The sequence below is a fragment of the Parafrankia sp. EUN1f genome (assembly GCF_000177675.1).
Classification (GTDB): Bacteria; Actinomycetota; Actinomycetes; order Frankiales; family Frankiaceae; genus Parafrankia.
Genome location: NZ_ADGX01000054.1, coordinates 1 through 54,949, shown reverse-complemented (window position 1 = coordinate 54,949; position 54,949 = coordinate 1). Strand labels below are relative to the sequence as shown.

Below are 54,949 nucleotides of genomic sequence, written 5' to 3'. Positions count from 1 at the left end.
GCTACCGGTGGCCAGCAGCGACCCGTCCGGACCGAATCCCACCATGCCTCACCTGACCGGTGTCGCCGGTGAGCAGGGAGCTGATTTGGCGTGGGTGGGTCGGGTCGGACGATCGTCCCAGAGCCGCACCGTGCCGTCGCTGCTACCGGTGGCCAGCAGCGACCCGTCCGGACCGAATCCCACCATGCTCACCTGACCGGTGTCGCCGGTGAGCAGGGAGCTGATTTGGCGTGGGTGGGTCGGGTCGGAGATGTCCCAGAGCCGCACCGTGCCGTCGCTGCTACCGGTGGCCAGCAGCCGCCCGTCCGGACCGAATCCCACCATGCTCACCTGACCGGTGTCGCCGGTGAGCAGGGAGCTGATTTGGCGTGGCGTAGTACCAAGGGTTTCCAGGAGGTTGCTGCGGGCGCTGGCCCCAGGCGCGATGTCGTTGGCGGCGATAGCGAGGCGCAGGGCGGTGGTGGTATCTGCCTCGCGGGCGCTGTCAGCGAGGGTGAGCAACTGCCGGGCGACCGCGATGCGCTGCTGCTGTTCTGTGATCCGACGCTGGTCGTTGGCCCTCTGGCTCTGCAGGGAGGCGACGACTCCTAGGCTGGTGACGACCAGCAGTAGGACGGTCAGGCCGGTGAACATGTTGATGAGGCGGCGGCGGGCACGGCGGCGGCTGGTAACTAGGAATAGCCGGGCTGTCAGGCTGAGGTCGTCAGGGGCGAGGAGACCGAGGACGGCGGCGGCCCTGTTATAGGTCCACAGCTGTTCGCGCGGCCGGCCGGCTTGCTGCCAGTCGTAGGCGGCGGTCTCGGCTTGGGCGCGCTGGCGCAGCCGGTCCGTGTCGTCGGCGATGGCCTGGGTCAGTGGAGGCCAGGCGGTGAGGAATCGCTCATGGGCGACTTCGACCGTGGCCGGCCCTGTAGGCGGAGTGTCGACGATCAGCAGCCGGCGGTTGATGAACGGGTCGAGTTGGGCGCGGATGGGGTCTGACAGGTGGTCGAGCAGGAGCCTGCGGCGGATGGGCCGTTCGTCGATGTCGACGGTAGCCAGTTGCAGCAGCGCGGCCAGAACCTCCTGCCGGGTGCGGCTGGTGGCTGCGATGGCGTCGGCGAGGGCGGCGTCGGCGTGGTCAACCAGTGAGCCCCGGACCCCGCCGATCTGTTCATACAGTCCGGCTGACAGGACGTTTGTGTCCACATCCTGGGCGGCCAGAGAGAGGCGCTGGAGGGTGTAGGCGAGCAGCGGGAGGGCCTGGCCGTCACCGGTATCAAGGACCATCTGGGTGACAAGCTCGTCGTCGATATGCAGTCCGGCCAACCGGGCTGGTTCGGCGATCACTACGGGCAGCCGGTCCTGGGTTAGCGGCGCAAGTGCCTCCGCGTGCACAGTGAGCCCGGCCTTCGCGGATGCGTCCAGAAGCGGGTCGAGGTACTCCGACCGCAGGGTTGCGACCACCCGGGCTCGTGCCACGCTCGCCGCTGCCAGTAGGGCCAGGAACCGGTTTCGGCCCTCCACGCTGGTGCTTACGAGCAGTTCCTCGGCCTGGTCGATGACCAGTAGCAGCCGTTTCGCTGGCGCTGCCGCGGCCAGCAACTCGCCGACAACGTGGGCAACCATGAGCGGGTCGTCCAGCTGGGGCGTCAGTGTCTCGGTTTCCCACTCCAGGCCGTGGCGGCGACCTGCATCAGCCAGGGTCGCGGCGAGCGCGGCGGCGGGCTGGCTGCCAGGGCTCATCGGCAGGGTTACCAACCAATCGCCGTCGGCTGCCAGGGCGGGTACGAGACCGGCCGCGACCAGCGACGACTTGCCGCACCCCGACGGGCCCACAACCGCCACCAGCTCGCCCGCGTCCGCCAGCGACAACATCCGGTCGGTCAGCCGGCGAATCTCGGCCTCCCGGCCCCTGAACATCGTGGCTCGGTTCGCGTCGAACGCGGCAAGTCCTGGAAACGGAGATGGCCCGGGTACCTCGGGCACTCGTGCGACGCCACGTCCCTCTGACATCGCGGTCTGGACACGGTGCAGGGCTGCGATCCAATGGCTGACATCCTGTGCTGGCACCTCGCACACAGCGAGGAACGTCTCCAGCGTCTCCTGAGATGGTCGGCCCTTGCTGAGCAGGTCTGATGTGGTGCTGCGGGGCAGCCAGCGTGCCTGTCCGTTCTTGCGCGGCGGCAGTTGGCGGGCCTTCGTCTCCAGGTTTGCCAGAGACAGACCCAGGCGTTGGCGTAGCGCGTCGAGCGCGGCAGCCAACTCCTGCGGGGTGTTGATGAACGCAGGATCTTGAACGGTTGACCCGCCCTCACTGGCGACAGCTCCAGATGTGGATTGCCGTGCCGAGGCTGTGACAGCCCCAGCCCCAGGGGCACTGCCCGGAGGCTGGTCAGGACTGGCGTGGCGTGCGCTGCCCGCTTCTGGGCGCGGAAGGCTCCGCCAGCGCTCCAGCCACAACTGCTGCTGGCTGCTCGGGACGCCACATGCGGCCACATACGCCCACGCCACGTTCCAGCTGGGCACCTCCTGCCCAGAGGCCGCGGAGGAAAGCGTGGGTGCCGAGTAGTGCGCACGCTCCGACATCTGCCGGTAGGTCAGGCCGGCTCCCCGTCGCAGAGCTCGCAGTTGGAGTGCGAACTCCGCGACGGGGCCGTCTGACGGGTCTACCGGCCTCTCGGGCCGGGGCACAGCCCTGGTCTAGGCAGTCGACTGGTCGGCGTCACCGGAGCTGAGATCGAACATCCGCCGCACGATCTCCAGCGAGAGAGCCGCTGTGGCGCCGACCAGGGAGAGCGCCGCCGCAGCGTCGTAACCCTGCCGCACGAGAACACCAACGATGACAATAATGATCACCAGGGCGACAAGCTGGACGACGATCCCCGGACCGCCACCTGACCCATTTCGGACATATCCACGCACAGAAACACGACCTTTCGACACAACATCTGGTCCGGACGGGACTTGAGTAGGGCGTTGCCAGGCGCCGAGCTGATGCCGGTAGCCAGCCGGTATCGACACATGGCGTCGCCACATCGTGGCGCGGGCGGCTGATCCTGTCACCGGTTGGTTGTTAGAAATGCTCATAAGCAAACGAAAGCGCTCCATGGATCTTGCTGCCGGACCGGCATCTAACAACTCGCGGACGTTCGAAGGGTTGTTGCCCAACAATTAGCCTGAGCTTCGAAACCGCAGGTGGCAGGGGCCGAACCCCATGCCGACATCCGGATCAGTCCGGCCCTCTAGCCGGATCCCCGCAGCGGCAGGTGAGCTATCCCTGCAGCGTCACGTACCTACACGGCGACCTGCCCGAGACGACGTCTGATTGGTCCGGACGGGCGGCTCGGCCGAGGGAGCCCCTTGTTAGCCGCTTGGGGCTCCCTCCCACACACCACGTGGCCAGACAGTTCGCCACGGTGCGCGGCGACCACGCCGCTCGACTACTCGTCCGACCAGGCAGGGTCACGCAGGGGACGCAGTCCCGGTCCGGTCGGAACGGTGAAGGCATAGCGGCCCAGGCAGTTGAGGTGGGCGTGCCCGAGCGGGGAGAGCCGGGCGACGTCGTCCTCGGACACGACATGGCCGGCGGCACGTAGGGCGGTGACGGCGGCGTCGAGGTAGCGGGTGTTCCACAGCACGACCGCGTTGAGGACCAGGCCGAGCGCGCCGAGCTGGTCCTCCTGTCCTTCGCGGTAGGCCTGGTAGATCTGTCCGCGGCGGCCGTGGAAGATTGTGCGGGCGAGTTTGTGGCGGGATTCCTGCACGGTGGTCTGGGTGTTCACCGCCCGGCGGTGGGTGTCGTCGAGCGGGTCGACCATCGCGAGCAGGTGCAGGGTCTTGGCGATCCGGCCGTACTCGGCGAAGGCCTGCCCCAGCGGGGTGGGGTGGCCGTCGCGGCCGAGCATCCGCAGCACGTCGTAGGCGCGGACCTGCCCGGTGACCAGGGAGCCGGCGACGCGCAGCAGGTCGGGCCAGTGGTCGAGGATCCGGCGCAGGTTGACCTTGTTGCGGGCGATCGCGTTCAGCGGCCCGTAGTCGCCGGCGGGGTCGCCGGGCCAGGTGGCCCGCCAGTAGCGGGTGTCGCCGATGTCGGCGATCCGGGGGGAGAACCGGTAGCCCAGCAGCCGGAACACGCCGAAGACCAGGTCGGAGTAGGACGCCTCGTCGGTCGCGACGACCTCGGGTTTCGGGCCGGCGTCGAGGTTGAGCAGCACGTCGAGGATGTGCAGGCTGTCGCGGGGCGTACCGGGTACCACCTTCGCACCGATCCCGGCGACCTGGTCGTTGACCGCGTTCAGCCAGGTCAGGCCCCGCTTGTAGCCGAAGTACTTCGGTGACGGCCCGGCGTTGAGGGTGCGGACCGGGACGACGAACCGCAGCCCGTCGACGGAGGCGAGCAGGCCGCCACCCCACACTGCGGCGATCGGGATCCGGCTCTGCGCGTCGATGAGGGCGGCGTTCGCCGCTGTGTGGGTCTCGGCCCGCAGGTAGTTCTGGTCCACGTGCGAGAGCCGCCCGCGGGTGAGCGCCTCGTCGTTCGGGTTCGTCACCGGGGTCAGCCCGACGTTGCAGGCCTCGGCGACCAGCAGCGCCGCGACGGAGAGTGGGAGGTCCCGTATCCGCGCGACCGCGCCGGAGACATGGACGTAGGCGTCGAGGAACCCGGTCCAGGAGTGGACTTCCAGCAGCAGCTCGGGCAGATCGACGCGGGGCAGCATCGCCGCCGTCCGCGCACGCAGTACTTCCAGGCTCGGGGGAATCTCCAGCGCTTCGAGGCGTTCGACCGCGAGCCGCATCCGGCTGTCGCCGTCCGGTACGACCCGCACCGACGCCGTCTCCCCGGCCTCGGCGAGGCGGGCAGCCATCTGCCGCCACGCCGCGTCGAGCGCGTCGACCTGGCCGCGCAGATGGGTCTCGGCCGGGCCGGACAAGCCCAGCCCGTCGAGGATGTCCCCACGCACCGCCGTCCACGCCGACCCGGCCAACAACCGGGCCCGCGGATCGCCCCACCGGTGGGACGGCACGGCGTAGACGTCGCGGACCCGCAGCGCCCGATGCAACTGCTCCAGCACGCAGATCACGTAGGCGTCGCGGTCGACCGCCCCGTCGGGCAGGTCCGGGTTGGCGTAGACCGCACGTCGCCACATCGACGGCACCAGATCGCCATCGATCTCCTCCGGTGTCAGCGGCTTGGCCTTGACCCGCCGGGCCGCGAGGCCCGGCAACGCGCGCACCGCCTCCAGCACCGGCTGGCCAGCCGCAGCGGCAGCCAGCGACGACTCGCCCAGCAGCGGCAGGAACGAGCGGACCGTGCGGTACCGCTCGGCGAGCGCCACCCGCATCGCCACCTCCGCCGAGCCGTCATCGTCCGGCACGAGCTCCTCGACAACGGCGATCGCGCCGGCGACCCGCTCCCGCGGCGCCACCGCCTCCACCGCCGCCCAGGCCGCCGCCACATCCACACCCCGGCCGTGAGCCGCCGCCGCGTCGAGAACGTCCACCAGGGCGCGGCCGGCCAGCGCCAGCACCCGCGATGCCCGCTCCAGGCGGGGCAGCCAGCCCAGCCGTTCGGCGTTCGACGCCTGCCGCGACGGGTTGATCAACTTCGTGGCCATCAGCAACGCGAACAGATCGAGTGCGTCGTCGACCGCGACCGCGTCCAGATGCCGCGCCACCGCCAGCAGCGTCGCGGTCCGCCGAGGCTCGGCCAGCTCCGCCAGACTCGGCGCCTTACTCGCCAGCCCATACCGGGCCAGCGAGGCCAGCCGGTTCGCCGGCACCACCGAGCAGTCCACCCGCCGCACCCCGAGCCCGGCCAGATCAGCCGCCCGGTCCAACGCCTTCACCAGCGCAGACCCCGACACCCGCGTCGGCGCCCGGCGCCACTCCTCCAACCGCGACACCCGCCCACCCGGCGGCACCGCCAACGCACCAACCAGCACGCCCGGCAGCATCGGATCAGCCGCCGCGGCCGCCTCAGCAAGCGTGGCATGCATCCTGCCCGCCGCCGCCTCGCGGACCGTGTTGACCAGCCGGGTCAGCACCGTGACCCCCGGCAGCAGCACCCGCGCCCGGCGCAGCCAGCCGACACCCTCGTCGAACAGCGCGCCCGGTCCCTCCGCGTGCGTCCACGCCCGGCCATCCAGGAACCGGCGGAACTCAGCCGCGGCCCGCTCGTCCTCGAACGGGCGGAACCCGTAGGCGTCGCGGATCTCCCAGGCATGCTCGTAGGCCGTCTTCGACCGCTCGGTGTACCGCTTCACGCACGACACGTCTCCGATCCCCAACTGCTGCCCGAGGTACTCCACCACCGGCCACGGCACATCCAGCGGATCCTCCAGGAACAGCCCCAGGAACCGCACCGTCGTCGCCTGCACCACAAACCCCAACCGGTTGTGATCACCCCGCCGGTCCGCGATCAGACCCCGATCGACGTCATCCAGGAAGAAGAACCGCTCCAACTCCGCCCGTGACGGCACCCCCTGAAACCGGCCATACCGGGCCACCTGCGCATCAGTCAGGAACTCCAGCGGCACACCCCGGAACGTAACCAGCCAGACGCGCAGCGGGAACGGGAATCGCGGACCCGACCACACCGTGGCCTAGATCCTCGCTAGCGCCAACGACTGAACGGTTCTTCCTCGACCCCGAACACCACCGGCGCCCGCAAGGTCCCGCAGGACGCCCCGACCAGCTTCGTCCCGGCCCGCTGGCGCGGCTACCTGGCCACCGCCACGAGAGGCCCACACCGCGGCGCCGAGGCAGATGGCTTCGAACAGGACGGGGACCGTTCTTGGGTTCACGCTTGCTGCTGGGCGCGAACGGTTTCACGGTCCGGGCTGGTCGCCGACGGTGCGGGGCCAGGTCCAGGCGTACCGCACGATGAGGGCGAGCAGGATCAGTTCCAGTACGATGCCAAGGCCGTAGAAGTACAGCCAGGACTCGCCCACCGCGTTGAATGCCGTGACGGGAACGTAGAGCGAGGCCACGATGAGGTTCGTGATGCGGGTCGCCCGGGCGGGCAGCGTCATCGACAGCACGACCATGAGGATCGGGATGGCCACTAAGGTCAGCGCCGTGGTCGAAAAGGTCTGGGAGAGGTCGAACTCGAAGACCTTGCCGTCGAGGACGTCTTCGATGACGCCGGGCGTGAAGAAGTTGAGAATGTCCACGTAGGCGTACAGGAACATGAAGCTGGTCCACGCCGCGGCGAGCTTGGCTCTCACCGGGATCGGCTGGTCTTCCAGTGTGGTGGTGGGTTGACGCGTTCTCATCATGGGCTCCGTCGTTGGTGAGGATCGGTACGTCCACGATCGCTGAGCCCGGCGGCGGGCACATCGGCCCGGAGGCCGGAGTTCGCCTGGCCGATGAGATGGTCTCTCTCCCGTGCTTTCGGCTGATCCGCCGCTGCCGCGCTGTCCCTACACTGGACAGAAGGTGACGAAGGCACTGCGCTCGTTGTGGGCCTCGGTCGCCCCGGCCGGGACCAGTCGTCGTGCATGTACGTCAGGTTCGGTTCAGTGCCCCACCCGGCCGGTGTCGTAGGCCCACATCGCGATCTCGACCCTGTTCCGGGCGCCGATCTTGGCCAGCAGGCTCGCGACGTGGGTCTTGGCGGTCGTCAAGCTGATGAACAGCTCGGCGGCGATCTCCGCGTTCGTGCGGCCGACAGCGACCAGTTTCAGCACCTCCTCCTCGCGTTGGGTGAGCGGCTCGATCGGTTGGGTACGGCGTTTCGATGAGGCCCCCGCGGCAAGGGTCGCTAGCAGCCTGCGGGTGATGTTCGGCGCGATCAGGGCGTCGCCGACGGCGGCGGCATGGACAGCCTGCACCAGCAACGCTGGCCCGGCATCCTTGAGGAGAAATCCTCGGGCTCCGGCCCGAAGCGCGCCGTGGACGTACTCGTCCAGGTCGAACGTCGTGATCACCACCACCGCGATGGGGTCCGCTACGCCCCGCCCTGCGAGGAGCTCGGTCACCTCGATGCCGTCCAGCCCGGGCATCCGAATGTCGACCAGGCACACGTCGGGGCGGAGCCGATGCGCCAGCTCGACGGCGGCCTTGCCGTCGGCGGCTTGGCCGACGACCTCGATGTCGGGCTGGGCGTCAAGGATCATCGACAGGCCGGTGCGCACCAGATCCTGGTCGTCTGCCACCAGCACGCGCGTCGTCATAGGGGCAACTCCATCGGCAGCTCGGCGTCGACCGCCCACCCGCCCTCGGGCGTCGGCCCAGCGCGTAGCGTGCCGCCGAGCAGCTGCACGCGCTCGGTCATCCCCAGCAGCCCGAAACCGTGGGTCGCTGGCCGCGCCGGGTCGATCTGGCCGTCGTCGGTCACGCGGAGCCGCAGCCTTCCTGCGCCCTCGACGACCCTGATCTCCACACGCGAGGCGTTTCGGGCGTGCCGCAGCGCGTTGGTCAGCGCCTCCTGCGCCATCCGGTACACGGCGGCGTCGACCTGGGGCCGAAGTCCGGCCAGATCACCCGCCAACTCCACGTCGACGACGGGGTCCGGTTCGCGGCGGGCGAGGAACACCAGGTCGGCGACGCCGGGCTGGGGACCGTACTCCGCCGGCGCTCCGTCACGCAGCACCCGGACCATCGCTCGCATCTCCGCCAGCGTCCGCGACGCTTCCCCCTCGATGATCGCAAGCGCCTCGAGCGCCGCTTCAGGTCGCTTCGCGGCCATCGTCATGCCAGCCTGCGCTTGCAGAGTGATCGCCGAGACGTGGTGGGCGACCGAGTCGTGCAGCTCGCGCGCGAGGCCGACGCGCTCCTGGCTGCGGACCTGGTCGAGCGCCCGGCGCCGACTCTCGGCGCGGTAGCGGAACGCCGCTCCGCCCGCTGCCGCCGCCGCCAGGACCGCCAACCCGCCGAAGAGCTCGGCTGGCCCGGTGTAGTCGGTCGCAAAGCTGAACACCGCGGCGACCGCAACCACCAGCAGCCCAATCACGATCTGACGCCCTGAGCCCCAGCGGACCAGCGAATAGACGAGCACCAGGATGTAGATCATCGTGTTTAGGCCCACGCCTGGGGTCCCGCCCAGCCAGCTCGCCAGTCCTAACGCCATCCCGGTGCCGAAGCCCACCACGACGCAGACCAACGGGTGAGTACGCCGCCACAGCAGCACCGGCGCAAGTCCGACCGTCACGATCGTCACGACCGGCCGCCAGGTGACGTCCTCTCGGAGGGTTCCTTCGAGCAACGCCGCCACCATCACCACGCCGACCAGCACCCGGTCGAGCCACACCCGTTCGGGCGTGTCCGCGGCGCGGGGCTCGTCCCAGAGCGAGCGCAGGCCGGTGGTGAACACACACCCAGCCTAGAGACAGCCCAGGCGTCGGAGACCCTCCGAAAGAACGAGACGCCGCTCCCCCCAATGGCAGAGGCGGGTCCGGCCTCGACCAGCAGCCAGGATGAGAGGTAGCGCTGTACCGGCCTCGGGGATCGATCGAACCGCACTTCCGCTCGATGACTGCTGTCCCCGACCCTGCTCAGGCTGAATGCGCCCGCCCGGCGGATTCCAACACCGAGGTCAGAAAGCGACGCACCGTCTCCAGCTCGCCCGCCTCGAAACCGTCCGCGGCTGCCACCACCTCGCCGATCACCGGCCCGAAGAAGGTCCACCCGAGTTCCGTGGCCTTCTCCTCCACCTCCAGCAGCACCCGTCGCCGATCGGCTGTGTCCCTGTTGCGGCGGACCAGTCCGAGCCGCTCCAGCCGATCCACCAGGGCGGTGGTCCCGGCCGAGTTCAGGCGTAGTTGCTCGCCAAGCCACCCGGGTGTGGCACGGGTACCGACCCGTGCCGCGTCCAGCAGGTGGATCAGCGCGCGCACATCGGTGGGATGTAGCCCGTGGCGCGCGGCGAACCTGGCGCCCAGCAGGTCGAACTCCACGGTCACCGCGCGCAGCAGGTGAACCAGTCCCATCGCGGGGCTCTGATCGTCCATGCACACTCCCTCGGACCTCTCTAATATCTCGCTGAACGAGATTATCGCCTAGCGAGAGGAATCTCCGTGCCGCCGTCCGCTTTCGATCTTGTCTACGACGAGCTCCGCGCCCGCTGGCCCGAGTCCACCGAGGAGCGCGACGTCGGTACCCCGTACGGGCGCACCCGGGTTCATGTGTACGGCCGTGCGGACGGCAGCCCGCTCGTGCTGCTGCCCGGCGGCTCAGCCACCGGCCTGGTCTGGTTCGCCAACGCACCGGCTCTCGGCACGCAGTACCGGGTCCATGCGGTTGATCTGGTGGGAGACGCCGGCCGCACCGAACGCCGGGGGGCAGCGTTGAAGAGCGCCGACGATCTGGAATCCTGGCTGGATGCGCTGATGGACGGGCTCGGGCTTGCCCGCACGCACCTGTGCGGTCACTCGTACGGCGCCTGGCTGGCCGTCAGGTACGCACTTCATGCCCCGCAGCGGGTCGCCCGCCTCGCCCTCGTCGACCCGACCCAGGTCTTCGCCGGATTCCGCCCTGGCTACCTGCTGCGCGCACTGCCCACCCTGATCCGCCCGAGCGAGGCCCGTGCCCGCGCCTTCCTGTCCTGGGAGACCGCGGACGTCCACCCGGACGAGACCTGGCAGCGTCTCTACGCGCTGGCCACCACAGTTCCCGGCCGCAAGTTCGTCACCGGCGGCCGCCCGCGGGCCGCCGACCTCCACATGCCGGTACTGGTCCTGCTTGCGGAGCACAGCCGCGCCCACCACGCCGTCAAGGTCGCCGAAAGAGCCCGCCGGACGCTCTCGCGGGGCGAGGTGGCGCTGCTCCCCGGAGCCACCCACCACTCCCTGCCACTCACCACGCCGAAGCAGTTGAACGAACGGCTGATGGATTTCCTGGACTGACCGCGCCGAACGTCATCCGCCCCGGCGGCCGGCACTCCTACCGTTGACCACGAACCATGGCGGCAGTCGCACCAAACCCACCAGCGGATCCTGTGACGATCACGCTCGCTCCCGGAACAGCATGAGCCATTCCGTCAGCGCCGGCGCCGACGCCCGAGCAGCGCGAGGGCCGGTTTGAGAAGCAGCCGCTCACCGAAGCGGTGGTCGCCACCGCGGACGAGGCGGGCGCCGAGGTCGGGGCGCTGGCGCCACAGGTAGGCGCGGGCCCGCTCGGCGTGCAGCGAGTCCGAGACGACCTTTATCCGGTCCGCGTCCTCGATCAGGGGGATGACGTTGCCGATGTTCTCCCAGGTGGAGCGGCTGACGCTGTCGACGGACAGCGGGCCGTGGTAGCCGCGCGCACCGCGGGCGTAGTCCGCCATCAGGTCCGCCTCCGCCCGGGGGCCGCCCACCGGGCCTCCGGCCAGGACCAGCCGGGACTCCACACCTTCGAGGGAACGCAGCCCGGCCCGGACCCGCCACCGGTTCACCGCGTTGATGCGTTCCGACCGGTTACGGAAACCGAGCACGACCACCACCTCGCCTGCCCCCCGCGGCGCGGGTGCGGGCGCGGTCGTACCGAGCAGGCGCCGTGATGCACGCCAGTGTTCCAGCTCGCCCCATCCCAGCACCCCCACGACCAGCAGGCAGGCACCCACCAGCCGCGTTCGGGCCGCGTTCACCGGTCCGCATCCTGCCCGGTGAACGCGGCCCGGCCGTGCGCGAGGAACTCCCGCACGGCCGGGCCGCGGGTGTTCCGCCAGATCAGGGCGAGCACGGCGGGGTCGTCGACGTCGTCGAGGGGCAGGAGGGTGAGCCGGTCACGGTAGGCGCCGGCCATCGAACTGCTGAGGATTCCCACGGCGAGCCCACGCGTGGCCAGGTCGGCGATCGCGTCCGGGGCGCTGGCCTGCAGGGTGATCTTCGGGGTGACGTGCCGGGCCGCGCAGGCCTGGTCGAACACGGTACGCAGCCCGGTGCCCGGTGGCATGCACGCGAGCGGGTGGCCGGCGACGTCGGCGAGGGTGATCGGCTGGATCAGGGTGAGCGGATGCCCGGCCGGGACGGCGGCCACGAGGCGATCACGGGTGATGGTCAGCGCGTCGAGCCCGTCGGGGACGGCGTGGGAGGTGCCGACGACGGCGAGGTCGACGTCGCCCGCGCGTACCCGGTGGATGAGCCGGGCGGAGGTGTCCTCCAGCAGCAGGATCTCCACGCCGGGGTGGGCCTGGTGGAAGGCCGCGAGGGCGTCGAACAGGGGGCTCACGGTGCAGCCGCTGACCATCCCGACGGTCAGTTCGCCGTGCAGGAGGCCGCTCACCGCGGCCACCGCCTCGCGTAGCTCACCCGCGGCGGCGAGCGCGGCCCGCGCATGGTCGAGTGCGGCCTTGCCTGCCGTGGTCAGGGTGGCGGTGCGGGTCGACCGGTCGAACAGGTCGGTGCCGAGTTCGCGTTCGAGCTGGCGGATCTGGGCGCTGACACCGGACTGGCTGATATGGACCCGCGCGGCCGCCCGTGTGAACGTCTGTTCCTCTGCGACCGCGACGAAGTACTCCAACTGCCGTAGCTCCATAACCACAGATTCTAGATCGCAGAAGATCTATGTGTTGGACTTCTGTGGCTGGGGCGGCCAGCCTGGGAAGGGACAGAGCGCACCGCGCCACCTCCACCGGGCGCCCCGGCGCCACCCGACGGAAGGATGTCCATGCCGGACTACGAGCAGTACGCGAAGGCCATGCGTCCCGAGGACCTCACCCGCCTGTTCGTCGAACGTTCCAATGCCGGGGACGCGGCCGGGGTCGCCGCGCTCTACGAACCGGACGCGGTGCTCGCCTACCCACCCGGCGGCCAGACGGTGGGCCGCCGCGCCATCCACGCGCTGTGGGAGAAGGTCCTGGCCGGCGGCCCCCGTTTCGAACCGGAACCATCCCTGCCGACGCTGGTCAGCGGCGACATCGCCCTCACCTCGACCCCACCCGCCGACGGGACCGGTGCTCGGGCGCAGGTCGCGCGCCGCCAGCCCGACGGAAGCTGGCTGCGGCTGCTCGACCAGCCCGAGTTCACCCGTCCCACCGCGGCGCCGGATATGTGACGTCCCGGCAGGTCGACCCCGCGCCCCGGCTGTCGGACTGACGTCCTGACGACGTTTCCTGGCGGTACCTGGCCCTTGGTCCGGAGAAGGCGGTACCTGAGGACAGGGATCCGGTTCCTCCGGAGGAGGCCGGCTGCCCCCCGGCGGGGCGACAGTGACCGGCATGACCAAATCGCTGGCCGCCCCGCGTGTCGCGGCGTGTTCCCCGCGGGGGAACCACGAGTCGCCCGTCCTGCCCGGGTGGTCGTTCGGCACGGCCCGGGTCCGGGTGGGCGCCGGCCCTCGGCGGGCCGGATGACACCCGCCACCCTGCGACGGACCGCCGCGACCGGTCCCACGCTGACACTCGACGTCGCGGCGGTCACCGCCAACGTCCGCACCATCAGCGCCATCCGCCGCCAGGCCGGTGCCTGTGGGGCCGGCGAGGTGATGGCCGTGGTGAAAGCCGACGGCTACGGGCACGGGCTGGCCGATGTCGCACGGGCAGCGCTGGCCGGTGGCGCGACACGGTTCGGGGTGACCAGCGTCGCCGAGGCGTACACACTGCGCGATCTGGGGTTCACCGAGCCTGTGCTGAGCTGGCTCAACCCGGTCGACGCCGACTTCACCCAGGCGACCCGCGCCGGGGTGGAGCTCGCCGTACCCAGCCACGCCCACCTGCGGGCGGTCGCCCGTCAGACACCCGGCGCCGGTGTCCATCTCCAGCTCGACACCGGGATGGCCCGCGACGGCGCCCCGCCCGAGCAGTGGGAGTCCCTGTGCCACACGGCACGGTGCGCCGAGCGGGCCGGTTTCGTCCACGTCGTCGGTGTGATGGGGCATCTCGCCTGCGCCGCCGAACCCGGCCATCCGGCCAACCGGCGGGGACGTGAATGCTTCGACTGGGGTGTCCGGGTCGCGCTCGGCGCCGGGCTGCGTCCCCGGGACCGTCACCTCGCGGCGACGGCCGCGACGCTGAGTGACCCGCGGACCCATCACAGCCTGAGCCGGATCGGCGCGGGCCTGGTCGGCATCGACGAGTCGGGCAGTGTGCGGCTGCGCCCGGCGCTGCGCCTGACCGCCCCGCTGGTCACCGTCCGCGCAGTGCCGGCGGGAACCGCGGTCGGCTATGGGCACACCTGGACGTCCCCGCGGGCGACCCGGCTCGGCCTGGTGCCCGTCGGGTACGCCGACGGGCTGCCCCGCTGCGCCGCCGCGCGTGCGCAGGTGCAGGTCGCCGGGGTGCGCCGCCGGGTGGTCGGGCGCCTGTCGATGGACATGACCGTCGTCGATCTCGGCCCCGATCCCGCCGCCTGCCCGGCGCGGGCCGGCGACGTGGTGACGCTGTTCGGTCCTGGGGACGGCGGCGAGCCGACGGCGGCGGACTGGGCTCGCTGGGCCGCAACGCTGGAGCACGAGATCGTCACCGGACTCGGGCCCCGGCTGCGCCGGGTCGTCACCGCTCACCCCGACCCCGAGGAACGGACCACGCGATGAGGGAGAACGCCATGCGGGAGCAGAAGGACACGGCGCTGGAGGACGGCACCACGGCCGGAGGCCGGGTCGCCAGCCGGGTCGTTGTCATCGGCGGGGGGACCAGCTGTGAGCATGAGGTGTCGCTCGCCTCCGCGGCGGCGGTCACCGAGGCCCTGACCGCCGCCGGGCATGCCGTGGCGGCCCTCACCATCGACCGCGACGGCCAGTGGCGTGACCACGCGGGCCGCCTCGTCGGGCTGGCCGGTGCCGTGGAGGTGCTGCGGTCCTGCGTGGCCGCGGTGCCGATGCTGCACGGCCCGGGCGGTGAGGACGGCACGCTGGCCGCACTGTGCGAACTGGCCGGCGTGCCCTACGTCGGTTCCCCGGTGCGGGCCGGCGCCCTGGCCATGGACAAATGGGCGACGAAGCTCGTCGCCGAGGCCGTCGGTGTCCGGACCGCACCTGGCATTCTGGTGAACCGGGCGCGGACAGCCGCCGGCGCGGTGATGGCCCCACTGCCGGCGGTGGTCAAACCGGTCTCGGCCGGCTCGAGCTACGGGGTGTCCCTGGTCCATGACACCGCGCAGCTCACCGCCGCCGTCGAGGCCGCGTTGACGCTCGATGACCGGGTGCTTGTCGAGGAGGTGGTCCACGGCCGTGAGATCGACCTGGCCGTTCTCGGCCGGCCCGACGGCACCCGGACGGTGGCTCCCCCGCTGGAGATCGTCACCGGGCACGCCGGGTTCTTCGACCTCGCCGCCAAGTACGACGGCTCCGCCCGGTTCCTCGTGCCCGCCCCGCTGAGCGACGCGCAGCTGGGGGTGCTGCGGGAGGCGGCGGTCACCGTGTACGACGCGCTCGGGTGCGCCGGTGTCGCCCGGGTCGACTTCTTCCTCACCGATGCCGGCCCGGTGCTCAACGAGGTCAACACGATGCCAGGATTCACCAGCCATTCGCAGGTACCGCGGATGTTCGCGGCGGCCGGTGTGCCCTACCCCGAGCTGCTGGAGCTGCTGATCGCCGACGCGGTCGCCACAGCCACAGCCACAGCCGTAGCCGCGGTCGGGGCCGGGGGGCAGCACGACGACCGTGGCGACCGCGTCGGCCGTGGTGCCGGCCGTGGCCGGCTGCGGGTCGGATGAGAGCCGAGGAGGGGTTCGCCGCCGCCGCGGCCGGGACGGCGATCCTCATCGTCGGCGTGGCGGAGCTTGACCGGACGTGGCGGCCTGCCGACTCGCCGGTCATGGACGTCGTCTTCCTGCTGCTGGTCGCCGGCGCCGTCGTCGCCGCCCGGTGGGAGCCCGCGGCCGCGCTGGGCACGGCCTGGGTCGCGGGCCTCGTCCAGCTCGTCGCCGGCACACCCGTCCTGCTGGCCGAGGCCGCCCTGGTGGTGGTGCTGTTCGCCGCCGCGCGCTGGGGGCGGGTCGCCACGGTGCTGGCCGCCGCCGCCACGGTCGGTGTCGCCCCGGTGCTGGGCGTGGCCTGGGTTCGCTCGCTCGGGGTGCGGGCGGGGGGCCGCGGGGGGCATGTGCTGTACGACCTGCTGACCGGCTACAGCCGGCAGATCACCGTCTGGGGCCTGCTCCTGTTCGGTGTCACGTTCCTCGCCGTACCGTTCCTGACCGGCCTGATGATGCGGTTCCTGTCCGGGGCGCGCGCGGCGCAGGCCGCCCGCCAGGTCGCCGAGCACGACGCCCGCCAGGCCCAGGAGATCGCCCGACTGCGTGACGCCCAGAACCGGCTCGCCCGCGACGTCCACGATGTGGTCGGGCACTCGCTGACCGTCATCCTCGCCCAGGCGGAGTCGGCGCAGTTCCTGGACGACCCCGCCAGGCTCAAGACGACCATGCAGACCATCGCGACATCCGCCCGTTCGTCGCTGCACGACGTGCGGGAGGTGCTCGAACCGGCGCGGGAACCCGACCGGGGGCGGCGCGGCGGGCTCGACTCGCTCATCGACACCGTCCGTTCCAGCGGCCAGCCGGTCGAGGCGGCCGAGGTCGGCGAGGCCCGTCCACTGCCACCCGAACTCGACGCGGTCGCCTATCGGACGTTGCAGGAGATGCTGACCAACGCGCTGAAGCACGGCCGGCGTGACCGGCCGACGCGCGTCGAGCGGCGGTGGCCCGCGCCGGACAGCGCCGAGGCCACGCTCATCATCGAGGTGACGAACACCGTGGACGCCGCCAGTACCCACGGTGGCCTCGGGGGTCTCGGCGGCGGTCAGGGAATCGCGGGTATGCGCCGGCGGTTGGAGTCCGTCGGTGGCAGCCTCGACATCCGGCAGGCAGCGGATCCCGATGGGCCGACATTCACCGCGGTGGCGAACCTGCCGGTGCGCTCACCGTCACCGACGCTGTCCTCGGTGTCCGGGCGATCGGCATGACCGGGCCGGTCGGGCCCGACGAGGCGACGGCGGCGGCGAGCGCACCGATCGGTGTTCTCCTCGTCGACGACCAGGAGCTCTTCCGGGAGGGGGTGCGGGTGATCATCGACGCGCAGCCCGGCATGCGGGTCCTGGGCACGGCGGCCGACGGCCGCGAGGCCGTCGGCCTGGTCGACGACCTGCGCCCCGACGTCGTGCTCATGGACATCCGCATGCCCGAGATGGACGGCGTCGAGGCCACCCGGCAGATCTTCGCACCCGCGCGGGTGGCCCGGCGCACGAAACCGGTCCGGCTGATCATGCTGACGACGTTCAACCTCGACGACCGGGCGGCCACCGCGATCCGCTATGGGGCGAGCGGGTTCCTGCTCAAGGACACCACCCCCGCCCAGCTGCGCGACGCGATCCGCACGGTGCACACCGGCAACGCCGTCCTGGCCCCGCGGGATCTCACCAGCCTGCTCGACCACGAGTTCCGTGCGCCCGCCCAGCCACCGGCAGCCTTCGGGTCGCTCACCGGCAAGGAACGTGAGGTGTTCTTCGCGGTGGTCCGCGGCCTGTCGAACACGGAGATCGCCAGGCTGGTGTTCGCCAGTGAGTCGACCGTCAAGACCCACGTCGGTGCGATCCTGCGCAAGCTGGCGCTGCGTGACCGCGTCCAGATCGTCGTCTTCGCCTACGAGCACGGCGTCGTCTGACCTTCCGACCGTGGGTCGTGGGCGGCGGCCCCTCTCGACACCCTGACACCGGACGTCCGAGGTGGGGAGGGTGGTGACAGCGGGACCGCGTTCTCGTTGACAGGGTCCGGGGTCGGGAACGCGACAGGGAGCTCGGGTGCATCCACCCGATTCGCGCCGCACATAACCGAATACATGGGGCGACAATGGGTGAATCATCCGTATGCCCCCCATGATTGTTGGGAGAGTCCGTTGCCCCTGGTCGGCTCCGCCGCCTCCGCCGCATCCGAGACCCGCCTGCGCCTGCGCACCGCCGCGGCCAGCGTGCTGTTCCTGCTCACCGCGGCGGCCTGCGGCGACGACGGGAACGGCGGGGTCATCGGGGACATCCCCCGCCGGACCGGCCCGATCGCGGCCAAGGACTACGTCCTCACCGAAGGCCCGGAGACCACCGGACTCACCGCCGCGCCGACCGAGGGCATGGACGAGGACGGCGACGACAGCCCCCTCAACCTGTTCGACAAGGACCTCGCCACCTGCCTCGGCGTCGCCCCCGACACCCTCAGCCCCAAAGCCGCCGACGAGGCGCACAGCGACACGTTCACCTCCGAGGCCACCTCCGAACGCGGCGAGAAGCAGAGCCTGGAGATCGGCTCCCTGGCCGGGATCTACACCGCCGACCAGGTCCAGGCCCTGACCGCCGCCCTGCGCCATCCCGACTACCTGAGCTGCCAGAACAAGACGATGTCCGACGGCGGCGACGACCCGATGCGTGAGCTGCCCACCCCCGACGGGGCACTCTCCGCCCACCGCGTCACCTTCACGGCCGACTCCACCATGGACGTCATCCACGTCGGCGGCGGCCGGGTCTTCGCCACCCTCGTCGTCGTCGCCGACGGGCGGACACCCGACGCCCATCTGGAAGCCGGGCTCGTCACGCAGCTCGCCGCCAAGATCAACCGCCAGTAGCCGTCGCCGGAAGCCGTCAGACGTCCGGCGTCACCGCACGCCGGCGTCGTGGACGAGCAGCGCGATCTGCACCCGGTTGTTCAGGTCGAGGCGGGTCAGGATCCGCGACACATGCGTCTTCACCGTCGGCAACGCCAGGTGCAGCTCCCGGGCGATCTGCGCGTTCGACAGGCCCCGACCCACCGCCAACGCCACCTCCCGCTCCCGATCCCCCAACATCCCCAGCCGGGCCCGGGCCCGCGCGGCGACATCGTCACGCCCACCGTCACCACCAGCGGTGGCCTGGTCGATGAGCCGGCGGGTGACCGCCGGGGACAGCACCGGATCACCCGCGGCCACCGTGCGGATCGCCGCCACGATGTCACCCGGGGCGGTGTCCTTGAGCAGGAACCCGGCCGCGCCGGCCCGCAACGCCCCCAGCACATGGGCATCGGTGTGGAACGTGGTCAGCACCAGCACCTCCGGCGCACCGGGCACCGCCCGCACCATCCGGGTCGCCCGCACCCCGTCGACACCCGGCATCCGGATGTCCATCAACACCACGGCGGGCCGGTGCGCGGCGACCAACGCGGCGACCTGCCCGCCGTCCCCGGCCTCGGCGACCACCTCGATGTCCCCGGCGCCGCCGAGCATCAGCCGTAACCCGGCCCGCACCAGAGCGTCGTCATCCACCAGCAGGACACCGATCATCCACGCCGCCTCCCCGCTCCCTCCCGGTCCGGCTCCCGGTCCTCGGCGGGTTCGCCGGCCCACGGAAGCCAGGCCCGGACCTCGAACCCGTCCACGGTCGGCCCCGCCCGCAGCACACCACCGGCCACCCGGGCCCGTTCCGCCAGCCCGACCAGACCGCGCCCGCCACCGGTCGCACCGCCACCCGCCCACCCCGACGCCAGCCGCGGCACCGGTGACACCGCCATCGGCGGGTCCGACGCGGCGGACGACCCGGGGGACGAGGGCACCGGCCCGCTGTGGACGTCCACGGTCAACCCCCGGCCCGGCCCGCCGGACAGCCGCACCGCGACCACCGCACCCGGTGCGTGCAGCCGGGCGTTCGTCAGCGCCTCCTGCACGATCCGCAGCGCCGCCCGCCCGACCGCCGCCGGCGGAGCCACCCCCTCCACCAGCCCGCCGGCCCACCCGGTCAGCTCCACCACGGCCCCCGCCGCCCGCGTCTCCGCCACCAGCCGCCCCAGATCCGCCAGGCCCACCGACGGCCACAGCTCGTCGCCGGGACCACCGTCGTTGAGGACACCGATCACCTCGCGCAGATCCCGCAACGCCAGATGCGCGTTCTCCCGGATCACCCCCGCCGCCGCCGCGACCTGCGCCGCCGACGCGGACGTGTTGAACTCCAACGCCCCCGCATGCACGCTCAACAGCGACAGCCGATGCCCCAGCACATCGTGCATCTCCCGGGCGATCTGGGCGCGGACCTCCTGGCGGGCACGGTCCGCGCGTAACTCCGCGTCCGCCTCCGCCAACTCCGCCCGCGCCCGCAGCGACGCGATCAGCTGCCCCCGCGAACGCCGGAACAACCCCCAGCCCACAGCCCCCGCGACCAGCGCGAAATAGGTCACCGCACGATCCGCCCGGGCTTCGGGCAGGTCCGCCAGCCTCCACAGGAACAGCGGCAGCGGGGCGAACACCAACGCCGCCACCCCCACGGTGACCCGCCGCCGCCGGGTCGCGGCGACGGTGAACACCGCCACCAGCACCGGGCCTGTCAGGTACGGCGTCGCCGTCCCCGCGGCCACCAGCACCACCGCCAACGGCACCGGCCATCGCCGCCGCGCCAGCAGCGCCGCGCATCCCAGCCCGCCGGCGACCTGGTCCACCACCCGCCACACCGGCCCCGGATCGTCCGTCACCGTGACGGTCTGCGAGGTGAGCGCGGCGAAACAGGCGGCGAACAGCACGAACCCCAGGTCGGCGGCCCAGTCCCGCCCGGTGCGCTGCACACGGGGCATGCCCCGGCAATCTACGCGGGCCCGAACCGCCCCGAAAGGCCCCGCACCAGAGGCGATACCAAAGGATGACACCCCGGCGGTCCACCACCCACCTTCGTCACCGGCCCGCCGTCCTCCGGCCGATGCGACGGCCGACCCGCGCTCCCTACCGTTGATCACATGAGCGCCCCCGACCAGTCACCGCCCGACCAGCCGTCCCCGCATCCGCACCCACAGCCCGATCCGGCGCTGCTGCCCGTGGCCGCCGCCGGGCAGGTCCTCGGCGACGTCCTCACCATCGGCGGCCTGTGCGGCCTGCTCCGCGAGGCGTTCGGCTGGTGGCCACCTCTGATGGGCTTCCTGCGCCATCTCACACCCGCCGGCTACGAGATCTACAGCTCCATCATCATGATCGTCGTCGGGCTGCTCGTCGCGGCGGCGGGCAGCGCGATCAGCCGACATGACCGCACCTGAACGACCCCGCCAGGCCCAGGAGTCCGCCAGGCCGGCACCGGCACCCTCACAGGGCCGGACGCGGCGGACGCGCCTGATCGCCGCCACGGGGCTTGCGGTCCTCGCCCCGATCTGCGCCGAATACCTCATCGGCTACGCCGACAGCATCAGCCGGCCCCTGACCATGCTCGCCGGGCTGATCATCTTCGTCCCGCTCTACGGCACCGTCGCCGTCCTGATCCGCGAGATCACCCGCCGCGTCGGCGGCGGCTGGCCCACCCTGATCCTGCTCGCCGCCGCGTTCGGCCTCACCCAGGCCGGACTCGTCGACCAGAGCCTGTTCAACCCCCACCTCACCGGCGACCCGACCTGGGACGACGACCGCACCCCCACCCTCCTCGGCGGCACCGGCCTGAGCGTCTACTACCTGCTGAACTTCCTCACCGGCCACATCATCTGGAGCTTCACCGCACCGATCGTCGTCGTCGAGTCCTACGTGCCCCGCCTCGCCGACCGCCCCTGGCTACACCGGCCCGGCATCCTCACCCTGACCGTGCTGTACCTGGCGGCGGCGGCACTGATCCACGACGACGCCAGCCGTACCTTCCGCGCCTCCCCGACACAGCTCGCCGCCACCGCCCTGGCCGTCGTCCTGCTCACCGCGGCCGCCTTCGCCGCACCACGGCCGGCACCCCGCCGCACGCCACCGGTCATCCCCACGGCGGGGCGCCGCCACCGACCGTGGCTGCTCGCCGGCGCCGTCATGATCGCGCTCACCGCCCACCAGCTGCTCCCACCGACCTGGCCCGGTGTCACCGTCGACCTGCTGATCCTCCTCGGCGGCACCGCGCTGCTGGCGATCCTCGCCCGCCGGCGAGGGTGGGGACGCCGGCACGCCCTCGCCGCCGCCGGCGGCGCGCTGCTCGTCAACGCCGGCCTGTCGTTCGTCGTCGACCCGCTGGGCGACGTGTCCTACCCGGCCAAATACGCCGCGAACGCCATGCTGACGGTGATGGTGCTGGTGTTACTGGCCCACGCCCACCGCAGGTCGACGGCGCCGCCGCGATGACGGCCGCCCGCGAGCGTGGGTTTTGTCGCAGGTGCCCGGGCGGAAAGCCGATCCGGCGCCGGGGCCGGCACCGGGGGCGGCGGGCAGGACGATCAGTACGGTTACCGGGTGCGCAGTCGCCAACAGACGCCCTCGCAATCGCAGCCTCCGTTCGCCGTGACCACCGAGATGCTGCTGCGGTTCCTGCTGCGCGACCCCCACCGTGGCTACAGCGAACACGAACTCACCCGCCGTCACGGGCGCCCGACCGCGACAGTCCTCGCCCGACTCGACGCCGCCGGCTGGCTGTCCAGCAGCTACGACACCCCACCCGCACCAGGCCACCCCGATCCCGACCACCAACCACGCCAGCCGCAGCGGATGTACCGGCTCACCAGCCACGGCACCACCGCCGCCCGCGCCGCCCTTGCTCCCGCTCCGCCCGGGGAGCGCTTCGTCACGGGCTTCGTCGGTATGGTCACCGGTTTTCTGCTCGGCCTCGGCACACACCACATCGGTGCCGGTGTCCTGGTCACAGCCGTTCTCCTGGGTGTCCCCTGCGGGGTGGCCTCCGGGTTCGGCGGCAAACGGGTCCGTAGCCGCACCGGCATCGGATCCGGATGCTGCCTCGGCGGCACCCTCGGAGTCGTCATCGCCGCCAGCGCGACCGACAAGGGCGCCGGCTGGCTCGACAGCACGGTCATCAGGTCCGGGGCCGTCGCCACCGTGGTGGGAATCGTCGTCTTCGCTGTCACCGCTTACGCCATCGTTGTCGCCCGTTTCCTCCGCGAGGACCGCGCCGCGAGGGAAGGTTCCACGAAGGCGCGCACACCGTCACCACGGTGGCAGCAGACCAGCCCGCCCATGCCGTCACCGGGCGAGCCCGACATCCTTGAGCGACACTGACCGGTGATGATGGGCCGATTCGAGGATCTGGTCGCCGAGGCCGAGGCGGCGCCCGTCGACGGATGGGACTTCTCCTGGCTGGACGGGCGGGCCAGCGAGCAGCGCCCGTCCTGGCGGTACGCGCACACGATGGGCCGGCGCATGGCACGCGCCACCACCGCGCTGGACCTTGAGACCGGCGGTGGGGAGGTCCTCGGCGGCGTGCCCCGCCTGGCGACCCGGACAGCGGCCACCGAGTCCTGGCCACCGAACCTCGCACGGGCCGCCGCGCGGCTGCGACCCCGCGGCGTCCTGGTCGTCGCCGCGGCCGACAACACACCGCTGCCCTTCACCGGCGACACCTTCGACCTGGTGGTCAGCCGCCACCCGGTGACCACCCGCTGGGACGAGGTCAGCCGCGTCCTCACCCCGGGAGGGGTCTACTTCTCCCAGCAGGTCGGCCCGGCGAGTGTCTTCGAGCTCGTCGAGTTCTTCCTCGGCCCGCAGCCCGCCGAGGTGCGCCACCGACGCCACCCCGACCGGGCCCGCGCCGGCGCCGAAGCCGCCGGGCTGCAGGTCCTCGACCTGCGGATGGAGACCCTGCACACCGAGTTCCGCGACGTCGGCGCGGTCATCTACTTCCTACGGAAAGTGATCTGGATGGTCCCGGGATTCACCGTCGACCGCTACCGTCCGCAGCTCGCGGCGCTGCACGACCACATCCACACCCACGGGCCCTTCGAGGCGCACACCACACGGTTCCTCATCGAAGCCCGCAAACCGGCCTGATCGCAGCGTGGTCGCTGTGGGAGCCCGCGACGAGAACACCCACCGGAGTCTGTAAGGACCGGGCCGGTGCCGATGTCGTCCGTCTCGGTGCCGACGCCCGCGGCGGTGGGGCTGGCACTGCCAGTCCAGGTCAAGGCGGACAGTTCGGCGAGAAGCTCGGCGCCGTGGACGGTGCCCGCTTCGGCGAGATAACGGGGATGACCAGCCTTCCACCGCGTCACCATCGCCCACCACCTGCGCCGATAGCCCCAGCCACCGGAGCGGCCGCGATGTTGGGAGCGCCCCCGGCTCAGGCGCCGGCGCGCAGGCGGGTTACCAGTTCCGCGCGGCTGCGGACACCGACCTTGGTGAAGATCGACTTCAGGTGGTCCTGCACGGTGTAGGCCGAGAGGACGAGCTGACGGGCGATGTCCGCCGTGGAACGCCCAGCCAGGACCTGCTCGCAGACCTCCGCCTCGCGCGGGGTGAGCGCGCAGGCGATCGTCATGACCGCGGTGACGTCGTCGCGGGAGGCGGGCTCGACCGTGATGAGGACCTGTCCCGGCTCGTCGCCGTCGAGCAGCGGCGCGCCGCGCAGCACGGCCCACGCGCCCACGCGCCCGAGCGTGACGTACTCACGGAGCTTGCCGCGGACGTGGGGCCGTGGGTCGCCCAGGCGCAGGCCGAGCGTGGGAAACCGCTCGGCGACGCGGTTCCTCCTCTGGACCCTACGGCCGCCGGGCACCCCGCCCGCGGCGGGCGGCATAGACGCCCGCACCGGCGACCAGCACGACAACACCGCCGGCCACCGCCGACACCGGCAACGCGAACGCGAGCAGCAGGCAGCCGACGAACCCGACGACGGGAACCAGCCGGGGCGGGCGGCCCTCCGCCGCGCTGAGCGTCCAGGCGCTGGCGTTCGCGATCGCGTAGTACACCAGCACCCCGAAGGAGGAGAAACCGATCGCCCCACGCAGATCCACCGTCGCGGCCAGGACCGCGACGACCACGCCGACGGCCACCTCGGCGTGGTGCGGCACCGCGAACCGGGGATGGACCGCCGCGAGCAGGTGCGGCAGATGCCGGTCACGGGCCATCGCGAACGTCGTGCGCGACACCCCGAGGATCAGCGCGAGCAACGACCCGAGCGCGGCGAGTGCCGCCCCGACCCGCACCACCGGTACCAGCCAGCCGGCCCCGGCGACCCGCGCGGCGTCCGTCAGCGGCGCCGTGGCCCCGGCCAGTCCGCCCGGGCCCAGCACCATCACGACGGCGACCGCGACAACCGCGTACACCACCAGCGTGATCCCCAGTGCCATCCCGATCGACCGGGGGATCGTGCGGGCCGGGTCGCGGACCTCCTCCCCGAGGGTGGCGATCCGCGCGTACCCGGCGAAGGCGAAGAACAGCAGGCCCGCCGCCTGCAGCACCCCGCGCACGCTCGTGTCCGCGCCGACCCGCAGCCGGTCCACCTCCGCCACCTCGGCGCTCAGCGCGGCGACCGCCACCGCGGCGAGGACCGCCAGCACCACGGCCACGATCACCCTGGTCGCCAACGCCGAGCGGTGCACCCCGGCGTAGTTCAGCGCGGTCAGCGCCACCACCGCGGCGACCGCGACGGCATGGGCCCCACCCGGCCACACATACGCCCCGACGGTCAACGCCATCGCCGCGCACGACGCGGTCTTGCCGACCACGAAAGCCCAGCCCGCCAGATACCCCCAGAAGTCACCGAGGCGCATCCGGCCGTAGACGTAGGTACCCCCCGACGCCGGGTAGCGGGCCGCCAGCCGCGCCGACGACGTGGCGTTGCAGTACGCCACGACCGCCGCGGCCCCCAGGCCGATCAGCAGCCCGGAACCGGCGGCCCGGGCGGCCGGCGCGAGCGCCGCGAAGATCCCCGCGCCGATCATCGCCCCCAGACCGACGAGTACCGCGTCGGCCACCCCCAGGCGCCGGCTCAGCTCGTCCGGCACCGGCTCAGCTACTGCCTTCGACGCCATGCCCCGGACTCACCCTCCGCCGACTCCGCCCCGCCCCGCCCCGCGAAACGGCGCAGAAATCCTGGGTCCAACCCATGACGGACCGTACTAGGCCAGCAGCGACCATCTGCGCGCCTCCACCCAGCCACGCGGGAAACGTCAGCAGTTGTTCACATAGCCGTCCTCGGGGTCGGCCATGACATGCAGGTCGACATCGGCGGGGCCTGACCCGAGCACATCCTCGGGGCCGGCGTCGAGAGCACCGGGAAAGCCCACCGACAGAAACGTCTCGATCCCGTCGACCGGCCGGGTGAAGCACAGCCGCGCCCCGAAGAACACCCGCTGCTGTGCGTGGATGGGGTCGGCGTGGCGCAGTTTCCAGCCGGCCGCGGGCAGTGCGTCACGGTAGAAGTCCGCGATCTCCTCGGCCGACATCCCGGTGTGGTACCAGCGTGACGCGTACGGGAAGGCCGTGCTGTCGGAACAGCCATGGCTGGCGCCGCCCGCGATGAGGCTCGCGCCGCTGGGACGGATCTCCAGCACCGTGAGCGCGTCCAGCTTCTTCGCGAAACGCCGATCATCGCCGGTGCATTCATCCCCCGGCACCATGTCGAGCGCCCCGCAGCCGGCGGTCAGCACCACACCGACAAGAGCACCGAGAATCGGCACCACCCGCATCATCCGAGCACGCCCCTGATCGTCACCAGGGAAACAATAGGGATATGCGTCGGCTCCGCTGCGTGCAGGTTGTGCCCGGGCGCACACGGTGCGGACGGCTTGGTGCAGCCGAGGTGGTAACGTCACCGTGTCCGTTCGCCGCGGCCTGAGGAGGTGAGACCCATTACCGCTGTATCCGGCTGGGTGCTCTCCCTCTTCCGTCCCGCGGGGCGCGCCGCCTGACACAGGTGGCCGTCGGGAGCGCCCAGAAAAAGGCATCCCGAAAGGCAACGAACCTATGCACCTGCACGTCACCTCCCAGACGACCATGTCCGGAGTCTGGGAACGTCGATTCACCCTCGACGGCATCACCGGCGCGCTGTGGTCCCCCGCCGGAACCGACACCGCCACCCCCGCCCGCTGGTGCTGCTCGGCCACGGCGGCGGCCAGCACAGCCACGCCCCCGGGGTCCTGGCCCGCGCGCAGCGCTACGTGACCCGCTGCGGGTTCGTCGCGGCGGCGATCGACGCACCCGGCCACGGTGACCGGCCGCGAACCACCGCGGACGAACAGTTCATCGCGGAACTGCAACGGCGGATGGCCGCGGGTGAGCCCGTGGCGGACCTGATCGCCGAGGACAACGCCCCCCGCGCCCGCCAGGCCGTCCCCGAATGGCAGGCCACCCTGGACGCACTCGAGACCCTCGACTGCGTCGCACCCGGCGGGCCCGTCGGGTACTGGGGGGTGTCGCTGGGCACCATGATCGGCATTCCGCTGGTCGCCGCCGAACCGCGGATCACCGCCGCCGTGTTCGGTCTCGTCGGCGCGCGCCATCTCACCGCCGATGCGGCCCGGATCACCGTCCCGGTGCAGTTCCTGCTGCAGTGGGACGACGAGCTCGTGCCCCGCGAGGCCGGCCTGGCCCTGTTCGACGCCTTCGCGTCCACGGAGAAGACCCTGCACGCCAACACCGGCCGGCACATGGACCTGCCCCGCTTCGAGGTGGCCAGCGCGGAGCTGTTCTTCACCCGCCACCTCACCGCGAACACCAGGAACGCTGGGAGCGCTGGGAGCGCCGACCTGGTGAGCCGGTAGCCGTCGGAGGCGGCCCGGCCGCAACCCCGGCTGTGGCCGCCTCCACCGCCACCCCCGCCCGAGGCGTTCTGCCTCAGAGGCGGGGGTGGCGGGTCACCTGCGGCCGGGTGAACGGGGCGACCTCGACCGGCGGCAGGACCAGCCTGCGCATCGACGCGACGACATCAAGCACCGACACCCCCAGGCTCTGCAGGACAGCCGCGAAACCCATGCCGTCGCCGGAATACACCCAGATCATGGACGCGGCGCCGGTGCGGTCGGTGAGCGGTGGCAGGCTGGTCCGGTGGGTGAGCAGATGGGACGACACCGCCCGGCCGGGCCGGGGCTGGTGCCGCGGCTGCCCTCACCTGTGGTCGAGGTGGCCGACGAACGCCTCACCGCACGCGATGTGCGCCTGCTACTGAAACGGGACGACCTGATCCACCCCGACGTCCCGGGGAACAAGTGGCGCAAGCTCACCCACAACCTGACCGCGGCCACCGACGCCGACCATGACACCCTGCTGACGTTCGGCGGGGCGTACTCGAACCACATCGCCGCGACCGCGGCCGCCGGCTGGCATCTGGGATTCGCGACGATCGGGATGATCCGCGGGGAGGAACACCACCCGCTCAACCCGGTGCTGGCCACCGCCGCGGCGCGGGGGATGCGCCTGAGCTACCTGGACCGGACCCGGTACCGCTCCCGCGACGACCCGGCGTTGCACGCCGAGCTGCACGACCGGTTCGGCCGGTTCTACCTGCTTCCCGAAGGCGGCAGCAACACGCTGGCGGTGCGCGGCTGCGCCGAGCTGGCCGCCGAGCTCCTCACCCAGGTCCCCGACGTGGACGTGGTGTTCGTCCCGGCCGGCACCGGTGGGACCCTCGCCGGTCTCGCCGCCGGCCTCGCGGAACCCGCGGGCCGCCGGCGGCGCGCGGTGGGGGTGGCGGTGCTGCGCGGCGGGTTCCTGCCCGGCGACGTCGCCGCCCTGCAGCAGGCGACCTTCGGCGCGGTGTCGGCGAACTGGACCGTCGTCGAGGACTTCCACTGCGGTGGCTACGCCCGCCGCAGCGCCACCCTCGACGGGTTCATCGCCGACTTCGCCGACCGCCATGGCGTGGTACTGGACTGGGTCTACGTCGCGAAAATGCTGCACGGGATCTTCGCGATGGCCGGTGACGGGCGGATCGCACCCGGGTCGACGGTCGTCGCGGTCATCACCGGCCGGTGCGCCGACCCGCCCGACCGGGCTGCTCCGGCCGGGAGCTGACCCGCCTCGGCGGATCAGGCGAAGATCTCACCGAGCCAGGTACGCAGCGCACTTTCGACCGCACCCGGGTCGGCGTCCGCGGCGAACAGATGGGCGACGACGGCCACCGGTGCGCCGAACGCGTCCCGGCCGAACACCCGGAACATCGCGTCGGCGGTGTGCAGGCCCAGGAAATGCGGCGCCACATAGTCGACGGTCACCTCCAGCGGGTCCAGGCCGGGCAGGTTGAGGGTCGCCCGGTCGCCGGGGCGCACATCGGTGAGACCCGCCGCGCGGCGCAGCACCGCGAACCCGCCCGCCAGCGACACCGCCGGCGCGTCCACGTTCACCCAGGCAGCCGGGCGACCGGTGTAGTCCCGGACGTACTGGGCCAGGGTGTGCAGGTAGAAGTCGGTGTGCGCGGCGGCACCGTCGTACTGGTTGTCCCAGTCGTCGACGAACACGCCGCTGTGCACGTACCGCACCCACGTCGTGCCGCCGTCGCGGGCCTCGACGATGTGCTCGAGCTGGTTGAACCAGCCGTCCGGCCCGTCATGGCGCAGGACCAGATGGTGCGGCGGCTCCCAGGCGCGCACCGTCCCGCCGCCGGCCACGGCGCCACCGACCCTGGGCTCCGGTGGGGGTGTGGGCCACAGCCAGCCCGCGTTCCCGCTGGTGACCGCATCCCAGTAGTCCTGCGGGCTCGCCTCGACCTCCAGCTCGCGCTCGATCGCGAACTCGCGCCCGGCACCCGCCGCGGACGACCGGCGCGGATCGTCCACGGCGTCGGACTCGGACATGACTGTTCTCCTCCAGGTGATCAGGCGGGCTCAGCGTACGACGTCGAAGACCTGCTTCTGGACACCGTTGCCGTAGGCGGCGAACTCGACGAGCTTCAGCATGGTCTTGTCCTTGTCCGCGGCGGAGAACAGGCGCCGGCCGGCACCGAGCAGCACCGGGAACACCAGCAGGTGGTAGCGGTCCACCAGGCCGGCGTCGGCGAGGCTCGCGCCGAGCGTCGCACTGCCGTGCACGGCGATCGGCCCGCCGTCGGTCTCCTTGAGCGCGGCGACGTCGTCGACCGAACGCAGGATCGTCGCCGGCCACCGCTCGTCGTCGGCGGTGAGGGTGGTCGACACGACGTAGCGGGGCATCGCGTTGTAGCCGGCGAAGTCGTCCATCGTCGGCCAGACCGGGGCGAACGCCTCGTAGCTGGTGCGGCCCAGCAGCAGGGCGGTGGTCTCCTCCTGCTCACGACCCTTGATCTCGTAGGCGGCGGGGTCGAAGTCGATGTCCTTGAAGGTCCAGCCGGTGTTGCGGTAACCGGACTCCCCGCCGGGCGCCTCCATGACGCCGTCGACGGAGACGAAAGAGGTCACGATCAGGGTGCGCATCAGAGTTCTCCTGGTGAGGGGTGCGCCTGCGACGCGGCTGCGTCGCAGATTGTCGGTTTGTCGGTCAGGGCGTGGCGGCGTCGTCCGGTGCGTGCGCCGGCGGTACACCCGGGGGTTTCAGGCTGGGATGCAGGGCGATCACCAGCCGGTGCGGCCGCCCGCCCGGCGCCGCGGCGTCGTGGTAGCGGCTGACCAGGGCGGTGACGGCGTCGGACAGCTCCGCCGCGAACGCGGCCCGGTCCGCCGCCGAGCCGAACCGGATCTCGCTGTCCACCGCGAACGTCGCGAGCTGCTTGCGTGCCGCCGTGGCACCGGCGAGCATCTCGCCGACCTCCCGGATGAGCCGGGCCGCCAGCGCGATCAGCCACCGCGCCGACGTCTGGTCCCGGGACCGGTCCGGGTCGGGAGCGACGTCGGCCAGGGCGCTGGGTGAGATGACATACGAGCGGGCCGTCGCCTGCAGGACCCGTTCGGTGCAGTTGCCCTTACGGCGCTCCTCGACCAGCTCGACCAGCCCGTGAGCCTCCAGCGCACGCAGATGGTAGTTGACCTTCTGCCTGGTCAGCCCCGTCTGCGCGGCCAGCGTCGTCGCCGACCCCGGCACCGCCAGCGCGGCCAGCAGCCGCGCCCGCACCGGGTCCAGCGACGCCTCCGCCGCACCCGTCTCCTCGATCACCGCCACGTCCAGCATGCACCGAGAATCCTACCGACAAAAAATTTGTCAAGGAGGGCGTAGATGTCGGCTCTGAGTCGACGCCGACGGCTACACAGACACCGAAGACCGAGCACCGGGTCGAGCCGATGAGCCCGACTACCCGATCGACAACGTCGAACAAACCTCCGGGCCGGCGTCGACCGTGACACGGTGGCAGACCCCACGCAGGAACCGTCCGGCTTCGCCGCGGTGCCTGGTCGGTGACGGCTACTAGCTGTCGGTGCAGGTAGGCCAGTGCTCGGCCGCCCACTGCGCCCAGTCCGGCCAGCCGGGCGGGGGGCCGGGAATCTCGCCGCCGTCGAGCTCGGCGGCGTCCGGTACCTGGAACTGCTCACGCCATCGGTCCACGTCGGAGGCGCTCATCGGGAATGTCTGGTGCGGTGCTGTGGCCTGACGGTGTGCGATCCGGGCGAGCTGGGTGTCAGTGTCCACGGGAAGATAGACCATTTCACTGGCGGCCCCGGCCGACCGTGCCAGCCAGCGCAGCGCCGAGCGTTCGTCGCGGCCCCACAGCCCGTAGTCGAGTACGACGCTGGTTCCCAGCCGCAGCGCCTGCAGGGCGATCGAGACAAGCCGCCCCTCGAGCACGAAACGCTTGCCGTCGGCCATCGGTTCACCGAACAGCGGGATCATCCAGTGATCCGGGGTCAGCCGCAGCGCCCGGTGCGCCGCGGCGAGCTGCCTGGCTCGGGTGGTCTTCCCGGAACCGGGAAGACCGACCATCAGAATCATCGTGACAGTGCGCGGATCGGGCTCCGTGAACAGGCCGAGCTGCCGCTCCGCGGGTACCGTCGCGGACGGTCGTGGGAAGGGTTCCTGGCGCTGTGCCTTTGCGTCGGATCGCTGTGGCGCTGACATGAATCCCCTGATCAGGCAGGACGAGCCGGCAGCGCAGCGTTGAACGCGTACACGGCTGCCAGCGGGGACACCGATCGGGCGGTACGCCACAGCGATGCCCGCCCGGCTCGGGTCAGACATCGGGACCGCGGTCACCGCGGCCCTGGTACCGCCGCTAGACGGCGGTCCGGGTGGTCATAGCAGCGCAGCAGCACATGCGTTCACCGTAGCCGACACGGCGCAGAGCCGCGCAGGAAGAAGAGCCGCTCCAGCTCCACCCGAGCGGGCCCGCCGTCGAACCGCCCGACGCACAGCCGATGACCGGGCGATTCCTCGCTACCGTCACGTCACATGATCAACGATCCTGCTTCGGAACCTTCCCCCCGCGACCGCGTCGTGAGCTCGCTCGCCGACCTGCTGCTGGGCACATGCCCGGACCGGGTGCTGCGCGTCGCGATCGACGGCCCTGACGCTGCCGGCAAGACGACGCTGGCGGACGAACTCGCGGGCATCCTGACCGACCGAGGTCGACCCGTCATCCGCGCCAGCGTCGACGGCTTCCACCAGCCTCAGACCACGCGTCGCCGCCGCGGGTCGCTGTCCCCGCAGGGCTACTTCCTCGACGCGTTCGACTACACCGCCCTACGACGCCATCTCCTGGACCCACTGAGCCCCGCCGGTGACCGGCGCTACCGCACGGCCGCGTTCGACCATCTCCACGACTCCCCACTCGACAGCCCCGCCCGCGAAGCACCGAGCGACGCCGTCCTCATCGTCGACGGCGTCTTCCTCCTCCGCGACCAGCTACGCAGCTGCTGGGACCTCACCGTGTTCCTCCAGATCAGCCCCGCCGAGTCGCTACGCCGCGCACTGCAGCGCGACGTCGCCCTGTTCGGCTCGCCCGCCACCGTCCGCGAACGCTACGAGGCGCGCTACCTGCCCGGCCAACAGCTCTACCAGGCCTCCGCCGCACCTCGGGAGCACGCCCACGGACTGATCGACCACGAACTACCAGAGGCACCCCACGTCCTGCGCTGGCCCGAGTGACGAACAACCTTCCCACATCAGCCCTACCGGCTCTACCGCCTTCATAGCCGGATGTCGTCGGCTGGTCCCCATCCGAGCTCACCGACGGCGGCTGTCGGGATGGCAGACCTGGAACGGCGCCGCACTTCCGGCTGACTGCGTGATCCGTCCCGACCACAGCGGAGCGCAGTTGCCGGTGGTCAGCGCCCGCAGCCTGGTTCCGTCATCGATGCCGTTACCGAAACACCAGTCGAAGTAGACGTAGGCCTCGTGGGTTGACCCGCCCACCGTCAGACGAAGCACGATCGCGGTGTTCCCCCACATGTCCTGCACACAGGTCCCCGGCGTGTCCGGACCACCACCGACCGGCGCCGCCCTGATCGCCGCCAGCAGCGCGGTGGCCTCGGCCCCGCCGAGCTCACGGGACGCCAACAGCCCGGGGCTACCCACCGGGCTGTTCAGGTCGTAATGGCAGACCGCGACCGTGTCCACCGCGTCGAGCCGGGCCACATCGAACGGCGCGCCTGGGCGGACGAACCCGCCGGCCTGGATCGGCGAACTGACAGCACAGCCATGATCGTCGACCGCTACCCGGCGCGCGGAGGCGATGATCCGCTCGGCGTCGTCGAGGTGCGCCTCATCCGTCAGGACGAACACCTTCGCCGAGCCCACCGTGCGGACGAGACGGGTCCAGCCATGCGCACTGACCCGCCCGTCCGGCACCTCCTCGACCCCGCCCGCAGTGGGCGTGGCGGCGAACCAGACGTGCGGCGACCAGTACTCACGAGGCACACCGCCGCCATGCAGGTCCGGCCCCTCCCCACCGCCCGGGCAGCCAATCGTCATCACGGCCCGGTAAGGACCTTCACCGTCGACATAGGGCGTGGCGGGAAAGGCAGCCCGCCGGCCCTCGACCGCGGCGCACCAGTCGCTGCCCGGCGCCGGCGCGGGCTCCCACGAGGCCGGGACCTCCACCACCATGTCCCGAAACGACTCCGACCGCCACCCCGCCTCCGACACCTCCGACACCTCGCCTGCCCCATGGTCGCCTGATGCCGCGGCTTCCGGCCCACGCCGGCCCGTCACATCGCCGCCCGCCGGCGCACACGCCACGGCCAGACCGCCGACCAGCAGCACCGCGACTGGCACCCACACCATCGCGCGCAGGCCACGCCGCCGGCCGTGCCGTCCGTGCGGGCCGCGGCAGCAGGAAACAGCGGCCCGCCAGGTCATGGCAAACCGACGCGAAACACCGACCAGACAGGTTCCCATGGCGATACAGACGCACGGTCACACGTAGCGGTTCACCAAACCCCGGACAACAGCTCGGCGCAGACGATCCTCCGGCTATGAACGTCTGGCCGCCGGGGCGTCAGGCGGGTGACGCGTCGCCGCATAGAGACGACGAACCACATCCTCGATATCCGGCTCCTCCACCCGGAAATCCACCACCTCCACCAGCGCCGACACCGCCGCCAGCACCCGCGCCGCGGTCGTCGCCTCCGCGTCGAACGCCAACCGCTGACGCAGACCACGACCCTCACTTCCCAGATGCCGCGCCGCCACCACACCCGCCACCTCCAGATCCGCCGCCGGCTCCGCGAGGTCAACCACCAGCACCCGATCCGCCCCCGCCGCCCCCGCCAGACCCGCCAACGCACCATCGAACGCCAACCGCCCATGGTCGATCACCAGCACCCGCTCACACAGCCGCGCCACATCACCCATGTCATGCGTCGTCAACAGCAACGTCGTCCCATACGCCGCCCGCTCCTCGACGAGGAACTCCCGCAACCGCTGCTTCGACAGCACATCCAGCCCGATCGTCGGCTCATCCAGAATCACCAGCCGGGGGGAGTGCAGCAACGCCGCGGCGATCTCCGCCCGCATCCGCTGCCCCAACGACAGCTGACGCACCGGGACGGACCAGAACTCCGCCATCTCCAACCGCTCCACCAGCTCATCCGTCCGCGCCCGCCGCCGCGCCGCCGGCAGCGCATGAATAGCCGCCAGAATCCGCAACGACTCCCACACCGGAAGGTCCCACCACAGCTGCGACCGCTGACCGAACACCACCCCGATCTGACGGGCCAGCCGCCGCCGATCCTTCACCGGACGCAACCCACATGTGCGCACGGTGCCCGCCGTCGGCACCAGGATCCCCGCCAACATCTTGATCGTCGTCGACTTCCCGGCACCGTTCGCACCGATGTACCCGACCGCCTCACCCGCACCGATCCGCACCGTGAGGTCCTCGACCGCGCTCACCTGCCGGCGCCGCACCCCCTCACGAACGGTGAACCGCCTCGTCAACCCGACCGTCTCCACCACGGTCTCTCCGGTGGCGGCCGGCACCTCCGCCGAGCCCCGCGCCCGCGGCAGCAGACCTTCCGCGCTCAACCGCCACCTCCCTGATAGTGCCGAACACCCAGACGCCAGCACCCCAACGCCACCGACCACGCCCAGACCGCCGCCACCGGAGCACACCAGCCAAGCCACCCCGGCAACCACACCGGCCCCGGCAACCCCAACAACACCAGCGCCGGCAGATACCCCGTGAACGCCATCGGGACGAAAAACCCGAACACCAGCCGCAACGGCCGCCCCCACACCGAAGCCGGCTGCGTCGCCGCATACCGCCCCCCGTACACGAACGCGTTCGTCATCTCCCGACCATCCACCAGAAAGAACTGCAGGCCCCCCGCCGCGACGAACAGCGCCGCGAACACCGCCACCCCACTGAGCAGCGAACTCACCAGCAACACCACCGCCGCCGGCCGCCAGTCGATGTCACACAGCACCAGCCCCACCACCAACGCGACCAGCCCCACCGACGCCCGCGCCAACCGCCGCAGACTCACCTCACTGGTGATCAGCTGCGCCAGCAGCGGCTGCGGCCGCAGATAGAACACGTCCAACATGCCCGCCCGCAGATACGTCGGCAGCCGATCACAATGCCCGAACACCAGATCCGCCAGCGAGAACGCCAGATCAGCCAGACCGAACACCAGCAGCATCTGCCGGAACTCCAACCCACCCAGCCGCGTCGCCGCATGGAACACCACCCACACCTCGGCCAGCTCGACCACCGCCGACAACAACGAACTGACCAGATCCAGGACGAAGTTCGTCCGATACGACAGCTGCGACCGGGCCCGTGACGCCAACACCGCCCGATACGGACGCAGCCGATCCCGCCACCCCGCAACCGGCTCCGCCACCACCGGCCCCGACGCGGCCACAGCGGCCGACGCCACGGCAGACACCGCCGCCAGCGGCTCGACAGCAGGCGGCTCAACCACCCTGGATCTCCAACCGCCGCCGCCCCGCCCGCGTCAGCACCTGACCGGCCCCACCGACAACCACCAGCCAGAAACCCTGCACCGCCAGCAGCACACACGCACCAGCCACATCCACCCGATCAGCCAGGATCGTCACCGGATACATCAGCATCGACGGACACGGCGTCGCCTGCGCCACCAGCTCCAACCATCGCGGAAACAGGCTGATCGGCACGAACAACCCGGCGAGAAACCCCGACGCCACCATGTACACCAGCTGCACCCCACGGGTCTCCACCAGCCAGAACCCCGCCGTCGCCACCAGATAGACCGTCGCCGCCGAGATCACCACCGCCATCAGCAGACTCACCACACCCAACACCACCAGCACCACCGACCGCGGCCACGTCATCCCGACCACCAGCCCACCGATCGCAAGCTGCGGCACCCCCCGCGGAAGAAACGCGAACAACCCCTGCCCGACCTCCACCGTCACCGTCGCGGCCTGCACATCCAACGGCCGCAGGAAATCCACCGCGACCTGACCGTCCTTGATCCGCTCCGCGAACTCACTGGCACCCCAGAAGTTCACCGAACCGAGCATCGCCTGCGACAGCCAGATATACGTACTCATCTGCGCGACGTCATACCCGCCGACCTCGCCACCCGCCGCCCGGACCGCACCGAGCAGCACCGCCACCTTCAACAACCCAAACGTCACATTCGTGACCAGCCCGCTCAACGCGGCCAGCCGATACGTCGCCTGACGGCGAAACCCGGCCGCCAGAAGCAGCCAGTAAACCCGCACCGTCACCCGCACAAAACCACCAACAATACAACCCGACCACACACCGGCGGACCACCGACGACCCGCTACGACGAATCAGCCGGCCGGATCCCCATACCCAGAACCGCCAACGCCCGCTCCACCAGATGCCGCATCAGCACCGGATCCCCACCCCGATAACGAGCAAGAAACTCCTCCGCCGACTCCACCACCCGCCCCGCCGACTCCAACCCACCGGACCACTCGGCGAACTCAGCCACCCGCGCCACGAAAACCAGCATGTAGGTCAGATCATCAGCACCGAACAGATCCGACTCGATCACCTCGACCGGCTCCAACACCCCGACCCGAACCCGAACCTCCTCCCACACCTCACGCCGCGCCGTCTGCTCCGCCCCCGTCTCACCCCGCTGCACATGACCACCGGGAAGATCCCACCCACGCGCCAGATCCGCCAACACCAACGCACCATCCCCAGCAACCACCACCACACTGACACTCGTCACCGCCGCGAACGGCACCTGCGCGGACGCCCCCAGACACCGCAGCGCCACCGGCCCCCGACGGCCCGCCCGCCGACCAGACGTCGGCCGCCGATCCCCGCCAGCCTCACCCCGGCTCACTCCGACGGAGCCGCCGTCGTCAGACAGAACGGATGACCAACCGGATCGAACAACACCCGCCACCGGCCAGGATCCGGCTGCACCGCAGCCGCCACCGCACCCAACCGCACCGCCTCCGCAACCGCAGCCTCAAGATCCACCACCGCGAGATCGAGATGAATCTGCTTCGGCACCCCCGCATGCGGCCACGTCGACGCCACATACCCCGGCACCGGAAACGCCACAATCCACAAACCCTCCGCACGCACCCCCACCGCACCCGTCGAACCGGTGAACCCCACCTCCCCACCCAGCATCGCCGCCCAGAACCGCGCCAACAGCCCCTCCGAGCCCTCGGCACAGTCCAACGACACGAAAACCCGCCGCGACACCGCCACGGCGCCGCACACTACCCCGAACCGCCGGCAGCGCCAGCCAGAAACCCGAACTAGCCCACAGACTCAACCAACCGGCGCCGAGCATGCAGCACCGCATCGTGAACAACAACCTCCCCGCCATCCACCACCACCGGCCGAGGACACGCCTGCGCCACCAACACCTCCCACTCCACCGGATCCAACAACCCCGCCAGCTCCACCGCCGCACACAAATCCGCCGCCTCCGGACGGGCAATCCCCAACGCCAGATCAGCCGGATCATGCCCCACCATCAGCAACGAACCCCCCGGCGCCACCACACCACCCAGCCGCGCCACCAACCCAGCCCGCCGATCAGCCGGCACATGCACGAACTGCGCCGACACCAGATCAAACCGGGTCTCGAACCGCGGCACCCGCGCCGGCCGCCCACCCTCACCACCAGAACGCCCAACCGGAGCATCCAACCCCGACCAGGTCATCACATCCGCCCGCATCCACATCACCCGCGCCGCCACAGCCCGCCCCAGATCCACCGCCGCGGCCTTCCCCCGCCGCAACGCCGTCGCCGAGAAATCCACCGCCAGCACCTGCCAGCCACGCTCCGCCAACCACAACGCGTCCGCCCCCTCACCACAGCCGGCGTCCAACGCCCGCCCCGGCACCAACCCACCCGCCCGCTCCACCAACTGGCCGTTGGGACGACCACTCCACACCGTCTCGCGCGACGCGTACCGCTGCTCCCAGCCCTGCTCATCCAACATGCCCCCAGCATCCCGGGCGCCCCGCAACCCGCACCAACCACCCCCACCACCCCGCCGAACACAAGGAACAAGGCGGCACACGTGCCGCACACGCTCGGTCACCTGGTCCATCCGGTAGAACCGGAGCATGAGCCCGGCCGAGGACACCGCGACGACTCCCACCCCCACCGACGACGAGCCCACAGCCGCCGCGGCCCCCGGCCAGCCCGCCCCCGACAGCACACCCCCGCCACAACAAGCAACACCGCCACCACGACACCGACCTGCGCGTTCCCCGGCTGCGACCGGCCGATAACCCCCACCGAACGCCCCGGACGCCCCCCGGCCTACTGCGACGACCCCAACCACAACCGGCTCGCCGCCTACCGCCGACGCCGCGACCTCGCCCGCCGCGACACCGCCACCGGTCCCGACCAGGCCAGCGGACGTCCCACCACCCACCGCCCCCTGGCCAGCGGCCGGCTGCGCGCCGACGAACTCGCAGCCCAGATCCGCACCCTCACCACCGACCTCACCCGCAACCTCGACGCCTTCGCCCGCGAAATGGCCAGCCTCGGCGACGTCGCCCGCGCCGAAGCCCAGGTCGAAGCCGCCGAAGCCGAAGCCGCCGAACGGGTCGCCGAAGCCGTCGCCCGCGCCGTCCGCGCCGAACAGGCCGCCCGGGCCGAACACAGCGCCCGCGCCGAAGCCGAAGCCGTCGCGGCCGAAGCCGTCGCCGCCCTCGAAGACGCCGAAGCGCGCCTCACCGCCAGCGAAGCCGCCGCCGCCACCGCCCACACCGAAGCCGCGGCCGCCGTCGCCGAAGCACACGCCACCGCCGAGGAACGCATCCGGGAAGCCCGCGCCCGCGCCGCCGCCGACATCGACCGCGCCCGCGCCGACGCAGCCGGCGAGATCACCCGCATCCACGCCGCCGCCGAACGCACCCGCACCGAACTCACCGCCGAACGCGACCGACTCACCGCCGCCCTGCACACCGCCGCGCAGACCGCCGAACGTGACGCCGCGAACCTCGCCGAGCTCCGCGCCGACCGCGACCATCTACGGGCCGACCGCGACCGCATCCGCGACGACGCCCGCCGCGAACGCGACGAACTGGCCCGCCTGCACACCGCGGCCAAAACCGACGCCGAACGTGCCCGCGCCGCCGCGGCCGAAGAACTCCAACACGCCCGCGCCGCCGCCACCGAGCAGCTCGAACACCTCCGCGCCGAAGCGGCGGCGCGCCTGCACGCCGAACAGCAGGCCGCCGCTGAACGCCTCGCCGCCCTCGCCGACGCCCGCGCGGAAGCTCGCACCCGCGCGGAACGCGCCGAACGCCAGGTCGACGACCTCACCACCGAGCTCCGCGCCGCCCGCACCCACCTCACACACCTCGCCCCACCGCCACGGGCGGGGGAGCCGGCTCCGGTCGGAGAAACCGAGACGACGACGGAGACCGCCTAGCCAGGCTCAGCCCCGCTCAGCCGGCCAGGCGGACCAGACGCGGATCAGGCGAGGTTCAGCCGGCCGCCGGTGCCCGAAGCGTCCGATCGAACAGTGCCAGCGACCGCTCCCAGTGACGCTCAGCCGCCGCCTCGTCGTACACGGCGAAATCCGGCATCGCGAAGCCGTGCAACGCCGGGAGCACCTCGGCCTCGTAGTCGACCTTCGCGTCATCCAACGCGGCCAGCAGCCGCGCATGGTCCGCCTCGGTGTGATGGTTGTCGTTCCGCGCTGCCGCGATGTACACCGCGCCCTGGATCTGCCCGGCCTGGTGATACGGACTCGACGGATCGTCCGTCGCCAGCCCGCCACCGTGGATCGACGCCGCCGCCGCGATCCGCTCCGGAAGTACGGTCGCCGCGGTGAACGCCAGCCGGCCGCCGATGCAGTACCCGATGATCCCGGCGGGGCCCTCCAGCACACCCGGCTCGCCCGCGAGCGAATCGAGCAGCGCACCGAGATCTGTCATCACCGCCTGCGGGGTCGCCCGGGTGAAACGCTCGCCCATCTTCGCCCGCAGCGACGGATCCGAGAAATCCGTCGAGACCGAGCCGGTGGTCGCCTCATCCGTCCGGTAGAAGATGTTCGGCAGCGCGACCAGATAGCCCGACCTGGACAGTCGCTGCGCCATGCCCAGCACCGTGTCCCGCACGCCGAAGGCATCCGCCAGCATGATCACGACCGGCGCCGGGGCTCCGCCGCCTGGCGCGAACAGATAGGTGTCGAGCACGCCGTCCGCTGTCACTACATCACGCCGGGTAAACGCCATTGTCCGCACCTTCGCCTTCAGTCATGTCACCCGATGCCCCGGGCCCGGTAGGCGAGCACCGGCAGGTGACCTCGACGCGGCCCACCCACATCACAAGACGTCTACCAGGCAGGACGCGGCGATGTGACAGGCGGGTTCCGCTTTTGCCTGCCGACGCCGAACCGGTACGCATCAAAATGATCAAGGAACGCGGTTCAGCCCGGTGCAGGGGTTGGCTTGGAGGTGGATGCGGGAGATCAAATATCTCGTGAGGTGAATCAAGATCAAAAATGGCAACGCCGGGTCGTCAACACTGTTGATTATCTTGAGGGGAGGAGTGGGATGCCGGTGTCCGGCCCGACCAGCAGAGCTCGGCGGACACCGGCAGACGGTCTCACTGCGGCGGTGAGCCCACCGCGGCCGGCGGCCGAGTACAGGTCACGTCGGCCCTCGGCAACGTCCCGTTCTGCAGATAGGCGTTGACCGCGCCGTCCACGCACCCGCTGCGTCCCGGGTACACCCCATGTACCCGGGCGTCCCGAAGCGTCACCAGGCGGGAGGCGCTCAACACCCGGTGCAGGGCCCGGGCACCCGCGTAGGGCGTGCGGTTGTCCTTCTCGGCGGCGACGACCAGCGCCGGAACCGCGTTCGCGACCCGCGTCGGTGGCTCCACCGGCCGCACCGGCCAGTAGGCACACGGCGTGATGTTCCAGATGGCACCGGCCACATGCCGCTGTGCGCCCGTGTGCCGGCGGATGTCGGCCAGATAGTCACCGGCGATCCGGGGCGCCGGCACGTCACCGCACAGCACCGCCAGCTGCGCGCTCTGGAACGCACTGACCACCGAGCCACCAGGGCCGGCGTCGGTTCCCGCCTGTGCGTGGGCGCGGGCACCGGGCAGGGCCGGACCATCCGTCGCGAGCCCCTGGAGGAACTCTGCGAGGTAGGGGTTCGTCGCCGGGGCACGGCCGTCCGCGGCGTCCGCGAAGGCACGCACGCCCATCGCGAGAACCGCCGCGGCGTCCTCGCTGTCATCGGTCAGCGAAGCGATGAGCAGCCGCGGGACGTCCGACGCGTCGTAGCGCACACCGTCCACGGTCAACGGCCGGCGTGCGGCGGCCTGGTAGATCCGGTCGACGGTACGCAGCACCTGCGCGGCGGTACGCCCCAGCGCGAGCTGCGCGTCCTGCCCGGCCGCCCAGGCCGCCCACTCCCCCAGGGCCGCCTCGAGCAGATCGCCGCTGCCGCGCAGCACCCGCGGGGTGTAGGTGGCGGGATCCACCACACTGTCCAGGACGAACCGGTCCACCCGGTCCGGGAACATCTGCATGTACACGGCACCCAGGTAGGTGCCGTAGGAGTAGCCCAGGTAGGACGTCGTGGCCGCCCCGAGCACCGCGCGGACGACGTCCATGTCCCGCGCGGTGTTGCGGGTCGAGGCGAACGGCAGCACATCCGCGTGCGACGAGCAGCCCGCGGCCGTCGCGGCCTGCTCGTCGGCCACCCGCTCGAAGCTGTCCCGGTCAGGCCCGGCGGCACGCAGCCAGTCGGCGCCCAGGGCCGGCCCGCAGTCCAGCGCCGAGCTGCGCCCGACGAAGCGGGGATCCATCGCGACCAGGTCGAAGCGGTCCGCCACCGGGCCGAGCATCGCGCGGATGTCGGCGATGGCGTCCACCGCGCCGCCGCCGGGCCCGCCCAGGTTGACCATGAGCGGCCCGCGCCGGTGCGCCTGGTCCACCGCGCGGATCCGGGCCAGCCCCAGGGTGATCGTCCGTCCGGTCGGGCGTGCGTAGTCCAGCGGAACGCTGACGTCGGCGCACTGCGCGCCGACGGCGTCCAGGTAGCCGCCGACCGCGTCGTTCGGGCCGACCTGGCACTCATGCCAGCGCGCCGGCTGGCTCTCGAAGGGGGCGAGCAGGGGATTCCCACTTGCCACGGGAAGGGCCGCGGCCGACGCGCCGGCGCGTCCCACGACGAGTGACGCGGCGCCGACGAGCATCGCCGCGCCCAGCGCGGTACCGCGCGCGGGTAGCTGCCCGCGGCCGCGCCGCACGCCGCCACGATGCCTGCCGAGGGGTTGCCTGCTGGGTTGTCGTCTGGTGGCCGACCGGATGTCGGAAGTGTGGAGTCTCATCGCCAGTCAGGATCAGGGCGGACGGTTCCGCCGCCGAGGTCCCGGGAAACCAGGCGTTTCTACGATCAGCCCGACATGGGCCGACGCTTCAAGATCATATTGGTTCGTACCGGCGCGTCAACACTGTTGACTATCTTGTTCTGGTTTCCTGTTCCACGAGTCAGCGGCGCAGGAGATGGTCGGCGCAGGCCGCGGCGACGGGCAGCAGCCGGGCCGCGAGCGGCTCGACGTCGGCGGCCGTGATCCGGCTGGCCGGGCCCGACACGGACAGCGCGGCGGGCGCCCGGCCGGACAGGTCCGTCAGCGGGAAGGCCACACAGCGCACACCCGCCTCCTCCTCGCCGTCGTCCGTCGCGTAGCCCCGTTGTCGGATGGCGGCGAGCTCGGCGCGCAGTGCCGTCGGGTCGGTGATCGTGGTCGCGGTGCGCCGCGGCAGGCCGCTGCGCTCGACCAGCGCCCGCAGTGCCGGCTCCGGCAGGAACGCCAGCATGGCCTTGCCCACCCCGGTACTGTGCGCCGGCGCCCGGTTGCCGATCTCGGTGAACATGCGCAGCCGGCGCGGCGAGGCGGCCTGCGCCACGTAAACCACCTGGTCGGCTTCCAGGACCGCGAGGTTCGCCGTCTCCCCCGACACCGCCACGGCCTCGCCGAGGAACGGCTCGGCGCCGGCGGCGAGCAGCCGTTGCGCCGCGTTGCCCAACCCGATCAGCCGGGCACCGGGCGCGTAGCGGCGATCGGCGTCCTGCCGCACCCAGCCGCGTTCGTGCAGCGCCCGCAGCAGCCGGTGGACGGTCGGCTGCGGCAGGCCGGTGGCGCGGGCGAGGTCGGTGAGCCCGGCGCCGTCGCCGGCCGCGGCCAGCAGCTCGACCAGCGCGAGCGCACGGTCGACGGACTGCACCGAGCCCGCCGCCCGTTCCGGCGCGGGCGGCGGGCTCGGTGCGCCGTCCACTGGTGGGTCCACTGGCGGATCGGCCGCCGGCGAGGTCATGGCATGCGCTGGTAGGCGGGCACGGTCAGGAAGTCTGCGAAGTCGTCGGCGAGGGCGACCTCGACGAACAGGTCCCGCGCCCGGGCGAAGCCGTCGGCGTCGTAGCTCTCCCCCTGTGCCGCCCGCAGCACCTCGAGCTCCTCGGCGACGACCCGTTCGACCAGCTCACGGGTCACCGGGACGTCGGCGACACCGCTGTCCCCCACCAGCACGACACCGTTGTGCAGCCACTGCCAGATCTGCGAGCGGGAGATCTCCGCGGTGGCCGCGTCCTCCATCAGGTTGAAGATCGCGACCGCTCCGGAGCCGGCGAGCCAGGCACGCAGGTACTGCAGGGCGACGCTGACGTTGTTGCGCAGCCCGGCGAGCGTCGGGGCACCCGGGGTGGTGGTCAGGTCGATCAGGGCGGCGGCGTCGACCGTGACGTCCTCGCGGGTGCGGCTGATCTGGTTGGGCCGCTCGCCGAGCACACCGTCGAACACCTCCCGGCACACCGGCACCAGGTCGGGGTGGGCGACCCAGGAGCCGTCGAAGCCGATGCCGGCCTCGCGGGTCTTGTCCTCGCGGACCTTGGCCAGCGCGGTGGCGTTGACAGCCGGGTCGCGCCGGCTCGGGATGAACGCGGCCATTCCGCCGATCGCGTGCGCGCCGCGGCGGTGGCAGGTGCGCACGAGCAGCTCGGCGTAGGCGGTCATGAACGGCGCGGCCATCGTGACGGCGTTGCGGTCGGGCAGCGTGAACGCCTCCCCCCGGTCACGGAACTTCTTGATGATGCTGAACAGGTAGTCCCAGCGGCCGGCGTTCAGCCCGGCGCAGTGCTCCCGCAGTTCGTAGAGGATCTCCTCCATCTCGAACGCGGCGAGGATCGTCTCGATCAGCACCGTGCCGCGGATCGCGCCCCGGGGGAAGCCGAGCGCGTCCTCGGTGTGGGTGAAGATGTCGTTCCACAGCCGTGCCTCGAGGTGGCTTTCGGTCTTCGGCAGGTAGTAGTAGGGCCCGGAGCCGGCGTCGAGCTGGCGGCGGCCGCAGTGCACCGCGTAGAGGGCGAAGTCGACGATGGCACCGGCCACCGGTTCGCCGTCCACCAGCAGGTGCTTCTCGTCGAGGTGCCAGCCGCGGGGCCGCACGACGATCGTGGTGGTGGTCGTGGTCGCCCCGGTGGCCCCGGTCGGGCTCGTGGTGGCGGTGGGATCGAGGGTGTAGGCCTTGCCCTCCGGGCTGGTGAAGCTGATGGTGCCGGCGAGGGCGTCCCGCAGGTTGAGCTGCCCGCTGATCATGTTCTCCCACAGCGGGGTGTTGGCGTCCTCGAAGTCGGCCAGCCAGACCTTCGCGCCGGAGTTGAGCGCGTTGATCGTCATCTTGCGGTCCGTCGGCCCGGTGATCTCGACCCGGCGGTCGACCAGGCCTGGTGCCGGTGGCGCGACCTGCCACTGCCCCGTGCGGATGTCGCGGGTCTCGGGCAGGAAGTCCGGGTCCGCGCCGGTGGACAGCTCCCGTTGCCGCGCCGCGCGGCGGGCGAGCAGGTCACCGCGGGTCGCGCCGAACCGGCGGTGCAGGTCGGCGACGAGGGTGAGCGCCTCCGGGGTGAGGATCTGCTCCGCGCCCGGCACCTGCGGCCGGACGATCTCGACTCCGGGCGGGGTGTTCGGACCGGCCATCACGGTTCTCCTTCACGGATCGGCGACGTCTGCGCGGATCGGCTGACGAGCCTGATTTTCCACCAGCTGGAACATCCACTTCGTATGACGGAATTCTATCCGTGGCCGCGGGTGGGCGACGGACTCGCGCCACCCGGTGCCTGCACCTGGCACCGGTCCGGCCAGCTGACCGCACAGCGTGACAAAGGACCAGGTCAGCGCGGTGGCGGCGGGCGCGGTGGGCCGGTTGACTTGGCTGCGACGGGCCGCCGTGCGTGGCCTGCGCCCGCCACCGTCGCCGAAGGAGACGTTCCCGTGCCCGAGTCCCCAACCCGCGTCGCGATCGTCACCGGAGCCGCTCGTGGCATCGGCGCCGCCATCGCGCAGCGCCTGGCCGGCGACGGCCTGGCGGTGGCCGTGCTCGACCTGGAGGAGTCCGCGACGAAGGGCACCGTCGAGGCGATCATCGCCGCCGGCGGGAAGGCGATCGGCCTCGGCGCCGACGTCGCCGACGCGGTCGCGGTCGACGCGGCCGTCGCCCGGGTCGCCGCCGAGCTGGGCGCGCCGACCGTGCTGGTCAACAACGCCGGCATCACCCGCGACAACATGCTGTTCAAGATGACCGAGGTCGACTGGGACGCGGTCATGGGCGTGCACCTGCGCGGCTCGTTCCTCATGTCACGGGCCGCCCAGAAGTACATGGTGGACGCGAGGTGGGGCCGGATCGTGAACCTGTCCAGCATCTCGGCGCTGGGCAACCGTGGGCAGGCGAACTACGCGGCCGCCAAGGCCGGCCTGCAGGGCTTCACCAAGACGCTGGCGATCGAGCTGGGCAAGTTCGGCATCACCGTGAACTGCGTCGCGCCCGGTTTCATCGTCAGTGACATGACCCGCGCGACCGCCCAGCGCATGGGTGTGGGCTGGGAGGAGTACGTGGCCGCGGCGACGGCGGCGATCCCGGTCGGCCGCCCCGGGCAGGTCACCGACATCGCGGGCGCGGTGTCGTTCTTCGTCGGTGAGGCCGCGAGCTTCGTCTCCGGGCAGATCCTCTACGTCGCCGGCGGCCCGAAGGCCTGACCGCGGGCCCGCCGTGGCAGCGGGCCCGGCAGGCGGTTGGTGCCGGCCGGGCGTTCCCCCTTCTCCCTCGTCCGCCAGGATGGACATGACGACTCGGCGGGATTTGATCCTGCCGAGCGGGGAATGTCGGGCAGACGGCGACGGGAACGGGAGTGATCGTGCGGAGGCGGACGGCGTGAACCTTGAGCAGGATCCCGACCGTCTGGCTGACCCGTCCACCGAGCATGGCGCGGACCACGACCACGACCACGGGGTGGGCGCGCTGCGGGACCTGCTCGCCGGCGCGCTGGCCCGCCCCGTCTCCCTGGTGCGGGCCCGGCCCAAGCGCCGGCTGCCCGCCCCCGGCACGGGCGAGGCCCCGTCCGGACGGGTGGTGGCCTGCCACGTCTACGCCGACGGCCGCCGGGTGCCCGACGGCTCGAACCTGCTCACCGCGGCCCGCATCGCCCGCCGCCACCACGGCGCGTTCGCCTGGGTGGGGCTGTTCGAGCCCAGCGACACCGAGCTCACCTCGATCGCGGAGCTCTACGGCCTGCCGGAGCTCGCGGTGGAGGACGCCATCGTCGCCCACCAGCGCCCCAAGATCGAACTGTACGGCAGCACCCTGTTCATGGTCCTCAAGACCGCCAGCTACGTGGAGCACGACGAGATCGCCGAGGACACCGAGGTCGTCGTCACCGGCGAGGTGATGGTCTTCATCGGCCCGGACTTCGTGGTGACCGTGCGGCACGGCAACCACGGTGCCCTGGAGCAGCTGCGCGCCAGCCTGGAGGCGCAGCCCGCGATGCTGCGCCACGGGCCGTCCGCGGTGCTGCACGGGGTGTGCGACGGGATCGTCGACAACTACCTGGCGCTGGTGGAACGCCTCGACGCCGACGTCGACGCCGTCGAGGCGCTGGTGTTCGAGCGCTCCGCCCGGGCCCCGGTGGAGAAGCTCTACCAGCTCAAGCGCGAGCTGCTGGAGTTCAAGCACGCCGTCACCCCGCTCAACGGGCCGCTGCGCATGCTGTCGGACACCGCCCTGCCGATGATCGACCCGCACGTGCGCGACCATTTCCGGGACGTGTTCGACCACCTCGTCCAGGTGACCCAGCGGGTCGCCCACCTCGACGAGCTGCTGTCCTCGATCCTGCAGGCGACGCTGACGCAGGTGACGATCGCCCAGAACGAGGACATGCGCAAGATCAGCGCCTGGGTCGCCATCGGCGCCGTCCCGACCGCCATCGCCGGCATCTACGGGATGAACTTCGAGCACATGCCGGAGCTGCGCGAGGTCTGGGGCTACCCGGCGGTGCTCACGCTGATGGCTGTCATCTGCCTGTCCCTCTACCGGGCGTTCCGCCGCAACGGCTGGCTCTGAGCCCCGGGGTGTCCGAACCCTGGTGTGTCCCCGGGTGGGGCGGGCATGCCTAGCGGGGAGCAACGCAGCAGGCGCAGGAGCAGCAGGCGCAAACCAGTGGCGCGAGGGAGTGGTGCCATGGCGCGCACGGCGTCACCGGTGGGCCCGGCGAAACCACTGGACCCCGGCACGGAGCAGATCCAGGCCGATCCCTCGGTGGCCGATCTGCTGGGCGTCCTGCGCCGGCACCTGACGATGGACGTCGCGTTCCTCGGCCGGCTCGACGAGCAGTACCTGCTCCTGCAGGTCTTCGACGGCGACCCGTCCGTCTTCGGGCTGCAGCCGGGCAGCACCATCCGCCGTCAGGCCGCGCTGTACCCCGCGGAGCTCGCGCACGACGCCCCGATCGTCATCCCGGACACCCACGCCGACCAGCGCACCGCCGACGCCCCGATCGTGCACGGGCTCGACATCGGCTCCTACGCGGCAGCGCTGGTCTACGACACCGATGACGAGGTCTACGGGATCGTCGGCTGCTTCGGGCGGCAGCCGCGGCCGCACCTGCGGCCCCGGGACGGGCAGTTCGTCGACCTGCTGGCGGCGTTCCTGCGCGACGCGGTGATCGATCTGCGCCGGGTGTGGGAGTCCCGCAGCCACCTCTCCCGGATCATCAGCGACATCATCGACGACGGTGGGCCCCAGATCGTGTTCCAGCCGGTGGTCAGCCTCGCCGACGGCAGCATCGCCGGGGTCGAGGCACTGTCGAGGTTCCCCGGCTCCCAGCGTGACCCGGAAGGCTGGTACAAGGTCGCCGCCCAGCTGGGCCTGGGCACCGAGCTGGAGCTGGCGGCGATCCGGCACGCGCTCACCGTGCTGCCCGGCCTGCCGCCCTCGGTGGCACTGTCGCTCAACGCCGCACCGGCCACGATCGCCTCCGGCCTGCTGGGGCTGCTCCGGTCGTTCGGGGCCTGCGACCGGGTCATCGTGGAGATCACCGAGCACGAGTACTTCAGCACCGACCCGGTGGTCATGCGCGACATCCAGGCGCTGCGCTCGCTGGGCACCCGCATCGCGGTGGACGACACCGGCACCGGCTACTCCGGGCTCGAACAGCTCATCCAACTGCGCCCCGAGATCGTCAAACTGGACTATCTGATCACCCACCGGATGGACGTCGACCCGGCGCGGCGCGCGGTCGCGGCCGCCATCGTGAGCGTCGCCCGGGAGATCGGCGGCCAGGTCATCGCGGAGGGCATCGAGTCCACCGCCGAGCTGCGGACGGCCACCGAGATCGGTATCGGCTTCGGCCAGGGCTATCTGCTCGGCCGCCCGGCCCGTACGCTGCGCGCCGCCTGCTCCCCCACCCCGGGCCTGTTCCGCCCGGCCCCGGCACCGGCGCGCTGAGGGGTCGGCGGCTCCGAGATTCCGTGCGCCGTGGGTCCACGGCGTCGCGGGCCGGCGCCGCTGCGGGCCTAGCGCGGGATGTCGCCGGGCAGCTCCATCATCCGGTGGAGCAGGCGGGCCAGGAAGACCGTGTGCCGGTGCAGCAGCGCGCGATCGAGCTTGTCGAGGTTGCCGCCCGGGGCGACCTGCAGCAGATACGCCGGGCCGGTGATCATCGCGATGGTGGGGATGCCCAGCCGGTAGGCGAAGGTGCCCTCCCCGTACAGGCCGTTCTGGAAGGGCTTCTGGATGCCGGCGCGGGTCAGGCGGCTGGTGCGGACCTCGTCGTCTGCCAGGGTGCGCAGCGTGTCGCTGTTGCCGACGGCGACCGCGACCGGTTCGGTGCGCCCGGTCGCCCGGTACGGGCCGGTGCCGCCCTGGTCGTCCCAGCCGAGGGTGCCCAGGTGCTCGGCGACGAGCGCCATTTCCACCCCGGCGGTGATCTCGGGGTGGGCCCGCAGCCAGGCATCCGGTTTGACGGTGGCGCCGTCGGCGGTCATGTGGTTCGGCGAGAACATGAACAGCAGGTCACGGGACCGCGTGCTGGCCGGGAAACGGCTGAAGTACTCGGCGAGCGCGCACAGCGCGGGTCCGCCGTTCTCCTCGACGGCGTTCTGCCCGTCCGTGTGGGTCGCGACCAGGACGGCGCCCGCCCGGGCGCCGGGCGGTCCGGCGCCCGGCAGCCGGGCGAGCAGGTAGTCCACTGTGGTCTCGCGCCGGTCAGCCGTCAGCACGAGCGTGGCCCGGGCGGGGCCGCGGGCGAGCAGCGCGCGCAGCCGGGCGCCGGACTCCCGGTCCAGCCGCAGGGCCGGCAGCCCGGCGTGCTCCTGCTGGTGCGGGGTGTACTGGCCGGCGGCCAGCGCCGGGCTCTGATCAGAGATCTCGATCATGGCGACGGCGCCGTGGGAACGGGCGGTGGCCAGGTCGGGGGCCGGTGGCACCCCCAGCCAGACGCGGGAGTAGTCCTCCTGCGCGAACTCGGCGCGGGCGGTGGGGGGATGCACCGCGTAGGCGAGATCGGTGAGCACCGAGGCGTGCAGCCGGGCGATCGGTGCGTCGACGACGACCACCGCCCCGGTGAGCGGCGCCGCCGCGCCGCCGGCACCGGCACCGGCGGCAGCCTGGTAGGCCGCCTCGTCACCGGGGCCCAGGTCGACCACGGGGCCGGTCACCCCGGCCGGCCCGGTCTCACCGGAGCGCGGCCGGTAGGAGGCGACCGGAACAGTCCAGGCGGTACCGCCGGCGTCCGTGACCTGCAGTGACCATCGCTGGGCCAGCCACTGCGCGAGCCGGGTCGGATGACGGGTCACGGTGAGGCCGTAGCCGCGCAGCTGGCGCTCGAGGTCGTCGATGTGGCCGCGGTGCGCCGCCGACCCGGTGTGCCGGGGCCCACCGCGGTCATCCGGTCGACCCAGCCCCACAGCGTGTCGGCGTCGACGAGGTCCTGCGCGGTGACCGGCCCCGGCGTGCCGGTGGTGAACGGCCGCCGCACCGCGCCCGCGCCTGTCACCGCCCGCCTGCCGCCGCCGGCGCCGGCGGCATCGCCCGCGACGCCGGACCCGTCACAGCCGGCGGCCAGGGTCCCCGCGGCGGCGGTGAACGCACCGGACGCCGTCAGCCGCAGGGTCGTGTCCAGAAAGCGCCGGCGGCTCGTCGCCGGCGGTTCCTCGCCTGCCGTCACGACCTGATCGTGACACGAGCGACCATGCGGCGGCGCCAGGAGGGCACCGAGAGTGGTCAGGAGGGCGGGTGGGGTGCGGCCGGGCGCATGAGGTCACCGACCGTGGCGCGGACCATGACGCCGAGATCCTCGTCGCCGACCCCGGCGAACACCTCGCTGCCGAGCAGGAAGCCTCCGACGATCGCGCCCAGGGCGCAGGCCAGCCGCACCCGCCGCTCGATCGGCACCTCGTCGTTGGACAGGATCCGCAGGAGGCGCTCCTGCAGATCGGAGTGGCTCCCGCCCTGGCCGTGGTGGTCGGGCAACCGCTCGATCGCGTGGTGGTTGCGCATGTGGAACAGGAACAGCGTCCGGTTGGCAAGCATGGCGCCGACGATCAGGTCCAGCGCCGCGGGCCACCGGTCGGGGCTGGCGAGGTCGGCCTCCAGGTCCTCGAAGCCGGCCCGCCCCAGCTCGTGCAGCCGCAGGTGCAGCGCCAGCAGGATGTCGTCCTTGCTGGCGAAGTGGTAGTACAGCGCGGCCTTGGTGATGTTCAGCCGCTGCGCGATCTCACGCAGCGACACCGCCTCGTAGCCGGAGTGCGTGAACAGCTCGAGAGCGACGTCGAGGATCCGTTCCCGGGTGCTCTTCTCCCCTGCAGCCGGCGCGGGGGGTCTGGGCATGATCTCAACCTACTTGACGCGACGACCTCATGTTACTTACCTTGCGGCAAGTAAGTTTTATCTTACCTGCCGGCAAGTTACTGACGAATCGGGGGCGGTCACGTGGACCAGACGATGATCGAGGCCACCGGCCTCACGAAACGCTACGGCGACACCCAGGCCCTGGCCGGGGTCGACCTGCACGTCCCCGCGGGGACGATCCTCGGCGTGCTCGGCCCGAACGGGGCGGGTAAGAGCACCGCGGTGCGCATCCTGACCACGCTGGCCCGGCCGGACACCGGCCGGGCCAGCGTGGCCGGGTTCGATGTGGTGACCCAGGCCGGCGAGGTCCGGCGCCGCATCGGGGTGACCGCCCAGGACGCCACCCTCGACGAGGCGCTGACCGGCCGGCAGAACCTGCGGATGATCGCCGAGCTCAGCGGCCTGCGCTCGCGGGCCGCCGCCGACCGCGCCGGCGAGCTGCTGGCGCGGTTCGAGCTGACCGACGCCGCCGACCGCGTGCTCAAGGGCTATTCGGGCGGCATGCGCCGCCGCCTCGACCTGGCCGCGAGCCTGGTGGCGCGGCCGGCGGTGCTGTTCCTCGACGAGCCGACCACCGGCCTGGACCCGACCAGCCGGGCGCGGATGTGGGAGGTCGTGCGCGACCTGGTGGCCGCGGGCACCACGATCCTGCTGACTACGCAGTACCTGGAGGAGGCCGACGCGCTCGCCGACCACATCGTCGTGATCGACCACGGGCGGGTCGTCGCCCGCGGCACCGCCGACGAGCTCAAGACCACGATCGGCGGCCACCGCCTGGAGATCACCCTCTCCGCCGCGCATGCCGGCGCGGCGGCGGCGCTGCACCCCCTCGTCGAGGGCCGCGTCGACATCGACGCTGCCGGGCGGCGGCTGCGCGCGGCGGTGCGCGGCGGCTCGGGCGTGGCGACAGCGGTCATCCGGGCCCTGGACGGCGTCGGGGCGCTGGTCGACGACGTCGTCGTGCACGCGCCGTCCCTCGACGACGTGTTCTTCGCGCTCACGGGCACCCCGGGCATCGCCTCCGAGCCCGGTCCGAACAGCCGTCCCGACGACCGTTCCGACGACGACCGTTCCGACGACGACCGCGCGGCGCGCCCGGTGGGAGTGGCCTGATGTCCGAGCTCACGATCACCACGGGCGGCCCGGCCGCGGCCCTCGCCGCGCCGGCGCGGACCGGCGCCGTCAGCCGGGCGGTGCGCGATGTCGTCGTGCTCACCCGGCGCAACCTGGTGCACATCGCCCGCGAGCCCCTGCAGTTGTCCGACATCACCGTGCAGCCGGTGCTGTTCACCCTGCTGTTCGTCTACGTCCTCGGCGGCGGGGTGAGCGTCGCCGGCGGCGACTACAAGGACTTCGCGATCCCCGGACTGGTCGCGCTCAACCTCACCACCTCGGCGATGGGTACCGCGGTCGGGCTGAGCAACGACCTGCGCACCGGCGCGGTCAACCGGTTCCGGACCCTGCCGATGTGGCGGGCCGCCGTCCTGGTCAGCCGTTCGCTGTCGGACGTGCTCGCGGCCGCGGTCTGCATGTCGATCGTGCTGCTGACGGGCCTGGCGATCGGCTGGCGGCCGGACACCTCCCTCGCCGGGTTCGTCGGCGCGCTCGCGATCCCGCTGCTGTTCAGCTACGCGCTGGCCTGGGGCACAGCCTGCCTGGGCATGGTCAGCGAGGGTCCGGAGAGCGCCCAGTCGATCGCGCTGGTGCTGCTGTTCCCGCTGGCGATCGTGTCGAACGCGATGGTGCCGACCGCGGGCATGCCGGGCGTGGTGCGGGCGATCGCCGAATGGAACCCGGTCAGCGCGGTGACCGCGGCGGCCCGGGACCTGTTCGGCAACCCGAATCCGTCCGCGGCCTCCCACGCCTGGCCCATGCAGCATCCGGTCCTGGCCGCGGTGCTCTGGTCGGTGGCCATCGTCGCGGTGTGCGCGCCGCTGGCGGTCGCCCTCTACCGGCGTCGTACCACCGACTGACACTCGCACCACGACCGACAACAGTCCGGAGCGGACAGGGACGACGGAGATCCGATTAGCGTCAACTTTGGGTTGACGCCAATCGATCGTCAACCTAGAGTTGACGCCATGGCAGACATCGATCCGACCGCCCTCAGCAACAGCGTCCGACTCGACGATCTGATCGCCGCGATCAAGAAGACCCACGCCGACGCCCTCGAGCAGCTGTCCGGCGCCGTGCTGGTCGCCGACCACCTCGGCGACGTGGCCGACCACCTCATCGGCCACTTCGTCGACCAGGCCCGTCGTTCCGGCGCTTCCTGGACGGAGATCGGGCGCAGCATGGGCGTCACCAAGCAGGCCGCACAGAAGCGGTTCGTCCCCAAGGAGCCCGGCGAGCCGGAAAGCCTCGACCCGGCACAGGGTTTCGGCCGCTACACCCAGCGGGCCCGCAACGCCGTGGTCGCCGCGCAGAACGAGGCGCGGGCCGCCGGCAACGCCGAGATCACCGCGGAGCATCTGCTGCTCGGCCTGCTCGCCGACCCCGCCGGGCTCGGCGCCGCCGCGATCGTCGCCCAGGGCGCCCCCCTCGCCGCCGTGCGCGAGGCGGCGACCGCGAACCTGGCGCCGCCCGTCGCGGAGGTACCCGACCTCATCCCCTTCGACGGGCGCGCCAAGAAGGCTCTCGAGCTGACCTTCCGCGAGGCCCTGCGGCTGGATCACAGCTACGTCGGCACCGAGCACATCCTGCTCGCGCTGCTGGAGCTGGAGGACGGCGCCGGCCCACTGACGTCCCTGGGTGTCACCAAACCGGGCGCGGAGACCCATCTCCGCCAGCTGCTCGCCCTCGCCGTCAGCGGCCCATCCGCCACCGCCACACCGGATCCCGCCCCGAAGGCGCGCCCCTGAGACGGGCGCCGCCAACACGCGGCATAGCGAACATTTAAACAAGCTGAATAGTCGAACAGGTCACGCAACTACTCTCCGTGTTCGTCGGGGGTTCGAGGATGACACCCACCAGTACGGAGGCGCGCAGATGCCAAGTCGACAGCGGCGGATCGGAACCTGGGCGGTGGTGCTGGCCGCAGCCGGCACGGTGGCACTGCCCGCGGTCGCGAGCGCTGCACCCACCACGAGCGAGCTGCCCGGAGCGGAGTACGCGTTCGCGCCCCCGTCGTACGCGGCCCGGGCCTGGGGGCACAACACCTTCGGGCAGCTGGGCAACGGCACCACCGGCACGCCCAGCTTCAGCCCCGTGCCGGTCACCGACCTCACCGGCCTCGACGACGTCCGCGCCATCGCGGGCGGGGCCGGCTCCGGGTTCGCGCTCAACGGCGACGGCACCGTCTGGGCCTGGGGCCTCAACAACGTCGGCCAGCTCGGCAACGGCACCATCATCAACAGCAACGTGCCCGTCCAGGTCGCCGGCCTGGAGGACATCCGCGCCATCGCCGCCGGGAGCAACGGCAACGGCTACGCGCTGCGCAGCGACG

At 71.8% G+C, this 54,949-nt stretch carries 53 protein-coding genes and 3 pseudogenes; 22 read left to right on the top strand and 34 right to left on the bottom strand.

The genetic code is table 11. From position 1 onward, the window contains the following. Positions 1-48: 48 nt before the first annotated feature. The 8 genes and pseudogenes from FREUN1FDRAFT_RS17755 to FREUN1FDRAFT_RS17730 all read right to left on the bottom strand — a co-directional run bounded on the left by FREUN1FDRAFT_RS17755 (position 49) and on the right by FREUN1FDRAFT_RS17730 (position 9,932). Positions 49-1,902: a WD40 repeat domain-containing protein gene (locus FREUN1FDRAFT_RS17755; RefSeq protein WP_035952035.1), complete on the bottom strand. Its 1,854-nt coding sequence runs from the start codon at positions 1,900-1,902 to the stop codon at positions 49-51. Between the two features lie 561 nt (positions 1,903-2,463). Next, positions 2,464-2,673 (bottom strand): annotated as a pseudogene (locus FREUN1FDRAFT_RS48075) (helix-turn-helix domain-containing protein); the annotation flags it as partial. Positions 2,674-2,682: 9 nt separating this feature from the next. Then, entirely contained in the window at positions 2,683-3,150 is a 468-nt protein-coding gene (locus tag FREUN1FDRAFT_RS45195; protein ID WP_198144384.1) for a hypothetical protein, read from the bottom strand. Between the two features lie 272 nt (positions 3,151-3,422). Continuing rightward, positions 3,423-6,518 carry a Tn3 family transposase gene (locus FREUN1FDRAFT_RS17750; protein WP_035952069.1) on the bottom strand — a complete coding sequence of 1,032 codons (3,096 nt, stop codon included), beginning with the start codon at positions 6,516-6,518 and terminating at the stop codon, positions 3,423-3,425. A 263-nt stretch (positions 6,519-6,781) separates the two neighbouring features. Next, positions 6,782-7,256, bottom strand: a pseudogene (locus FREUN1FDRAFT_RS17745) (DUF6326 family protein). Positions 7,257-7,499: 243 nt separating this feature from the next. After that, positions 7,500-8,156, bottom strand: a complete 657-nt coding sequence (locus FREUN1FDRAFT_RS17740; RefSeq protein WP_006541502.1) for a response regulator transcription factor — start codon at positions 8,154-8,156, stop codon at positions 7,500-7,502. Continuing rightward, a complete protein-coding gene (locus tag FREUN1FDRAFT_RS17735) occupies positions 8,153-9,295 on the bottom strand; it encodes a sensor histidine kinase (RefSeq protein WP_006541501.1) in 1,143 nt (380 codons plus the stop codon). The genes FREUN1FDRAFT_RS17740 and FREUN1FDRAFT_RS17735 overlap by 4 nt, the downstream gene beginning before the upstream one ends. A 181-nt stretch (positions 9,296-9,476) precedes the next feature. After that, positions 9,477-9,932, bottom strand: coding sequence for a MarR family winged helix-turn-helix transcriptional regulator (locus FREUN1FDRAFT_RS17730; RefSeq protein WP_006541500.1), 456 nt, complete (start codon positions 9,930-9,932; stop codon positions 9,477-9,479). Between the two features lie 66 nt (positions 9,933-9,998). Between FREUN1FDRAFT_RS17730 and FREUN1FDRAFT_RS17725 the strand changes: the two genes are divergently transcribed. Next, positions 9,999-10,826: an alpha/beta fold hydrolase gene (locus FREUN1FDRAFT_RS17725; RefSeq protein WP_006541499.1), complete on the top strand. Its 828-nt coding sequence runs from the start codon at positions 9,999-10,001 to the stop codon at positions 10,824-10,826. A 134-nt stretch (positions 10,827-10,960) separates the two neighbouring features. Here the strand turns inward: FREUN1FDRAFT_RS17725 and FREUN1FDRAFT_RS17720 are convergent, their stop codons facing one another. Next, positions 10,961-11,548 carry a YdcF family protein gene (locus FREUN1FDRAFT_RS17720; RefSeq protein ID WP_006541498.1) on the bottom strand — a complete coding sequence of 196 codons (588 nt, stop codon included), beginning with the start codon at positions 11,546-11,548 and terminating at the stop codon, positions 10,961-10,963. Beyond that, entirely contained in the window at positions 11,545-12,438 is an 894-nt protein-coding gene (locus FREUN1FDRAFT_RS17715) for a LysR family transcriptional regulator (RefSeq protein ID WP_035952034.1), read from the bottom strand. Before FREUN1FDRAFT_RS17715 ends, FREUN1FDRAFT_RS17720 begins: the two co-directional genes overlap by 4 nt. Positions 12,439-12,570: 132 nt before the next feature. Here FREUN1FDRAFT_RS17715 and FREUN1FDRAFT_RS17710 point away from each other — a divergent pair, with 132 nt between their 5' ends. The 6 genes from FREUN1FDRAFT_RS17710 to FREUN1FDRAFT_RS17685 all read left to right on the top strand — a co-directional run bounded on the left by FREUN1FDRAFT_RS17710 (position 12,571) and on the right by FREUN1FDRAFT_RS17685 (position 18,444). Then, the gene (locus FREUN1FDRAFT_RS17710; RefSeq protein ID WP_006541496.1) at positions 12,571-12,957 is read left to right on the top strand and encodes a nuclear transport factor 2 family protein; all 387 of its coding nucleotides are present in this window, start codon (positions 12,571-12,573) and stop codon (positions 12,955-12,957) included. A gap of 294 nt (positions 12,958-13,251) precedes the next feature. Next, a complete protein-coding gene (gene alr / locus FREUN1FDRAFT_RS17705; protein ID WP_006541495.1) occupies positions 13,252-14,433 on the top strand; it encodes an alanine racemase in 1,182 nt (393 codons plus the stop codon). A gap of 11 nt (positions 14,434-14,444) precedes the next feature. Further along, positions 14,445-15,554 (top strand): D-alanine--D-alanine ligase family protein, encoded by a 1,110-nt coding sequence (locus FREUN1FDRAFT_RS17700; RefSeq protein WP_006541494.1) that lies wholly within the window; start codon positions 14,445-14,447, stop codon positions 15,552-15,554. Beyond that, positions 15,551-16,798, top strand: a complete 1,248-nt coding sequence (locus FREUN1FDRAFT_RS47735) for a sensor histidine kinase (RefSeq protein ID WP_006541493.1) — start codon at positions 15,551-15,553, stop codon at positions 16,796-16,798. The genes FREUN1FDRAFT_RS17700 and FREUN1FDRAFT_RS47735 overlap by 4 nt, the downstream gene beginning before the upstream one ends. Next, positions 16,795-17,496: a response regulator transcription factor gene (locus FREUN1FDRAFT_RS17690; RefSeq protein WP_006541492.1), complete on the top strand. Its 702-nt coding sequence runs from the start codon at positions 16,795-16,797 to the stop codon at positions 17,494-17,496. Before FREUN1FDRAFT_RS47735 ends, FREUN1FDRAFT_RS17690 begins: the two co-directional genes overlap by 4 nt. Before the next feature lie 231 nt (positions 17,497-17,727). After that, complete coding sequence (locus FREUN1FDRAFT_RS17685; protein ID WP_006541491.1) at positions 17,728-18,444, top strand: hypothetical protein; 717 nt, start codon at positions 17,728-17,730, stop codon at positions 18,442-18,444. A 30-nt stretch (positions 18,445-18,474) separates the two neighbouring features. Here the strand turns inward: FREUN1FDRAFT_RS17685 and FREUN1FDRAFT_RS17680 are convergent, their stop codons facing one another. After that, entirely contained in the window at positions 18,475-19,134 is a 660-nt protein-coding gene (locus FREUN1FDRAFT_RS17680) for a response regulator transcription factor (RefSeq protein ID WP_006541490.1), read from the bottom strand. After that, complete coding sequence (locus FREUN1FDRAFT_RS47730) at positions 19,131-20,411, bottom strand: sensor histidine kinase (protein ID WP_006541489.1); 1,281 nt, start codon at positions 20,409-20,411, stop codon at positions 19,131-19,133. The genes FREUN1FDRAFT_RS17680 and FREUN1FDRAFT_RS47730 overlap by 4 nt, the downstream gene beginning before the upstream one ends. Before the next feature lie 159 nt (positions 20,412-20,570). Here FREUN1FDRAFT_RS47730 and FREUN1FDRAFT_RS17670 point away from each other — a divergent pair, with 159 nt between their 5' ends. From FREUN1FDRAFT_RS17670 to FREUN1FDRAFT_RS17655, 4 genes are all read left to right on the top strand, one after another. After that, complete coding sequence (locus tag FREUN1FDRAFT_RS17670) at positions 20,571-20,864, top strand: hypothetical protein (protein ID WP_006541488.1); 294 nt, start codon at positions 20,571-20,573, stop codon at positions 20,862-20,864. Further along, positions 20,851-21,912, top strand: coding sequence for a hypothetical protein (locus FREUN1FDRAFT_RS17665; protein WP_006541487.1), 1,062 nt, complete (start codon positions 20,851-20,853; stop codon positions 21,910-21,912). Before FREUN1FDRAFT_RS17670 ends, FREUN1FDRAFT_RS17665 begins: the two co-directional genes overlap by 14 nt. A gap of 156 nt (positions 21,913-22,068) precedes the next feature. Further along, a complete protein-coding gene (locus FREUN1FDRAFT_RS39905) occupies positions 22,069-22,797 on the top strand; it encodes a hypothetical protein (RefSeq protein WP_157474920.1) in 729 nt (242 codons plus the stop codon). A 6-nt stretch (positions 22,798-22,803) separates the two neighbouring features. Next, on the top strand, positions 22,804-23,565 hold the full coding sequence (locus tag FREUN1FDRAFT_RS17655) for a methyltransferase domain-containing protein (RefSeq protein ID WP_006541485.1): 762 nt from the start codon (positions 22,804-22,806) through the stop codon (positions 23,563-23,565). A gap of 289 nt (positions 23,566-23,854) precedes the next feature. Here the strand turns inward: FREUN1FDRAFT_RS17655 and FREUN1FDRAFT_RS17650 are convergent, their stop codons facing one another. From FREUN1FDRAFT_RS17650 to FREUN1FDRAFT_RS17640, 3 genes are all read right to left on the bottom strand, one after another. Beyond that, the gene (locus FREUN1FDRAFT_RS17650) at positions 23,855-24,310 is read right to left on the bottom strand and encodes a helix-turn-helix transcriptional regulator (RefSeq protein ID WP_006541483.1); all 456 of its coding nucleotides are present in this window, start codon (positions 24,308-24,310) and stop codon (positions 23,855-23,857) included. Further along, a complete protein-coding gene (locus FREUN1FDRAFT_RS17645; protein ID WP_006541482.1) occupies positions 24,273-25,547 on the bottom strand; it encodes an APC family permease in 1,275 nt (424 codons plus the stop codon). Before FREUN1FDRAFT_RS17645 ends, FREUN1FDRAFT_RS17650 begins: the two co-directional genes overlap by 38 nt. Positions 25,548-25,685: 138 nt before the next feature. Beyond that, on the bottom strand, positions 25,686-26,195 hold the full coding sequence (locus FREUN1FDRAFT_RS17640) for a hypothetical protein (protein WP_232295245.1): 510 nt from the start codon (positions 26,193-26,195) through the stop codon (positions 25,686-25,688). Between the two features lie 369 nt (positions 26,196-26,564). Between FREUN1FDRAFT_RS17640 and FREUN1FDRAFT_RS46455 the strand changes: the two genes are divergently transcribed. Further along, positions 26,565-27,278, top strand: a complete 714-nt coding sequence (locus tag FREUN1FDRAFT_RS46455; protein WP_232295244.1) for an alpha/beta hydrolase — start codon at positions 26,565-26,567, stop codon at positions 27,276-27,278. Positions 27,279-27,351: 73 nt separating this feature from the next. On the opposite strand, the gene FREUN1FDRAFT_RS43950 is transcribed toward FREUN1FDRAFT_RS46455, so the two are convergent. Beyond that, positions 27,352-27,585, bottom strand: coding sequence for a hypothetical protein (locus tag FREUN1FDRAFT_RS43950; RefSeq protein WP_006541479.1), 234 nt, complete (start codon positions 27,583-27,585; stop codon positions 27,352-27,354). Between FREUN1FDRAFT_RS43950 and FREUN1FDRAFT_RS17630 the strand changes: the two genes are divergently transcribed. Then, a complete protein-coding gene (locus tag FREUN1FDRAFT_RS17630; protein WP_035952052.1) occupies positions 27,574-28,527 on the top strand; it encodes a 1-aminocyclopropane-1-carboxylate deaminase/D-cysteine desulfhydrase in 954 nt (317 codons plus the stop codon). The two genes, FREUN1FDRAFT_RS43950 and FREUN1FDRAFT_RS17630, sit on opposite strands and share 12 nt — an antisense overlap. Before the next feature lie 14 nt (positions 28,528-28,541). On the opposite strand, the gene FREUN1FDRAFT_RS17625 is transcribed toward FREUN1FDRAFT_RS17630, so the two are convergent. From FREUN1FDRAFT_RS17625 to FREUN1FDRAFT_RS17610, 4 genes are all read right to left on the bottom strand, one after another. Beyond that, positions 28,542-29,306 (bottom strand): hypothetical protein, encoded by a 765-nt coding sequence (locus tag FREUN1FDRAFT_RS17625; RefSeq protein ID WP_006541477.1) that lies wholly within the window; start codon positions 29,304-29,306, stop codon positions 28,542-28,544. Between the two features lie 30 nt (positions 29,307-29,336). Beyond that, positions 29,337-29,900, bottom strand: a complete 564-nt coding sequence (locus FREUN1FDRAFT_RS17620) for a dihydrofolate reductase family protein (RefSeq protein ID WP_006541476.1) — start codon at positions 29,898-29,900, stop codon at positions 29,337-29,339. A 64-nt stretch (positions 29,901-29,964) separates the two neighbouring features. Continuing rightward, complete coding sequence (locus FREUN1FDRAFT_RS17615) at positions 29,965-30,591, bottom strand: helix-turn-helix domain-containing protein (RefSeq protein ID WP_006541475.1); 627 nt, start codon at positions 30,589-30,591, stop codon at positions 29,965-29,967. A gap of 234 nt (positions 30,592-30,825) precedes the next feature. Further along, a complete protein-coding gene (locus FREUN1FDRAFT_RS17610) occupies positions 30,826-31,347 on the bottom strand; it encodes an ATP-binding protein (protein WP_035952049.1) in 522 nt (173 codons plus the stop codon). Between the two features lie 456 nt (positions 31,348-31,803). Between FREUN1FDRAFT_RS17610 and FREUN1FDRAFT_RS17605 the strand changes: the two genes are divergently transcribed. Then, on the top strand, positions 31,804-32,499 hold the full coding sequence (locus tag FREUN1FDRAFT_RS17605) for a uridine kinase (protein ID WP_006541473.1): 696 nt from the start codon (positions 31,804-31,806) through the stop codon (positions 32,497-32,499). 78 nt (positions 32,500-32,577) lie between these two features. Here the strand turns inward: FREUN1FDRAFT_RS17605 and FREUN1FDRAFT_RS17600 are convergent, their stop codons facing one another. The 7 genes from FREUN1FDRAFT_RS17600 to FREUN1FDRAFT_RS46440 form a co-directional block, all read right to left on the bottom strand. Then, positions 32,578-33,636 carry a hypothetical protein gene (locus FREUN1FDRAFT_RS17600; RefSeq protein WP_006541472.1) on the bottom strand — a complete coding sequence of 353 codons (1,059 nt, stop codon included), beginning with the start codon at positions 33,634-33,636 and terminating at the stop codon, positions 32,578-32,580. Positions 33,637-33,825: 189 nt separating this feature from the next. Then, positions 33,826-34,833: an ATP-binding cassette domain-containing protein gene (locus FREUN1FDRAFT_RS47725; RefSeq protein ID WP_083828728.1), complete on the bottom strand. Its 1,008-nt coding sequence runs from the start codon at positions 34,831-34,833 to the stop codon at positions 33,826-33,828. Positions 34,834-34,874: 41 nt separating this feature from the next. Next, the gene (locus tag FREUN1FDRAFT_RS17590; RefSeq protein WP_369809803.1) at positions 34,875-35,720 is read right to left on the bottom strand and encodes an ABC transporter permease; all 846 of its coding nucleotides are present in this window, start codon (positions 35,718-35,720) and stop codon (positions 34,875-34,877) included. A 52-nt stretch (positions 35,721-35,772) separates the two neighbouring features. Further along, positions 35,773-36,579, bottom strand: coding sequence for an ABC-2 family transporter protein (locus FREUN1FDRAFT_RS17585; protein ID WP_006541468.1), 807 nt, complete (start codon positions 36,577-36,579; stop codon positions 35,773-35,775). A gap of 53 nt (positions 36,580-36,632) precedes the next feature. Then, positions 36,633-37,052: an NUDIX hydrolase gene (locus FREUN1FDRAFT_RS47720; RefSeq protein ID WP_304412151.1), complete on the bottom strand. Its 420-nt coding sequence runs from the start codon at positions 37,050-37,052 to the stop codon at positions 36,633-36,635. Positions 37,053-37,165: 113 nt separating this feature from the next. Further along, positions 37,166-37,546: a VOC family protein gene (locus FREUN1FDRAFT_RS17575; RefSeq protein ID WP_035952043.1), complete on the bottom strand. Its 381-nt coding sequence runs from the start codon at positions 37,544-37,546 to the stop codon at positions 37,166-37,168. A 50-nt stretch (positions 37,547-37,596) separates the two neighbouring features. Then, positions 37,597-38,286 (bottom strand): bifunctional 2-polyprenyl-6-hydroxyphenol methylase/3-demethylubiquinol 3-O-methyltransferase UbiG, encoded by a 690-nt coding sequence (locus FREUN1FDRAFT_RS46440; protein ID WP_304412150.1) that lies wholly within the window; start codon positions 38,284-38,286, stop codon positions 37,597-37,599. Between the two features lie 84 nt (positions 38,287-38,370). Here FREUN1FDRAFT_RS46440 and FREUN1FDRAFT_RS47715 point away from each other — a divergent pair, with 84 nt between their 5' ends. Beyond that, on the top strand, positions 38,371-39,735 hold the full coding sequence (locus FREUN1FDRAFT_RS47715; protein ID WP_063745321.1) for a hypothetical protein: 1,365 nt from the start codon (positions 38,371-38,373) through the stop codon (positions 39,733-39,735). Positions 39,736-39,790: 55 nt separating this feature from the next. Here FREUN1FDRAFT_RS47715 and FREUN1FDRAFT_RS17560 read toward each other — a convergent pair whose 3' ends face one another. The 4 genes from FREUN1FDRAFT_RS17560 to aceB form a co-directional block, all read right to left on the bottom strand. Then, a complete protein-coding gene (locus FREUN1FDRAFT_RS17560; protein WP_006541463.1) occupies positions 39,791-40,543 on the bottom strand; it encodes a dienelactone hydrolase family protein in 753 nt (250 codons plus the stop codon). 373 nt (positions 40,544-40,916) lie between these two features. After that, positions 40,917-42,575 (bottom strand): alpha/beta hydrolase, encoded by a 1,659-nt coding sequence (locus FREUN1FDRAFT_RS17555; RefSeq protein WP_006541462.1) that lies wholly within the window; start codon positions 42,573-42,575, stop codon positions 40,917-40,919. Between the two features lie 241 nt (positions 42,576-42,816). After that, positions 42,817-43,644 (bottom strand): IclR family transcriptional regulator, encoded by an 828-nt coding sequence (locus tag FREUN1FDRAFT_RS17550; protein WP_006541461.1) that lies wholly within the window; start codon positions 43,642-43,644, stop codon positions 42,817-42,819. Then, positions 43,641-45,302: a malate synthase A gene (gene aceB / locus FREUN1FDRAFT_RS17545; RefSeq protein WP_006541460.1), complete on the bottom strand. Its 1,662-nt coding sequence runs from the start codon at positions 45,300-45,302 to the stop codon at positions 43,641-43,643. Before aceB ends, FREUN1FDRAFT_RS17550 begins: the two co-directional genes overlap by 4 nt. A gap of 294 nt (positions 45,303-45,596) precedes the next feature. Here aceB and fabG point away from each other — a divergent pair, with 294 nt between their 5' ends. The 3 genes from fabG (at position 45,597) to FREUN1FDRAFT_RS17530 (ending at position 49,101) form a co-directional block, all read left to right on the top strand. Then, the gene (gene fabG, locus FREUN1FDRAFT_RS17540) at positions 45,597-46,358 is read left to right on the top strand and encodes a 3-oxoacyl-ACP reductase FabG (protein ID WP_006541459.1); all 762 of its coding nucleotides are present in this window, start codon (positions 45,597-45,599) and stop codon (positions 46,356-46,358) included. Positions 46,359-46,443: 85 nt separating this feature from the next. Further along, positions 46,444-47,718, top strand: coding sequence for a magnesium and cobalt transport protein CorA (locus FREUN1FDRAFT_RS17535; protein WP_006541458.1), 1,275 nt, complete (start codon positions 46,444-46,446; stop codon positions 47,716-47,718). A 117-nt stretch (positions 47,719-47,835) separates the two neighbouring features. After that, positions 47,836-49,101 carry an EAL domain-containing protein gene (locus tag FREUN1FDRAFT_RS17530; RefSeq protein ID WP_006541457.1) on the top strand — a complete coding sequence of 422 codons (1,266 nt, stop codon included), beginning with the start codon at positions 47,836-47,838 and terminating at the stop codon, positions 49,099-49,101. Between the two features lie 68 nt (positions 49,102-49,169). Here FREUN1FDRAFT_RS17530 and FREUN1FDRAFT_RS17525 read toward each other — a convergent pair whose 3' ends face one another. From FREUN1FDRAFT_RS17525 to FREUN1FDRAFT_RS17520, 3 genes are read right to left on the bottom strand one after another with little or no spacing between them, the layout of a single operon-like run. After that, complete coding sequence (locus FREUN1FDRAFT_RS17525; protein WP_006541456.1) at positions 49,170-50,450, bottom strand: hypothetical protein; 1,281 nt, start codon at positions 50,448-50,450, stop codon at positions 49,170-49,172. Next, positions 50,447-50,821, bottom strand: coding sequence for a hypothetical protein (locus FREUN1FDRAFT_RS46425; protein ID WP_006541455.1), 375 nt, complete (start codon positions 50,819-50,821; stop codon positions 50,447-50,449). The genes FREUN1FDRAFT_RS17525 and FREUN1FDRAFT_RS46425 overlap by 4 nt, the downstream gene beginning before the upstream one ends. A 56-nt stretch (positions 50,822-50,877) precedes the next feature. Next, entirely contained in the window at positions 50,878-51,483 is a 606-nt protein-coding gene (locus FREUN1FDRAFT_RS17520; protein ID WP_006541454.1) for a TetR/AcrR family transcriptional regulator, read from the bottom strand. Positions 51,484-51,597: 114 nt separating this feature from the next. On the opposite strand from FREUN1FDRAFT_RS17520, the gene FREUN1FDRAFT_RS17515 reads away from it, so the two are divergent. The 4 genes and pseudogenes from FREUN1FDRAFT_RS17515 to FREUN1FDRAFT_RS17500 all read left to right on the top strand — a co-directional run. Continuing rightward, on the top strand, positions 51,598-52,617 hold the full coding sequence (locus tag FREUN1FDRAFT_RS17515) for an ATP-binding cassette domain-containing protein (protein ID WP_006541453.1): 1,020 nt from the start codon (positions 51,598-51,600) through the stop codon (positions 52,615-52,617). After that, a complete protein-coding gene (locus tag FREUN1FDRAFT_RS17510) occupies positions 52,617-53,477 on the top strand; it encodes an ABC transporter permease (RefSeq protein WP_006541452.1) in 861 nt (286 codons plus the stop codon). Before FREUN1FDRAFT_RS17515 ends, FREUN1FDRAFT_RS17510 begins: the two co-directional genes overlap by 1 nt. A 108-nt stretch (positions 53,478-53,585) precedes the next feature. Next, a complete protein-coding gene (locus tag FREUN1FDRAFT_RS17505) occupies positions 53,586-54,365 on the top strand; it encodes a Clp protease N-terminal domain-containing protein (protein ID WP_006541451.1) in 780 nt (259 codons plus the stop codon). A gap of 127 nt (positions 54,366-54,492) precedes the next feature. After that, a pseudogene (locus FREUN1FDRAFT_RS17500) lies at positions 54,493-54,949 on the top strand (RCC1 domain-containing protein); the annotation flags it as partial.

What these genes read in the sequence shown, in the direction of transcription:
- FREUN1FDRAFT_RS17755 (WP_035952035.1), bottom strand. Translation starts at nt 1,902, where the DNA reads ATGTTCAGGGGCCGGGAGGCCGAGATTCGCCGGCTGACCGACCGGATG.
- FREUN1FDRAFT_RS17740 (WP_006541502.1), bottom strand. Translation starts at nt 8,156, where the DNA reads ATGACGACGCGCGTGCTGGTGGCAGACGACCAGGATCTGGTGCGCACC.
- FREUN1FDRAFT_RS17730 (WP_006541500.1), bottom strand. Translation starts at nt 9,932, where the DNA reads ATGGACGATCAGAGCCCCGCGATGGGACTGGTTCACCTGCTGCGCGCG.
- FREUN1FDRAFT_RS17715 (WP_035952034.1), bottom strand. Translation starts at nt 12,438, where the DNA reads ATGGAGCTACGGCAGTTGGAGTACTTCGTCGCGGTCGCAGAGGAACAG.
- FREUN1FDRAFT_RS17710 (WP_006541496.1), top strand. Translation starts at nt 12,571, where the DNA reads ATGCCGGACTACGAGCAGTACGCGAAGGCCATGCGTCCCGAGGACCTC.
- alr (WP_006541495.1), top strand. Translation starts at nt 13,252, where the DNA reads ATGACACCCGCCACCCTGCGACGGACCGCCGCGACCGGTCCCACGCTG.
- FREUN1FDRAFT_RS17700 (WP_006541494.1), top strand. Translation starts at nt 14,445, where the DNA reads ATGCGGGAGCAGAAGGACACGGCGCTGGAGGACGGCACCACGGCCGGA.
- FREUN1FDRAFT_RS47735 (WP_006541493.1), top strand. Translation starts at nt 15,551, where the DNA reads ATGAGAGCCGAGGAGGGGTTCGCCGCCGCCGCGGCCGGGACGGCGATC.
- FREUN1FDRAFT_RS17690 (WP_006541492.1), top strand. Translation starts at nt 16,795, where the DNA reads ATGACCGGGCCGGTCGGGCCCGACGAGGCGACGGCGGCGGCGAGCGCA.
- FREUN1FDRAFT_RS17680 (WP_006541490.1), bottom strand. Translation starts at nt 19,134, where the DNA reads ATGATCGGTGTCCTGCTGGTGGATGACGACGCTCTGGTGCGGGCCGGG.
- FREUN1FDRAFT_RS47730 (WP_006541489.1), bottom strand. Translation starts at nt 20,411, where the DNA reads ATGCCCCGTGTGCAGCGCACCGGGCGGGACTGGGCCGCCGACCTGGGG.
- FREUN1FDRAFT_RS17670 (WP_006541488.1), top strand. Translation starts at nt 20,571, where the DNA reads ATGAGCGCCCCCGACCAGTCACCGCCCGACCAGCCGTCCCCGCATCCG.
- FREUN1FDRAFT_RS17665 (WP_006541487.1), top strand. Translation starts at nt 20,851, where the DNA reads ATGACCGCACCTGAACGACCCCGCCAGGCCCAGGAGTCCGCCAGGCCG.
- FREUN1FDRAFT_RS17655 (WP_006541485.1), top strand. Translation starts at nt 22,804, where the DNA reads ATGATGGGCCGATTCGAGGATCTGGTCGCCGAGGCCGAGGCGGCGCCC.
- FREUN1FDRAFT_RS17650 (WP_006541483.1), bottom strand. Translation starts at nt 24,310, where the DNA reads ATGCCGCCCGCCGCGGGCGGGGTGCCCGGCGGCCGTAGGGTCCAGAGG.
- FREUN1FDRAFT_RS17645 (WP_006541482.1), bottom strand. Translation starts at nt 25,547, where the DNA reads ATGGCGTCGAAGGCAGTAGCTGAGCCGGTGCCGGACGAGCTGAGCCGG.
- FREUN1FDRAFT_RS17630 (WP_035952052.1), top strand. Translation starts at nt 27,574, where the DNA reads ATGGGACGACACCGCCCGGCCGGGCCGGGGCTGGTGCCGCGGCTGCCC.
- FREUN1FDRAFT_RS17625 (WP_006541477.1), bottom strand. Translation starts at nt 29,306, where the DNA reads ATGTCCGAGTCCGACGCCGTGGACGATCCGCGCCGGTCGTCCGCGGCG.
- FREUN1FDRAFT_RS17620 (WP_006541476.1), bottom strand. Translation starts at nt 29,900, where the DNA reads ATGCGCACCCTGATCGTGACCTCTTTCGTCTCCGTCGACGGCGTCATG.
- FREUN1FDRAFT_RS17615 (WP_006541475.1), bottom strand. Translation starts at nt 30,591, where the DNA reads ATGCTGGACGTGGCGGTGATCGAGGAGACGGGTGCGGCGGAGGCGTCG.
- FREUN1FDRAFT_RS17610 (WP_035952049.1), bottom strand. Translation starts at nt 31,347, where the DNA reads ATGATTCTGATGGTCGGTCTTCCCGGTTCCGGGAAGACCACCCGAGCC.
- FREUN1FDRAFT_RS17605 (WP_006541473.1), top strand. Translation starts at nt 31,804, where the DNA reads ATGATCAACGATCCTGCTTCGGAACCTTCCCCCCGCGACCGCGTCGTG.
- FREUN1FDRAFT_RS17600 (WP_006541472.1), bottom strand. Translation starts at nt 33,636, where the DNA reads ATGGTGTGGGTGCCAGTCGCGGTGCTGCTGGTCGGCGGTCTGGCCGTG.
- FREUN1FDRAFT_RS17560 (WP_006541463.1), bottom strand. Translation starts at nt 40,543, where the DNA reads ATGGCGTTTACCCGGCGTGATGTAGTGACAGCGGACGGCGTGCTCGAC.
- FREUN1FDRAFT_RS17550 (WP_006541461.1), bottom strand. Translation starts at nt 43,644, where the DNA reads ATGACCTCGCCGGCGGCCGATCCGCCAGTGGACCCACCAGTGGACGGC.
- aceB (WP_006541460.1), bottom strand. Translation starts at nt 45,302, where the DNA reads ATGGCCGGTCCGAACACCCCGCCCGGAGTCGAGATCGTCCGGCCGCAG.
- FREUN1FDRAFT_RS17535 (WP_006541458.1), top strand. Translation starts at nt 46,444, where the DNA reads ATGACGACTCGGCGGGATTTGATCCTGCCGAGCGGGGAATGTCGGGCA.
- FREUN1FDRAFT_RS17530 (WP_006541457.1), top strand. Translation starts at nt 47,836, where the DNA reads ATGGCGCGCACGGCGTCACCGGTGGGCCCGGCGAAACCACTGGACCCC.
- FREUN1FDRAFT_RS17520 (WP_006541454.1), bottom strand. Translation starts at nt 51,483, where the DNA reads ATGCCCAGACCCCCCGCGCCGGCTGCAGGGGAGAAGAGCACCCGGGAA.
- FREUN1FDRAFT_RS17515 (WP_006541453.1), top strand. Translation starts at nt 51,598, where the DNA reads ATGATCGAGGCCACCGGCCTCACGAAACGCTACGGCGACACCCAGGCC.
- FREUN1FDRAFT_RS17510 (WP_006541452.1), top strand. Translation starts at nt 52,617, where the DNA reads ATGTCCGAGCTCACGATCACCACGGGCGGCCCGGCCGCGGCCCTCGCC.
- FREUN1FDRAFT_RS17505 (WP_006541451.1), top strand. Translation starts at nt 53,586, where the DNA reads ATGGCAGACATCGATCCGACCGCCCTCAGCAACAGCGTCCGACTCGAC.